This window comes from Methylobacterium sp. DB0501, assembly GCF_011043735.1.
Lineage (GTDB): Bacteria > Pseudomonadota > Alphaproteobacteria > Rhizobiales > Beijerinckiaceae > Methylobacterium > Methylobacterium alsaeris.
Genome location: NZ_JAAKGV010000024.1, coordinates 56,390 through 113,757, shown reverse-complemented (window position 1 = coordinate 113,757; position 57,368 = coordinate 56,390). Strand labels below are relative to the sequence as shown.

The 57,368-nt window shown below is 70.3% G+C and carries 49 protein-coding genes and 2 pseudogenes (1 of these 51 cut by a window edge); 23 read left to right on the top strand and 28 right to left on the bottom strand.

Annotated elements, in window-relative coordinates; genetic code table 11:
* From G4G93_RS28985 to G4G93_RS28935, 11 genes and pseudogenes are all read right to left on the bottom strand, one after another.
* Positions 1-574 carry the 5' portion of an ABC transporter permease gene (locus G4G93_RS28985; protein ID WP_165089788.1) on the bottom strand. Its footprint begins 371 nt before the window's first position, so the window shows 574 of its 945 coding nt (coding positions 1-574); the start codon lies at positions 572-574; its stop codon lies off the left edge, out of view.
* 268 nt (positions 575-842) lie between these two features.
* Positions 843-2,363, bottom strand: coding sequence for an ABC transporter substrate-binding protein (locus G4G93_RS28980; RefSeq protein ID WP_165089786.1), 1,521 nt, complete (start codon positions 2,361-2,363; stop codon positions 843-845).
* Between the two features lie 124 nt (positions 2,364-2,487).
* Positions 2,488-3,399, bottom strand: a complete 912-nt coding sequence (locus G4G93_RS28975) for a LysR family transcriptional regulator (RefSeq protein ID WP_165089783.1) — start codon at positions 3,397-3,399, stop codon at positions 2,488-2,490.
* 99 nt (positions 3,400-3,498) lie between these two features.
* Entirely contained in the window at positions 3,499-3,924 is a 426-nt protein-coding gene (locus G4G93_RS28970) for a thioesterase family protein (protein WP_165089781.1), read from the bottom strand.
* A 14-nt stretch (positions 3,925-3,938) separates the two neighbouring features.
* Positions 3,939-4,970 (bottom strand): tRNA pseudouridine(55) synthase TruB, encoded by a 1,032-nt coding sequence (truB, locus tag G4G93_RS28965; protein WP_165089820.1) that lies wholly within the window; start codon positions 4,968-4,970, stop codon positions 3,939-3,941.
* A gap of 126 nt (positions 4,971-5,096) precedes the next feature.
* Positions 5,097-5,504, bottom strand: coding sequence for a 30S ribosome-binding factor RbfA (gene rbfA / locus G4G93_RS28960; protein ID WP_395413759.1), 408 nt, complete (start codon positions 5,502-5,504; stop codon positions 5,097-5,099).
* 184 nt (positions 5,505-5,688) lie between these two features.
* The gene (gene infB, locus G4G93_RS28955) at positions 5,689-8,721 is read right to left on the bottom strand and encodes a translation initiation factor IF-2 (protein ID WP_165089778.1); all 3,033 of its coding nucleotides are present in this window, start codon (positions 8,719-8,721) and stop codon (positions 5,689-5,691) included.
* 154 nt (positions 8,722-8,875) lie between these two features.
* On the bottom strand, positions 8,876-9,628 hold the full coding sequence (locus G4G93_RS28950) for an RNA-binding protein (RefSeq protein ID WP_165089776.1): 753 nt from the start codon (positions 9,626-9,628) through the stop codon (positions 8,876-8,878).
* Between the two features lie 23 nt (positions 9,629-9,651).
* On the bottom strand, positions 9,652-11,361 hold the full coding sequence (nusA, locus tag G4G93_RS28945; RefSeq protein WP_165089773.1) for a transcription termination factor NusA: 1,710 nt from the start codon (positions 11,359-11,361) through the stop codon (positions 9,652-9,654).
* A gap of 60 nt (positions 11,362-11,421) precedes the next feature.
* A pseudogene (gene rimP, locus G4G93_RS28940) lies at positions 11,422-12,024 on the bottom strand (ribosome maturation factor RimP); the annotation flags it as partial.
* Positions 12,025-12,264: 240 nt separating this feature from the next.
* Positions 12,265-13,380 (bottom strand): alkene reductase, encoded by a 1,116-nt coding sequence (locus G4G93_RS28935; protein ID WP_165089767.1) that lies wholly within the window; start codon positions 13,378-13,380, stop codon positions 12,265-12,267.
* Between the two features lie 129 nt (positions 13,381-13,509).
* Between G4G93_RS28935 and G4G93_RS28930 the strand changes: the two genes are divergently transcribed.
* Positions 13,510-14,382, top strand: coding sequence for a LysR family transcriptional regulator (locus G4G93_RS28930; RefSeq protein WP_165089765.1), 873 nt, complete (start codon positions 13,510-13,512; stop codon positions 14,380-14,382).
* 4 nt (positions 14,383-14,386) lie between these two features.
* Here G4G93_RS28930 and urtE read toward each other — a convergent pair whose 3' ends face one another.
* From urtE to urtA, 5 genes are all read right to left on the bottom strand, one after another.
* Positions 14,387-15,082 (bottom strand): urea ABC transporter ATP-binding subunit UrtE, encoded by a 696-nt coding sequence (gene urtE, locus G4G93_RS28925; protein ID WP_165089762.1) that lies wholly within the window; start codon positions 15,080-15,082, stop codon positions 14,387-14,389.
* Positions 15,083-15,097: 15 nt separating this feature from the next.
* On the bottom strand, positions 15,098-15,889 hold the full coding sequence (gene urtD, locus G4G93_RS28920; RefSeq protein WP_165089760.1) for an urea ABC transporter ATP-binding protein UrtD: 792 nt from the start codon (positions 15,887-15,889) through the stop codon (positions 15,098-15,100).
* Entirely contained in the window at positions 15,886-17,022 is a 1,137-nt protein-coding gene (urtC, locus tag G4G93_RS28915) for an urea ABC transporter permease subunit UrtC (protein WP_165089757.1), read from the bottom strand. The genes urtD and urtC overlap by 4 nt, the downstream gene beginning before the upstream one ends.
* 3 nt (positions 17,023-17,025) lie before the next feature.
* Positions 17,026-18,618 carry an urea ABC transporter permease subunit UrtB gene (urtB, locus tag G4G93_RS28910; protein ID WP_165089754.1) on the bottom strand — a complete coding sequence of 531 codons (1,593 nt, stop codon included), beginning with the start codon at positions 18,616-18,618 and terminating at the stop codon, positions 17,026-17,028.
* 282 nt (positions 18,619-18,900) lie between these two features.
* A complete protein-coding gene (urtA, locus tag G4G93_RS28905) occupies positions 18,901-20,193 on the bottom strand; it encodes an urea ABC transporter substrate-binding protein (RefSeq protein WP_165089751.1) in 1,293 nt (430 codons plus the stop codon).
* Between the two features lie 261 nt (positions 20,194-20,454).
* On the opposite strand from urtA, the gene G4G93_RS28900 reads away from it, so the two are divergent.
* Entirely contained in the window at positions 20,455-22,119 is a 1,665-nt protein-coding gene (locus tag G4G93_RS28900; RefSeq protein ID WP_165089748.1) for an alpha-amylase family protein, read from the top strand.
* Positions 22,120-22,259: 140 nt separating this feature from the next.
* Here the strand turns inward: G4G93_RS28900 and G4G93_RS28895 are convergent, their stop codons facing one another.
* Positions 22,260-22,517: a helix-turn-helix domain-containing protein gene (locus G4G93_RS28895; protein WP_246737086.1), complete on the bottom strand. Its 258-nt coding sequence runs from the start codon at positions 22,515-22,517 to the stop codon at positions 22,260-22,262.
* Between the two features lie 455 nt (positions 22,518-22,972).
* Positions 22,973-24,013, bottom strand: a complete 1,041-nt coding sequence (locus G4G93_RS28890; protein WP_165089743.1) for a cysteine synthase A — start codon at positions 24,011-24,013, stop codon at positions 22,973-22,975.
* 211 nt (positions 24,014-24,224) lie between these two features.
* Between G4G93_RS28890 and G4G93_RS28885 the strand changes: the two genes are divergently transcribed.
* The 3 genes from G4G93_RS28885 (at position 24,225) to ruvC (ending at position 29,659) form a co-directional block, all read left to right on the top strand.
* Positions 24,225-27,719, top strand: a complete 3,495-nt coding sequence (locus G4G93_RS28885) for an indolepyruvate ferredoxin oxidoreductase family protein (protein WP_165089740.1) — start codon at positions 24,225-24,227, stop codon at positions 27,717-27,719.
* Between the two features lie 122 nt (positions 27,720-27,841).
* Positions 27,842-28,723, top strand: a complete 882-nt coding sequence (locus G4G93_RS28880) for a DUF1989 domain-containing protein (RefSeq protein ID WP_165089736.1) — start codon at positions 27,842-27,844, stop codon at positions 28,721-28,723.
* Positions 28,724-29,101: 378 nt separating this feature from the next.
* A complete protein-coding gene (ruvC, locus tag G4G93_RS28875; protein ID WP_165089733.1) occupies positions 29,102-29,659 on the top strand; it encodes a crossover junction endodeoxyribonuclease RuvC in 558 nt (185 codons plus the stop codon).
* Positions 29,660-29,737: 78 nt separating this feature from the next.
* Here the strand turns inward: ruvC and G4G93_RS36200 are convergent, their stop codons facing one another.
* The 3 genes from G4G93_RS36200 to G4G93_RS28865 form a co-directional block, all read right to left on the bottom strand.
* The gene (locus tag G4G93_RS36200) at positions 29,738-29,902 is read right to left on the bottom strand and encodes a hypothetical protein (protein WP_246737085.1); all 165 of its coding nucleotides are present in this window, start codon (positions 29,900-29,902) and stop codon (positions 29,738-29,740) included.
* A 78-nt stretch (positions 29,903-29,980) separates the two neighbouring features.
* Positions 29,981-30,154, bottom strand: coding sequence for a DUF5615 family PIN-like protein (locus tag G4G93_RS36195; RefSeq protein ID WP_246737084.1), 174 nt, complete (start codon positions 30,152-30,154; stop codon positions 29,981-29,983).
* Entirely contained in the window at positions 30,151-30,780 is a 630-nt protein-coding gene (locus G4G93_RS28865) for a DUF433 domain-containing protein (protein WP_165089730.1), read from the bottom strand. The genes G4G93_RS36195 and G4G93_RS28865 overlap by 4 nt, the downstream gene beginning before the upstream one ends.
* A gap of 199 nt (positions 30,781-30,979) precedes the next feature.
* On the opposite strand from G4G93_RS28865, the gene G4G93_RS28860 reads away from it, so the two are divergent.
* Genes G4G93_RS28860 through G4G93_RS28840 form a run of 5 tightly spaced genes read left to right on the top strand, consistent with a single transcriptional unit; the run spans position 30,980 to position 37,102 of the window.
* Entirely contained in the window at positions 30,980-32,152 is a 1,173-nt protein-coding gene (locus G4G93_RS28860) for an isovaleryl-CoA dehydrogenase (RefSeq protein WP_165089727.1), read from the top strand.
* Between the two features lie 25 nt (positions 32,153-32,177).
* The gene (locus G4G93_RS28855; RefSeq protein WP_165089724.1) at positions 32,178-33,785 is read left to right on the top strand and encodes a carboxyl transferase domain-containing protein; all 1,608 of its coding nucleotides are present in this window, start codon (positions 32,178-32,180) and stop codon (positions 33,783-33,785) included.
* 8 nt (positions 33,786-33,793) lie between these two features.
* On the top strand, positions 33,794-35,740 hold the full coding sequence (locus G4G93_RS28850) for an acetyl/propionyl/methylcrotonyl-CoA carboxylase subunit alpha (RefSeq protein ID WP_165089722.1): 1,947 nt from the start codon (positions 33,794-33,796) through the stop codon (positions 35,738-35,740).
* Complete coding sequence (locus G4G93_RS28845) at positions 35,737-36,231, top strand: MaoC family dehydratase (RefSeq protein WP_312892289.1); 495 nt, start codon at positions 35,737-35,739, stop codon at positions 36,229-36,231. The genes G4G93_RS28850 and G4G93_RS28845 overlap by 4 nt, the downstream gene beginning before the upstream one ends.
* 4 nt (positions 36,232-36,235) lie before the next feature.
* Positions 36,236-37,102, top strand: a complete 867-nt coding sequence (locus G4G93_RS28840; RefSeq protein WP_165089719.1) for a CoA ester lyase — start codon at positions 36,236-36,238, stop codon at positions 37,100-37,102.
* A gap of 185 nt (positions 37,103-37,287) precedes the next feature.
* Here the strand turns inward: G4G93_RS28840 and G4G93_RS36815 are convergent, their stop codons facing one another.
* Positions 37,288-37,428, bottom strand: a complete 141-nt coding sequence (locus G4G93_RS36815; RefSeq protein WP_409513831.1) for a hypothetical protein — start codon at positions 37,426-37,428, stop codon at positions 37,288-37,290.
* Between the two features lie 300 nt (positions 37,429-37,728).
* Here G4G93_RS36815 and G4G93_RS28830 point away from each other — a divergent pair, with 300 nt between their 5' ends.
* Positions 37,729-38,922, top strand: a complete 1,194-nt coding sequence (locus G4G93_RS28830) for a phenylacetate--CoA ligase family protein (RefSeq protein WP_165089716.1) — start codon at positions 37,729-37,731, stop codon at positions 38,920-38,922.
* A 206-nt stretch (positions 38,923-39,128) separates the two neighbouring features.
* Here the strand turns inward: G4G93_RS28830 and G4G93_RS28825 are convergent, their stop codons facing one another.
* Positions 39,129-40,805, bottom strand: a complete 1,677-nt coding sequence (locus tag G4G93_RS28825; protein ID WP_165089714.1) for a methyl-accepting chemotaxis protein — start codon at positions 40,803-40,805, stop codon at positions 39,129-39,131.
* Between the two features lie 343 nt (positions 40,806-41,148).
* Entirely contained in the window at positions 41,149-41,853 is a 705-nt protein-coding gene (locus G4G93_RS28820; protein ID WP_165089711.1) for a TetR/AcrR family transcriptional regulator, read from the bottom strand.
* A 191-nt stretch (positions 41,854-42,044) separates the two neighbouring features.
* On the opposite strand from G4G93_RS28820, the gene G4G93_RS28815 reads away from it, so the two are divergent.
* The 10 genes and pseudogenes from G4G93_RS28815 to ycaC all read left to right on the top strand — a co-directional run bounded on the left by G4G93_RS28815 (position 42,045) and on the right by ycaC (position 51,025).
* Positions 42,045-42,854 (top strand): ABC transporter ATP-binding protein, encoded by an 810-nt coding sequence (locus G4G93_RS28815; RefSeq protein WP_165089709.1) that lies wholly within the window; start codon positions 42,045-42,047, stop codon positions 42,852-42,854.
* Complete coding sequence (locus tag G4G93_RS28810; RefSeq protein ID WP_165089706.1) at positions 42,851-44,785, top strand: long-chain fatty acid--CoA ligase; 1,935 nt, start codon at positions 42,851-42,853, stop codon at positions 44,783-44,785. The genes G4G93_RS28815 and G4G93_RS28810 overlap by 4 nt, the downstream gene beginning before the upstream one ends.
* Before the next feature lie 13 nt (positions 44,786-44,798).
* On the top strand, positions 44,799-45,692 hold the full coding sequence (locus G4G93_RS28805; RefSeq protein ID WP_165089703.1) for a branched-chain amino acid ABC transporter permease: 894 nt from the start codon (positions 44,799-44,801) through the stop codon (positions 45,690-45,692).
* Positions 45,692-46,765 carry a branched-chain amino acid ABC transporter permease gene (locus tag G4G93_RS28800; RefSeq protein ID WP_165089701.1) on the top strand — a complete coding sequence of 358 codons (1,074 nt, stop codon included), beginning with the start codon at positions 45,692-45,694 and terminating at the stop codon, positions 46,763-46,765. The genes G4G93_RS28805 and G4G93_RS28800 overlap by 1 nt, the downstream gene beginning before the upstream one ends.
* 54 nt (positions 46,766-46,819) lie before the next feature.
* Positions 46,820-48,103, top strand: coding sequence for an ABC transporter substrate-binding protein (locus G4G93_RS28795; protein WP_165089698.1), 1,284 nt, complete (start codon positions 46,820-46,822; stop codon positions 48,101-48,103).
* Positions 48,104-48,357: 254 nt separating this feature from the next.
* A complete protein-coding gene (locus G4G93_RS28790; protein WP_165089696.1) occupies positions 48,358-49,194 on the top strand; it encodes an ABC transporter ATP-binding protein in 837 nt (278 codons plus the stop codon).
* 169 nt (positions 49,195-49,363) lie between these two features.
* Positions 49,364-49,489: a hypothetical protein gene (locus G4G93_RS36515; protein ID WP_281409751.1), complete on the top strand. Its 126-nt coding sequence runs from the start codon at positions 49,364-49,366 to the stop codon at positions 49,487-49,489.
* Positions 49,490-49,501: 12 nt separating this feature from the next.
* Positions 49,502-49,678, top strand: a pseudogene (locus G4G93_RS36510) (helix-turn-helix domain-containing protein); the annotation flags it as partial.
* A 48-nt stretch (positions 49,679-49,726) separates the two neighbouring features.
* Complete coding sequence (locus G4G93_RS28785; RefSeq protein WP_281409752.1) at positions 49,727-50,239, top strand: GyrI-like domain-containing protein; 513 nt, start codon at positions 49,727-49,729, stop codon at positions 50,237-50,239.
* Between the two features lie 153 nt (positions 50,240-50,392).
* The gene (gene ycaC / locus G4G93_RS28780) at positions 50,393-51,025 is read left to right on the top strand and encodes an isochorismate family cysteine hydrolase YcaC (RefSeq protein ID WP_165089693.1); all 633 of its coding nucleotides are present in this window, start codon (positions 50,393-50,395) and stop codon (positions 51,023-51,025) included.
* An 18-nt stretch (positions 51,026-51,043) separates the two neighbouring features.
* Here ycaC and G4G93_RS28775 read toward each other — a convergent pair whose 3' ends face one another.
* Together G4G93_RS28775 and G4G93_RS28770 are read right to left on the bottom strand one after the other, a co-directional pair.
* A complete protein-coding gene (locus G4G93_RS28775) occupies positions 51,044-51,970 on the bottom strand; it encodes a DMT family transporter (protein WP_165089690.1) in 927 nt (308 codons plus the stop codon).
* A gap of 87 nt (positions 51,971-52,057) precedes the next feature.
* Positions 52,058-52,288 carry a DUF1127 domain-containing protein gene (locus G4G93_RS28770; protein ID WP_165089688.1) on the bottom strand — a complete coding sequence of 77 codons (231 nt, stop codon included), beginning with the start codon at positions 52,286-52,288 and terminating at the stop codon, positions 52,058-52,060.
* A gap of 113 nt (positions 52,289-52,401) precedes the next feature.
* On the opposite strand from G4G93_RS28770, the gene gcvA reads away from it, so the two are divergent.
* On the top strand, positions 52,402-53,328 hold the full coding sequence (gene gcvA, locus G4G93_RS28765) for a transcriptional regulator GcvA (RefSeq protein ID WP_165089685.1): 927 nt from the start codon (positions 52,402-52,404) through the stop codon (positions 53,326-53,328).
* Positions 53,329-53,647: 319 nt separating this feature from the next.
* On the opposite strand, the gene G4G93_RS28760 is transcribed toward gcvA, so the two are convergent.
* Entirely contained in the window at positions 53,648-54,544 is an 897-nt protein-coding gene (locus G4G93_RS28760; RefSeq protein ID WP_165089682.1) for a LysR family transcriptional regulator, read from the bottom strand.
* 106 nt (positions 54,545-54,650) lie between these two features.
* Between G4G93_RS28760 and G4G93_RS28755 the strand changes: the two genes are divergently transcribed.
* Positions 54,651-55,445 carry an SDR family NAD(P)-dependent oxidoreductase gene (locus G4G93_RS28755; RefSeq protein WP_165089680.1) on the top strand — a complete coding sequence of 265 codons (795 nt, stop codon included), beginning with the start codon at positions 54,651-54,653 and terminating at the stop codon, positions 55,443-55,445.
* A 138-nt stretch (positions 55,446-55,583) separates the two neighbouring features.
* Here the strand turns inward: G4G93_RS28755 and G4G93_RS28750 are convergent, their stop codons facing one another.
* Complete coding sequence (locus G4G93_RS28750; RefSeq protein WP_165089677.1) at positions 55,584-57,023, bottom strand: vanadium-dependent haloperoxidase; 1,440 nt, start codon at positions 57,021-57,023, stop codon at positions 55,584-55,586.
* Between the last annotated feature and the right edge of the window lie 345 nt (positions 57,024-57,368).

Genomic DNA, 57,368 nt, shown 5'->3' with positions numbered 1-57,368 from the left:
ATTGCGGGATCGCGAGCGCGAGCGCCGGCAGCAGCAGGGCGCGCAACGCCGCCGCGGGCTCGCCCCAGCCCGGAAAGCCGCCGGCCGGCAGCCAGCCGAGGCCGAGCGCCACCACCATGATGAGCATGAGCCCGATCCAGAAGTTCGGCACCGCGATGCCGGCCTGCGCGTAGAGGGTGGCGGCGCCGTCGGCCACTCCGCCCGGACGCGCCGCCGCGGTGACGCCGAGCGGCAGCGCGATGCCGACGGCGAGGAGGACGGCGAGCCCGGTGAGCGGCAGCGTCACCGCAAGCCGCTCCAGGATCAGCCCGCCCACCGGCACGCCGTAGGTGTAGGACAGCCCCATGCTGCCGGTCATGAGCCCGCCGAGCCAGCGCAGGTAGCGAATGGCCGCCGGCGCATCGAGGCCCATCTGGGCGCGCAGGGCCGCCAGGGTCTCGGGGGTCGCCGAGGTGCCGAGCATCGCCGAGGCCGGGTCCCCCGGCACGATCTCCATCATGCAGAAGACCAGGATGGAGATCAGCAGGAAGGTGACGGCGAAGCCGGCGGCGCGGCGCAGGAGGTGCCTCAGCATGACGCGAGTCTCGAAGCCCGCTCGATGGGCTGCTTCAGTTGATCTGGCGCACACGTCGACACCTCTCCTCGTCATCCCGGGGCCGCGAAAGCGGAACCCGGGACCCATGATCGCTGACAGGTTAGAAGACATCGAAATGCGTTCCGCCTCATCCGGCACCGTCGGCGGCCATGGATCCCGGGTTCCGCGGCACGGCCCCGGGATGACGATGGAGGGTTCGAGTTCGTTCGGCCAACTCGAAGGGACGTCCTGCCGGCGGCGGGCTCCCCTACTCCGTCCACCGCACCTCGGTCAGGTCGTTCGACGGCACCGGCTCGTTCTTCCAGAACCCCGTCAGCTTGGCGCGCCACACGCTGAGCTTCGGCAGCACGAACAGGAACAGGGCCGGCACGTCCTCGGCCAGGATCTCCTGCGCCTCGCCGTAGAGCTTCAGCCGGGTCGCCTCGTCGGTGGCCGCGGCGGCCTTCGCCACCACGTCGTTGAAGGCTGGATTCTTGTAGCCGAAATAGTACGGGTCGTTGGAATAGATCGCGATGTCCATCGGCTCGGCATGGGCGATGACCGTCATGTCGAAGCTGCGGTCGCGCATCACCTCCTGGACCCACTTGGCCGGGAACTCGGTCGGCACGATGTTCATCGTCACGCCGATCTCCGAGAACATCGCCTGCAGGATTTCCGCCGTGCGGGTGGCATAGGCCATCTGCGGCGACTTGAAGCTGAAGGTCAGGCCCTTGGCGTAGCCGGCCTCCGCCAGCAGCGCCTTCGCCTTCTTGGGATCGTAGGGGTAGACCCCCGTCAGGTCCTTGTAGCCCGGATCGTTGGGCGTGTAGTGGCTGCCGATGGCTGCGCCGTAGCCCGAATAGGCGCCCTCGATCAGGAGCTTGCGGTCCACCGCCATCATCAGCGCCTGGCGCACGCGCTTGTCGCTGAAGGGCTTCGCGGCGTTGTTCATGCCGGCCACGACCTTCATCTCGGTCAGGCCCGGCTCCGCCGTGAAGGCCTTATCCTTCTGGAAGGCGGCGTAGAGCTCGGGCGCCGGCAGCAGCGGGAAGGCATCGACGTCGCCGGCCCGGAGCGCCGCGGCGGCGGCCTGGGGGTCGCCGATGAAGCGGAACGTCACCCTGTCGAGATGGACCTTGCGGGCGGTGTCCCAGTAATCGGGGCTGCGCGTCAGCTCGACCCGGTCGCCCTTGCGCCAGGAGGCGAAGCGGAACGGCCCGGTACCGACCGGATTGGTCTTGAGCCCGTCGCGCGATTTCGGCTCGACCATCACCGCCGCCGGCTGGCCGAGCCAGAACAGCAGGTTGCCGGAGGGCTTCGCCAGGGTGAGGACCAGGGTCTGCGGATCGGGCGCCTTCACGTCGGCAATGACCGCGTAGAGCGCCTTCTGCGGGTTGACCGAGCCCGGCGCACGGATCGCGTCGAGGGCGAATTTCGCGGTCTCGGCGTTGAACGCCTCGCCGTTGTGGAACTTGACGCCCGGCTGCAGCGCGAAGGTGTAGGTCAGCCCGTCGGGCGAGATCGTCCAGCTCTTGGCGAGCTGCGGCTGCACCTTGCCGTCGCGGTCGATCCGGGTCAGGCCCTGGAACACGTTCTGCCACACCACCTGGCCGATCACCGTCGGGGCGGCGCTGGTCGGGTCGAGGCCCGGGGGCTCCACCGGCATGCCGACGACGAGGTCGGTGCGCGGGGCCGCCCAGGCGCCGCCGGACAATCCCGGTAGCGCGAGCGCGGCCAGAAGGGCGCTCGCCAGGATGTGGCGGCGCGAGGAGCGCGTGAGCAGGACCATGGAACCCCTCGGATTGGCGTTGGGCCGGCCGCCTCTGTCGTGCGGCTCGGTGATGCCGCTAGGAAATCAGGATTTTTGGTGTGGCCGCAACAGCGATCTGGTGCGCACCCCGTAGCCGAAACCGCTACACCTCGGCCTCTGCGCAGAAAACCGGCATGTGGTGCTCGAGAACCGCCGCCAGCTTGGCGGCGGCGAAGGAGAGCGGCCGGTCGCGCAGGTGCGACAGGTCGAGATGGGTGCGGATGCGCAGGTCCCGGAACGGCCGCGCCACCAGCGCCCCGGCGGCCGCGTCGCGCCGCACGCTGAAGGACGGCAGCACCAGCACCGCCCGGCCGCTTCGGGCCAGCTCCAGCTGGACCTCGAGGGCGCTGGTGGTGAAGACCGGATCGAGGGCGGGGAGGCCGGCCTCCCGCATCTGCGCGTCGAGGGCCTGACGCACCCCGAACGCGGCGTCCGGCACCGCCACCGGATGGGCGAGAAGGTCGCGCGGGTCGATCTGCAGGCGGTCGGCGAGGGGATGGTCGGGTGCCATCACGGCGGCGTGGTCGACCGGCACGCGGCAGCGCAGGACCGTCTCGGCCCGCGGCGGCGTGAACAGGGTCACGGCGAGATCCGCCTCGCCGTCCGCCAGCGCCTGCATGGTCCGGCCGACGCTCGCCACCACCACCTCGAAGCGCACCTCCGGATAGGTCACGGAGAACTCGGCCAGCGCCGGCACCAGCAGGCCGGAGGCCGCCGCCCCGCTGGCATAGACGGTGACCCGCCCGGCCCGCAGGCCCTTGAGGTCGTCGATCAGGGTGCGGACGTGGTCGAGCTCGCGCAGGGTCCGGGCCGAGCGCGCAGCGAGCAGCTCGCCGGCGGCGGTGAGGCGGATCCCGGTCGGGTCGCGCTCCACCAGCGGCGCACCGAAATGGTATTCGAGGTTCTCGATCTGCCGGCTGATCGCGGTCGGCGCAATGCCGAGCTTTTCCGCCGCCCGCCGCATCGAGCCGTGCCGGGCGAGCTCGTTGAAGTAGATCAGGGCCCGCAGCTGCACGGCACGCACCATCCTGATGGTCGCGGCGAACCTCGACGAGGTGGAGGAACCGCCCCAGACCTACGCGGCGAGGCACGCCGCCGCAAGGGAAGCGGACATTCACCCCACCTCGACCACCAGCCGCGCCGCCTCGTCCCCGGCCGCCCCGAGCGGCACCGGCCGCCGCGTCGCCTTGTCCAGGAGCACGCAGACCGACTCGGCCTCGCCCGCCACCACGTCCCCGGTGAGGACCCGGTGGCGGAAGCCCAGCGAGGTGCGGCCGGCGCGGGCGAGCCAGGTCGCGGTGCGGATTCGGCCCGGATAGTGCAGCTCGGCCCGGTAATCGATGACGAAGCGGGCGATGACGAAGAAGGTGTCGGGGGAGAGCAGCGGGGTCAGGCGGCTGGCGAAGAACTGCACCCGCCCGCTCTCGCAGAAGGCGGCGAAGACCGCGTTGTTGACGTGGCCGTTGGCGTCCGTGTCGCGGTAGCGCAGCACGTCCTCGCTCCACAGCACCCGCGGATCGCTCGCCGGATCGTCGGTCATCGCCCGCTCCCTCGTCAGCCGTTGCGCGGGGCGGTGCCGCCGAGGTGGAAGACGCGGTGCGGCACCAGTTCGCCGCGCTCCACGTCGCCGACCGCCACCAGCACGCCGCCGCAGGTCGCGTAGGCCTTGCCCTCGGTCGGCGCGTCGCGGCCGCGCAGGATCACCGGCTGGCCGCGCATCAGCCGCATCGCCATGTCGCGGGAGACCGGGACGTGCGGCACGGCGTCGAGCGCCGTCTCGACCGGGCGCAGGACCGCGGCATTGGCCTCGGCCTCGGCGGCCTCGAGCGCCGCGACGGTGCAGGACTGATCCTCGGTGAAGGGGCCGACGCGGGTGCGGCGCAGGGCCGAGACGTGGCCGTAGCAGCCGAGCACCCGGCCGAGGTCGCGGGCGATGGCGCGAACATAGGTGCCCTTGCCGCACTCGGCCTCGATCACCGTGCGCTCGGGGGTGTGGGCGACGACCGCCAGCCGGTCGATCTGCACCGGGCGGGCGACGAGTTCCACCACCTCGCCGTCGCGGGCGAGGTCGTAGGCGCGCTCGCCCTGGATCTTGATCGCCGAGTAGCGCGGCGGCACCTGCTCGATCGCGCCGACGAAGCGCGGCAGCATCGCCTCGACCTGCTCCTGGGTGGGGCGGTCGTCGGACGTCGCGACCGGGCGGCCTTCGGCGTCGTCGGTGTCGGTCTCGACGCCCCAGGTCACCGCGAAGACGTAGGCCTTGCGGCCGTCCATCACGAAAGGCACGGTCTTCGTCGCCTCGCCGAGCGCGATCGGCAGGATGCCGGAGGCGAGCGGGTCGAGGGTGCCGGCGTGGCCGGCCTTCTTGGCGTTCAGCGCGCGCTTGACCGCCGCGACCGCGTGGGTCGAGGTCATGCCGACGCCCTTGTCGAGGATCACCCAGCCGCTGATCTCGCGGCGCTTGGGCCGGTCGCCCGGCGGGCGGCCGCGGCCGCGCGGCCGGTCCTGACGCGGGGCTCCGTCGCGACCCTCGCGGGCGGGGCGGGTCGCCTGCGGCGCGGGCTCTGCGGGCTGGTCCTCGTGCATCGTCATCGTCGTGTCCGTTCTCGAACGGCTGCGGCCGCGGGACGCAGGCCCGCGTTGGTCCGTGCCGACCTGTGATGGAATTCAAGTCCTCGACCCGGGCGCCGGTTCGCCGGCCCGGGTGACGTCCTACTCCTCGGCGTCCGGCTCGGACCCGAGGTCGCGCTGGACCTTGTCGCTGCGCAGGAGCGCGTCGATGCGCGCCGCCTCGTCGAAGGTCTCGTCGCGGCGGAAGCGCAGGTCGGGAGCGAATTTCAGCGCCACCCGCCGGGCGACCTCCTGGCGCAGGACCTTCTTGTTGCGTTCCAGCGCCTCGATCACCGGGCGCTCGTCCTGGCCGCCGAGCGGCATGACGTAAGCCGTGGCGAGCTTGAGGTCGGGGGACATCCGCACCTCCGGCACGGTGATCACGTGCTGGCTCAGCACCGGGTCCTGGATGTCGCCGCGGCTCAGCACCTCGGCGAGGGCGTGCCGCACGAGTTCGGCCACGCGCTGCTGGCGCTGCGACGGGCCGGTGGATTCCTGGGGTTTGCGCACCATCGTCTCTCCGGGCTCGGACCGGGCCGCGGGGCGTCTCGTCCCGCCACGGCCTCGCGGCCGTCTGGGGCCCTCACGGCTGCATCGTGAACCGACGAGCCCGGGACGCTGGCGTCCCGGGCTCGCGGTCGTCTCTATGGGCCGCCGCCATGGCGGCGAACGGCCGATGGCAGCGGGATCGCCGTCAGAGCGTGCGACGCTCCTCGTGGACGATGTAGCACTCGATGACGTCGCGGGGGCGCATGTCCTGGTAGTTCTCGAAGGCCATGCCGCATTCCTGGCCGGCCGCCACTTCCTTGGCGTCGTCCTTGAAGCGCTTGAGCTGCGAGAGCTTGCCCTCGTGCACCACCACGTTGTCGCGGATGAGGCGGACATGGGCGCCGCGCTCGACCCGGCCGTCCTCGACCCGGCAACCGGCGATCTTGCCCACCTTCGAGACGTTGAAGATCTCGAGGATGCGCGCCTCGCCCAGGCGCTCCTCGCGGAGCGTCGGCGGCAGCAGGCCCGACATCGCCGCCTTCACGTCATCCACGAGGTCGTAGATGATGTTGTAGTAGCGGATCTCGACGCCCGCCCGCTCGGCGGCCTCGCGGGCCTCCTTGTGGGCGCGGACGTTGAAGCCGACCACGACCGCACCGGAGGCCTGGGCCAGGGTGATGTCCGACTCGGTGATGCCGCCGACACCCGTGTGCAGGATGCGGGCCGCCACCTCGTCGTTGCCGAGCTTCTCGAGCGACCCGGCGATGGCCTCGACCGAGCCCTGCACGTCGCCCTTGATGACGAGCGGGAACTCCTTGCGGCCGGCGCCCTCCTTGAGGTCGCGCATCATGTCCATCAGCGTCCGGCCGGCACCGCTGCCGGTGGCCGCCGCGCGCTCGCGCTTCACGCGGGCACGGTACTCGGTGACCTCGCGGGCCCGGGCCTCGTTCTCGACCACCGCGACGCGGTCGCCCGCCTCCGGCGTGCCGTTGAAGCCCAGCACCTCGACGGGAACCGAGGGACCCGCCTCCTTGGTGTTGCGAGCGGTATCGTCGACGAGCGCCCGCACGCGGCCCCACTCGGCGCCCGCCACGATGATGTCGCCGGTATGCAGGGTGCCGCGCTCGACGAGCACCGTCGCCACCGGGCCGCGGCCGCGGTCGAGCTTGGCCTCGATCACGGTGCCTTCCGCCGAACGGTCGGGGTTGGCGCGCAGGTCCAGGATCTCGGCCTGGAGGGCGAGGCCCTCCAGCAGCTCGTCGAGGCCGTCCTTGGTCTTGGCCGAGACCTCGAATTCGAGGGTCTCGCCGCCCATCGACTCGACCTGGATGTCGTGCTGCAGCAGCTCGGTGCGGACCCGCTGCGGGTTCGCGTCCGGCTTGTCGATCTTGTTGATCGCCACGATCAGCGGCACCTCGGCCGCCTTGGCGTGGGAGATCGCCTCGATCGTCTGCGGCATGACGCCGTCGTCGGCCGCCACCACCAGCACCACGATGTCCGTTACCTTGGCGCCGCGGGCGCGCATCGAGGTGAAGGCAGCGTGGCCCGGGGTGTCGATGAAGGTGATCCGGCCGCCGGACGGCGAGGTCACCTGATAGGCGCCGATATGCTGCGTGATGCCGCCCGCCTCGCCGGAGACGACGTTGGCGTTGCGGATCGCATCGAGCAGCGAGGTCTTGCCGTGGTCGACGTGGCCCATGATGGTCACGACCGGCGGACGCGGCATCGTGTCGTCGTCGGTATCGGGCTCGTCGAACAGGCCCTCCTCGACGTCCGACTCCGCGACGCGGCGCACGGTGTGGCCGAGTTCCTCGGCGATGAGCTGCGCCGAATCCGAGTCGATCACGTCGGTGATCTTGTGGATCTGGCCCTGCTTCATCAGCATGCGGATGACGTCGACCGCCCGCTCGCTCATCCGGTTGGCGAGTTCCTGGATGGTGATCGTCTCGGGGATGACCACCTCGCGGGCCAGCTTCTCCTTCTGCTCCACCTGGCGGTGGCCGGTCAGGCGCTGGTTGCGGCGGCGGAACGAGGCGAGCGAACGGGTGCGCTCATCCTCGCCCGAGGTCGCCGTCGCGATGGTCAGGCGGCCGCGGTTGCGGTCGCCGCCCGGCGACTTCGGCGTCTTGGGCGGGGTGATGACCTTGAGCGGCATGCCGGGACGGCGGATGACCCGCTTGGTCTCGGCCTCCTCCTCCGCCGCGGCCGGGCGGCCGGTGGCGGGGCGCGCGGCACCGGCGGCGCCGGTCGCGGTCTTGGCCGCCGCGGTCGCGGTCTTGGCTGCCGCCGGCTGCTCGGGCTTGGCGGGCTCGGGCTCCGGCTTCGGCGCCGGGCGGGCCATGAAGTTCAGGTCGCGCGGCTTGCGGGCATCGGCCGTCAGCGTGCGGCGCGGCTCGGCCGGGGCGCTCGGACGGGTGATCCCGGTGCTCGGCGTCGCCGGGCGGGTGCCGGCAGGGGCGGCCGGACGCGCAGCGGCACCGGCCGGGGCACCCGGACGGGCGGCGCCGGCGGGGCGTGCACCTGCAGCGGCGGGACGGGTGCCGGCCGGAGCAGCCGGGCGGGCCGCACCTGCGGCAGCCGCCGGACGGGCGGCGGCCGGAGCCGCGGGACGCGGGGCGGCGGGCGCAGCCGCCGGCGCCGCGGGGGCGGCAGCCGGAGCGGGGGCGGCAGCGGCGGGAGCCGGGGCGGCAGTCGCGCGGGCCGCATCCTCCTGGGCGCGGCGCTCGGCCTCCTCGGCGGCGCGGCGCTTGCGCGCATCCTCCTGGCGGCGGCGCTCCTCCTCCTCGTGCTTGCGGGCCTCGGCGGCCTCGCGCTCGCGGATCTCGGCGGCCTCGCGCTCGGCGCGGCGCTGCGACTCCTCGGCGGCGCGGCGGCGCTCCTCCTCCTCGCGACGCTTGGCGTCGACGAGGGCGGCCATGCGGGCGCTCTGCTCCTGATCGCTCAGGGTGCGCAGCACGACGCCGGACCGCGCAGCGGCCGGGCGATCCTGGCGCGACCCGCCGGGGCGGCCCTGCCCCTGGGGGGCGGAGCGCGCCTGGCTCGGCGCCGCCTCCTTCGGCGCAGCCGGAGCCGGCGCGCCGCCGGGGCGACGTTTCACCGTCTCGACCACGACCGACTTCGAGCGGCCATGGGAGAAGCTCTGGCGCACCGTCCCCTGCTCGATCGGACGCTTCATCGACAGCGTCTTCGCGGGGCCGGTCTGCAACGTCTTGTCGCCCGGATTCTTCGTCTCACTCATTCAGTTCAGACCCTGGGGGTTCTCATCCGTCCCGGGACCCGGCCTCCCGGCGGCCGCCTCCCATCGTATTCCCGGGAGCGCACCCGCCAACCGGGCCGATCCCATTCGATTCACTCAACCACCGGCCTCCGGGGGACCGGTCCGCAACGATGGGTCAACCATCCTGGACAGCATCCGGGAGAGCCGCGTCGGAGCCCGAGGGTTCCGTTCCGGCCGTTCCCGGCGGCGTCGCCTCGTCGCGAAAGACGTGGAGCCGACGCCAACGCGCGAGCAAGCCGGCAGTGCCAGCTCCCGCGACGAGGGCAGCGTGTATCACATGATCCCGGCCCAAGGCCATGTCCAATTCTTCACCGGACAGGTCGTCGATCACCGGGATCCTCGATATGGCATCGCCGTAGCGCCTCCGCAATGCCTGGGCGAGCTTGCGCCGGCCATCGGCACTCGCGTCGCTGGCATGGACCAGGGCCTTGACGCCGGCGGGCGTCTCCACCGCGCTCTCCACCTTGGTGAAGCCGGTGACGACGCAGCCCGCCTTGTTGGCCAGCGAAAAACCCTGGCGCAGGTCGTCGCGCAACCCCGCCTCGATCACATCCGCGAGATCGGGTGCCGCCACGGCATCCTTCTGCTTGAAGGCGCGCTGGAACAGCCGCCTCTTCACCGCTTCCGTGACCGCCGTCCGGGTCGCCGTGACCCAGGCGCCGCGGCCGGGAAGCCGGGCGCGCAGGTCCGGCACCACCCGGCCGTCGGGAGCCAGCGCGAAGCGGATCATCCGCTCGGGGTTGCCGGCCTTGCGCGTGACCAGGCAGGTGCGCTCCGCGTTGGCGCGGCCGCGCCCGGCGCCGGCGTCGAGGACGTCCGGCGGCAGCGCATCCGCGTCCTGCGTGTCGTCCTGCATGGTCGCACTCATCACTCGACGCTCCCCTCCCCGCCTCAGGTCGGCTGGCGCTCGGCCGTCGCGGCGGCGTCCTCCTCGACCGGCACGGTCTCGGATTCCTCGCCCTCGGCATGCCCGGCCCCGGCGTCCTCACCCTCGGATTCCTCGACTTCGGAATCCTGGTCCTCGTCGCCCTCCGGCATCTCCTCGACCGGGGGCGCCTCGACCCAGCCGGCATGGACGCGGGCGGCCATGATCATCGCCTCGGCCTCGGCGCGGGAGATCTCGAACCCGTCGAGGTAGCCGGCATGGCGCACCGCCTCGGGCCCGCGGCCTTCGGTGTAGCCGACGAGGTCGTCGGTGGCGCAGCCGGCGAGGTCCTCGACGCTCTTCACGTCGTTCTCGCCCAGGGCCACCATCATCGGGGTGGTGATGCCGTCGATGTCGCGCAGCTCGTCCGCGACGCCGAGCTCGATGCGGCGGGCGTCGTTCTCGGCCTCGATGCGGTTGAGGTAATCGAGCGCGCGGGCCTGGATCTCGGCGCCGGTCTCTTCGTCGAGGCCCTGGATGTTGGCGAGTTCCGTCGGCTCGACATAGGCGATCTCCTCGACGGAGCGGAACCCTTCCGCGGCGAGGAGCTGGCCCACCGTCTCGTCGACGTCGAGGGCCTGCATGAAGGTGTTGGTGCGCTCGACGAACTCCTTCTGCCGGCGCTCCGATTCCTCGGCCTCGGTCAGGATGTCGATGTCCCAGCCGGTGAGCTGGGAGGCGAGCCGCACGTTCTGGCCGCGCCGGCCGATGGCGAGCGACAGCTGGTCGTCGGGCACCACCACCTCGATGCGGTCGGCCTCCTCGTCGAGCACCACCTTGACCACCTCGGCCGGCTGGAGCGCGTTGACGATGAAGGTCGCCTGGTCCTGCGACCACGGGATGATGTCGATCTTCTCGCCCTGCAACTCGCCGACGACCGCCTGGACGCGGCTGCCGCGCATGCCGACGCAGGCGCCGACCGGGTCGATCGAGGAATCGCGCGAGATCACCGCGATCTTGGCGCGCGAGCCCGGATCGCGGGCGACCGCCTTCACCTCGACGATGCCGTCGTAGATCTCCGGCACTTCCTGGCCGAAGAGCTTGGCCATGAATTGCGGGTGCGAGCGCGAGAGGAAGATCTGCGGCCCGCGCACCTCGTGGCGGACGTCGAACAGGTAGGCGCGGATGCGGTCGCCGGGGCGAAAGGTCTCGCGCGGGATCGACTCGTCACGGCGCACGATGCCCTCGCCGCGGCCGAGATCGACGATGACGTTGCCGTACTCGACGCGCTTGACGAGGCCGTTGACGACCTCGCCGATGCGGTCCTTGTACTCGTCGTACTGGCGCTCGCGCTCGGCCTCGCGGACCTTCTGGACGATCACCTGCTTGGCCGACTGGGCGGCGACGCGGCCGAAATCGAACGGCGGCAGGGTATCGGAGATCACGTCGCCGACCTGGGCGGCCGGGTTGTGCCGGCGCGCGGCGACGAGGTCGATCTCGCGGGCATCGTTCTCGACCTCGTCCACCACCAGGAGGTGGCGCGACAGGCGCAGCGCGCCCGTGCGGGGATCGATCTCGGCATGCACGTCGGTCTCGGCGCCGTAGCGCGAGCGGGCGGCCTTGGCGATCGCCTCTTCCATGGCGCCGATCACGATGGCGCGGTCGATCACCTTCTCGCGGGCGACCGCGTCGGCGATCTGGAGGAGTTCGAGCCTGTTGGCGCTGACGACGGCCATCGGTTCAGTCCTTCCTGGTTGGGATCTCTGACGGTGTCTTTAGTGGGTGACGGGCGGGGCGGCGCCCTCGTCCACGTCGTCCTCATCGTCGGCGTCGTCCTGCGGCGGGGCCGAGCCGCGCCGCAGCGACTCGCGCACCAGCTCGTCGGTGAGGACGAGGTGGGCCTCGCCGATGTCGCGCAGTTTCAGGTCGTAGGAGGACGGCAGGCCCTCCTTGGCGTCGGGCAGCTCGATGCGGACGGTGTCTCCTTGCGGCGCCCGGATGATGCCGCGGAAGCGCTTGCGGCCGTCGAGCGGCATCGCCAGCTCGACCTTGGCCTCGTAGCCGGCCCAACGGGCGAAGTCGCCGGCCCGGACCAGCGGCCGGTCGATGCCCGGCGAGGAGATCTCGAGGTAGTAGGCGCCGCCGATCGGGTCGTCGACGTCGAGGATCGGCGAGATCGTGCGGCTGACGGTCTCGCACTCGTCGACCGACATCGTGCCGTCCGGCCGCTCGACCATGATCTGCACGGTGCAGCCGTTCTGGCTGGAGACCTTCACCCGCACGAGTCGGAAGCCGAGGCCCTCGATGGCGGGCTCGATGATCTGCGCCACCCGGGCGGCCACACCGGTCTCGGTGATCAAGCGCTTCTCGGCCGGGTTCTGGTCTGGGGCGTCGGTCATGGGTCGTGAGAGCCGTGGAGCGGTCCCGTGAGGGAAGGCAATCTGGCGTTCGGCTCGCGCCCGGGGAGGCTTGCGGCAATAAAAAAGAGCGGGCCCCGAGGGACCCACTCCCGCACCGCAGCCTCATCAGCCACGAACAGAACTGTTACCGCGGAGATAATCCGGGACAGCACGAAATGCAAGGCGGTCGGCGACGAGTCCACCCGGCACCTCCCGCCCGGCGCCGGGCGCGACGGCTTTTTAGTCCGCGAGCGCCGGGTAGTCGGTGTAGCCGCCCGCGTCGCCGCCGTAGAACGTCGAACGGTCGTAGCGGTTGAGCGGGGCGCCCCGGCGCAGGCGCTCGGCGAGATCGGGATTGGCGATGAACAGGCGCCCGAAGGCGATGGCGTCGGCCCGGCCCTCGGCGATCGCCGCGTCGGCGGTGTCGCGCACGTAGCCGCCGGCGGAGATCACCTTGCCGCCGAAGGCCGCCTTCACCCGTGCGGCGGCGTCGGGCGCGTCGGGGTCGAGGGCGTTGACGTCGCTGCTCTGGTCGGCGCGGGGCTCGACCACGTGGAGATAGGCGAGGCCCCGTGTGCCGAGCTCGGCGGCGACGTGGTCGAACAGGGCGCCGGGATCGCTGTCGCGCATGGCGTTGAAGCTGCCCCAGGGTGAGAGCCGCACGCCGATCCGGTCGGCGCTCCAGGCCTGCGCCGCGGCATCGACCACCTCGAGCAGCAGCCGCGCCCGGTTGGCGATCGGGCCGCCGTAGCTGTCGGTGCGGGCGTTGACCCCGTCCTGCAGGAACTGGTCGAGCAGGTAGCCGTTCGCCGAGTGGATCTCGACCGCGTCGAAGCCGGCGGCCCGGGCGTTGCGCACGGCCTGCGCGAAGCCCGCGACGATGCCGGGGATCTCGGATTCCTCCAGCGCCCGCGGCGTCTCGAACGGCACCGGCCGGAAGCTCGCGTCCATGTGGCCCATGCCGGTCACCGGCCGGGCCGAGGAGGAGACCGGAACCGCGCCGCCGGGCTGCATCGAGGAATGCGAGACGCGTCCGGTGTGCCAGATCTGCGCCGCGACCAGCCCGCCGCGGGCATGGATCGCCTCGGTGACGCCGCGCCAGCCGGCGATCTGCTCCTCGCTGTAGAGGCCTGGCGCGCCCGGATAGCCGCGGGCCTGCTCGCCGATGTCGGTCGCCTCGGTGATGATGAGGCCGCCGCGGCTGGCGCGCTGGCCGTAATAGGTCGCGTTCAGCGGGACCGGCACGTCGCCGGGGCGGCGGGCGCGCAGGCGCGTCAGCGGCGCCATCACGACGCGGTGGGCGAGCGACAGGGCGCCGAGCTGGACGGGCTGAAACAGGGGCTCTTCAAGCGACACGGGTGGGTTCTCCGGGCGTGATGGGGCCGAGATGGCCGATCGCGCGCCGGCGGTGTAGTGCCGGGCCGGAGGAGCCGTCTTAACGGGAAGCGTTACAATCGACGAAGACTTGTGAGGAGACGACCCGCGATGGACACCCGCGACCTCGCGGTGCTGGCGGCGGCGGCGGGCGCCGGTAGCCTCTCGGCGGCGGCGCGCCGCCTCGGCCTGACCCCGATGGCGGCCTCGCGCCGCCTCGCCGCCCTGGAGCGGGATTGCGGCGCCCGCCCCCTGCACCGCACCACCCGCTCGGTCTCGCTCACCGCGGAGAGCGAGGCGCTGCTGCCCTACGCCCAGGCGATGCTGGAAGCCGAGGAGGCCGCCCGCGCCGCCCTCGCCCCCGGCCAGCTCTGCGCCACCGGCTTGCTGCGGGCGACGGCGCCGGCCGCCTTCGGGCGCAAGGTGGTGGTGCCGCTGATGCCGGAGCTGCTCGCCGCCCAGCCGGGCCTGCGGATCGACCTGCAGCTGTCCGACGCGGTGGTCGACATCGTCGGCGAGGGGTTCGACGTCGCCATCCGGATCGCGCCTTTGCGGGATTCCGGGCTGATCGCCCGGCGGCTCGCCCCCAACCCGCGCCTGCTCTGTGCGAGCCCGGCCTACCTCGCCGCGCGGGGCGCGCCAGCCGGCCTCGCCGACCTCGCGGCCCACGACTGCGTGCGGCTGACCGGCGTGACGCATTGGCCGTTCCGCTCGGGCAGCCAATCCCGCAACGTGCGGATCGAGGGGCGCTTCACGTCGAGCAGCATCGAGGGGGTGCACGAGGCCTGCCGGCGCGGGCTCGGCCTCGCGCTCCTGTCGTACTGGGACGTGAAGGACGAGTTGGCGGCGGGGCGCCTCGCCAGCGTCGAGCTCGGCGATGCCGAGCCGCAGGACCTGTCGATCTGGGCCCTCTATCCGACGGCGCGCTACGCGCCGCCGAAGCTGCGGGTGTTCCTGGCAGCCCTGGAGCGGGAATTGGCGTGAGGGATCACACAGACAGCCAGCGCCTGACCTGCGCCTCGACCATCCCCGAGCGCGGCCCCGCCTCGACCACCTGCCCGCGATCCATCACCGCGTAGGTGTCGCAGAGGTCGCGGGCCCATTCGAAATACTGCTCGACCAGGACGATCGCCATGTCGCCTTTGCCGCGGAGATAGTCGATCGCCCGGCCGATATCCTTGATGATCGAGGGCTGGATGCCTTCCGTGGGCTCGTCGAGGACGAGGACGCGGGGGCGCGTCACCAGGGCGCGGCCGATGGCGAGCTGCTGCTGCTGGCCGCCCGAGAGGTCGCCGCCGCGCCGCCCCAGCATGTCCTTGAGCACCGGGAACAGGTCGTAGATCTCGGCCTGCACGTAGCGGTCGCGGCGCTTCAAAGGCGCGAAGCCGGTCTCAAGGTTCTCCTTGACGGTCAGCAGCGGGAAGATCTCGCGCCCCTGCGGCACGAAGGCGATGCCCTGGCGGGCGCGGTCGTAGGGGGCGAGCCGGCTGATGTCGCGGCCGTCGAGCTTGACCGCGCCCTTCGACACCGGCTGCTGGCCGACGATGGCGCGCATCAGCGAGGTCTTGCCGACGCCGTTGCGGCCGAGCACCGCGGTGACCTTGCCGGGCTCGGCGGTCAGCGAGACGCCGCGCAGGGCCTGCGCCGCGCCGTAATGGAGATCGATGGTCTCGACGGAGAGCATGTCTAAAAAAGATCCTCAGCGGCCGAGATAGACCTCGACGACCCGCGGGTCGGCCGAGACGGAATCGATCGAGCCTTCAGCCAGGACCGCACCCTCGTGCAGGCAGGTGACGCGGCATTGCAGGGCGCGCACGAAGTGCATGTCGTGCTCGACCACGATCACCGCGTGGTCCTGGGCGATGCGGCGCAGGAGCGTCGCGGTCGCCTCGGTCTCGGCATCGGTCATGCCGGCCACCGGCTCGTCGACGAGGAGGAGCTTCGGGTCCTGCGCGAGCAGCATGCCGATCTCGAGCCACTGCTTCTGGCCGTGAGACAGATCGGCCGCCGGCCGGGCCCGGTGGGCGATGAGCCCCACCGTCTCCAGGATGGCGTCGATCTGCGCCCGCCCGACCCGGTTGCGCCAGCCGAACAGCGAGGCGGTCGCGGCGCGGGGCCCTTTCAGCGCCAGCAGGATGTTGTCGGCGACCGACTGGTTCTCGAACACCGTCGGCTTCTGGAACTTGCGGCCGATGCCGAGCTCGGCGATCGCCGCCTCGTCCATCCGGGTCAGGTCGTGTACGCCGTCATAGATCACCTGCCCGGTATCGGGCCGGGTCTTGCCGGTGATGCAATCCATCATCGTGGTCTTGCCGGCGCCATTCGGACCGATGATCGCCCGCATCTCGCCGGGCATCAGGGTCAGGGACAGGCCGCGCAGGGCCCGGTAGCCGTCGAACGTGACCTTGATGTCGTCGACGTAGAGCAGGGCCTGGGTGAGGCGCTTCTCGTGAACCGGGTCGGAGGGGGGCAGGGCGATCGCCGCGCTCATGATCCGCGGCCCTCCTCGGCCAGGGCGGGGGGGATGTCGGTGCTCACCTTGGGCCGGCGGGCGCCGAGGCGCTCGGCCAGGGTGCCGAGGATGCCCTTGGGCAGGAACAGGGTGACGACGACGAACAGGGCGCCCAGCGCGAACAGCCAGGCATCCGGCATGGCGCCGGTGAGCAGGGTCTTGGCGTAGTTGACCAGGACCGCCCCGAGGGCCGCGCCGACGAGGGTGCCGCGGCCGCCGACCGCGACCCAGATCACCGCCTCGATCGAGTTGGCGGGGGCGAATTCGGACGGGTTGATGATGCCGACCTGCGGCACGTAGAGGGCGCCGGCCACGCCCGCCATCATCGCCGAGACGGTGAAGGCCAGGACCTTGAAGTGGGCGGTGCGGTAGCCGAGGAACCGGGTGCGCGATTCGGCGTCGCGGATCGCGATCAGCACCTTGCCGAAGGCCGAGGTCGTCATGAAGCGGGCGACGAGGTAGGCGAGACCGAGCGCCAAAGCCGTCAGGACGAACAGGACGACGCGGGTGCCCTGCGCCTGGACGTTGAAGCCGAGGATGTCCTTGAAGTCGGTGAGGCCATTGTTGCCGCCGAGCCCCATGTCGTTGCGGAAGAAGGCGAGCATCAGCGCGAAGGTCATCGCCTGGGTGATGATCGACAGGTAGACGCCGGTCACCCGCGAGCGGAAGGCGAGCCAGCCGAACACGAAGGCGAGGATCCCCGGCACCAGCAGCACCATCACGGCGGCGAAGGGAAAGAGATCGAAGCCGTGCCAGTACCAGGGCAGGGACTTGTAGTTCAGGAACACCATGAAGTCGGGCAGGATCGGATTGCCGTAGACGCCGCGCGGGCCGATCTGGCGCATCAGGTACATGCCCATCGCGTAGCCGCCGAGCGCGAAGAACGCGCCGTGGCCGAGCGAGAGGATGCCGCAATAGCCCCAGACGAGATCGAGGCTCAGCGCCAGGATCGCATAGGCGAGGTACTTGCCCATCAGAGAGACGGCGTAGGTCGGCACGTGGAACGCCGAACCCGGCGCGGTGAGCAGGTTGAGGGCCGGCACCACGAGGCAGGCGAGCGCCAGGATGCCGAGGAAGATCCAGCCCGGCTTGTCGATGCGGGAGAGCAGCATGGGTCAGGCCTCCACCGCCCGGCCCTTGAGCGCGAACAGGCCGCGCGGCCGCTTCTGGATGAACAGGATGATGAACACGAGGAGCAGGATCTTTCCGAGCACCGCGCCGGCATAGGGTTCGAGGAACTTGTTGGCGACGCCCAGCGTCAGCGCAGCCACCAGCGTGCCCCACAGGTTGCCGACACCGCCGAAGACCACGACCAGGAACGAATCGATGATGTAGCCCTGGCCGAGATTGGGCGAGACGTTGTCGATCTGCGACAGCGCCACGCCCGCCACACCGGCGATGCCGGAGCCGAGGCCGAAGGTGAAGGCGTCGATCCAGGGCGTGCGGATGCCCATGGCGGCGGCCATGCGGCGGTTCTGGGTGACGGCGCGGGTCTTCAGGCCGAACGACGTCGCCTTCAGGGTCAGGTTGAGGGCGACGAAGACGGCCAGCGCGAAGACCACGATCCACAGCCGGCCCCAGGTGATCGAGAGGCCGAACAGGTCGAAGGCGCCGGACATGTAGGAGGGCGCGCCGACCTCGCGGTTGGTCGGCCCGAAGACCGAGCGCACCGCCTGCTGGAGGATCAGGCTGATGCCCCAGGTGGCGAGCAGCGTCTCCAGCGGCCGTCCGTAGAGATGGCGGATGACGGTGCGCTCGATCAGGATGCCGACGGCGCCCGCAGTGAGGAAGGCGAGCGGGATCGCGATCGGCAGCGACCAGTCGAACAGGCCGGGGGCCTTCTGGCGGATCAGCTCCTGCACCAGGTAGGTGGTGTAGGCGCCGAGCATCACCATCTCGCCGTGCGCCATGTTGATGATGCCCATCACCCCGAAGGTGATGGCGAGCCCGATGGCGGCGAGGAGCAGCACCGAGCCCAGCGAGATGCCGTACCAGGCGTTCTGGACGTTCGCCATCAGGGCCTGGCGGGTCTCGATGCCTGAGACCCCGCGGGCGGCGGCGTCGCGCACGCTTTGGGCGGGATCGTTCGCGAGGCCGCGCAGGATGGCGAGGGCCTCCGAATCGCCGCGGGCCTGGATCGTGTCGACGGCGGCGAGCCGGTCGATCTCGGAGGCGCCACCGGGCTTGGCGAGGAGGGCCGCGGCGCGGGCCTCCTGCATGCTGCGCTTCACGCCCACGTCAGACTCGCGGGCGAGCGCGGTGTCGAGGGCCGGGAGCGCGGCGGCGTCGCGGGCCTTGAACACCGCGTCGGCGGCGCTCCGGCGGGTGGCGGTGTCGGGGGCGAGCAGGTTCAGGGTGCCGAGGCTTGCGTCGATCGCGCGCCGCAGCCGGTTGTTGACCCGCACCGGCTTGAAGCCGTCGGGGCTCACGGCGGCGCCGGTGCGCAGATCGGTGAGGGCCGCGCCGTCCTTGACGGCGAGCGCCTTGTCGTCCGGGCGGTAGAACAGGCGGTTGTCGATCAGCGCCCGCAGCACCGGCCCGGCCTTCGGGTCGCCGCTGGTGGCGAGCGCGGCGATGCCGGCCTCGATGTCGGCATAGCTGTCGCTGGCCAGCCGGGCATAGGCGGCGTCGGACCCGGTCTGCGCGGCGGCGGGCAGGGCCCAGACGGCGTACCAGGCGACGAGGAGAAGGACGAGGCAGCGGCGCATACAGGGTGTGTCCGAGGCAAGGTGCCAGAATTCCCCTCTCCCGTGTGAGCTGGCGCGGCCACACACCACGTTCGAGAGCGCTCAACCTTGAATGTCGCACGCCTCCCCTCCCCACGACTTGCAGCGATACCGGGCAAGCCCGAGATCGCCCGGGGAGAGAAAAGCACGTGCATTTACAATGAGTTGAGCTTCAGAAGCGAAGTACGGGTCCACAAGCCCGTTCGGAAGAGAGGTCCCGTGTCGGGTGGGCGAGCGCCGTAGCGCCCGCCGATGGTCAAGCGCTTACGCGCCGCCGCACTTACCGGTCTTGGTGTTGTAGTTGCCGCACTTGAGCTTGACCCAGTCGGCCTCGAGGTCCTTCGAGCCTTCCAGCTGCTTCGACCACGCCTCGCCGGGGATCAGGTCCTTGGTCTTCCACACCACGTCGAACTGGCCGTTCGCCTCGATCTCGCCGATGAAGACCGGCTTGGTGATGTGGTGGTTGGGCAGCATCTTGGCGGTGCCGCCGGTGAGGTTCGCCTGCTCGATGCCGGGCAGCGCGTCGATCACCTTGTCGGGAGCGGTGGTGCCGGCCTTCTCGACCGCCTTCACCCACATGTTGAAGCCGATGTAGCTCGCTTCCATCGGGTCGTTGGTGACGGCCTTGGGGTTCTTCTTGAACTCCTGCCACTTCTTGATGAACGCCTCGTTCTCCGGCGTCTTGATCGACTCGAAGTAGTTCCACGCGGCGAGGTTGCCGACGAGCGGCTTGGTGTCGATGCCGGCCAGCTCCTCCTCGCCGACCGAGAAGGCCATCACCGGGATGTCGGTGGCCTTGATGCCCTGGTTGCCGAGTTCCTTGTAGAACGGCACGTTGGCGTCGCCGTTGACGGTCGAGACCACGGCGGTCTTCTTGCCGGCCGAGCCGAACGCCTTGATCTTCGACACCTCCGTCTGCCAGTCCGAGAAGCCGAACGGGGTGTAGTTGATCATGATGTCCTCGTCCTTCACCCCCTTGGACTTGAGGTAGGCTTCGAGGATCTTGTTGGTGGTGCGCGGGTAGACGTAATCCGTGCCCTCCAGCACCCAGCGCTTGGTGCTGCCGCCATCCTCCGACATCAGGTAGTCGACGGCCGGGATCGCCTGCTGGTTCGGCGCCGCGCCGGTATAGAACACGTTGCGCTCGCTCTCCTCGCCCTCGTACTGGACGGGGTAGAACAGGATGTTGTTGAGTTCCTTGAAGACCGGCAGCACCGACTTGCGCGACACGCTGGTCCAGCAGCCGAACACGGCGGCGACCTTGTCCTTCGCGATCAGCTCGCGCGCCTTCTCGGCGAAGAGCGGCCAGTTCGAGGCCGGGTCGACCACCACCGCCTCGAGCTTCTTGCCGAGGACGCCACCCTTCTTGTTCTGCTCGTCGATGAGCATCAGCATGACGTCTTTGAGCGTCGTCTCGGAAATCGCCATCGTGCCCGAGAGCGAGTGCAGGATGCCGACCTTGATGGTCTCCTGCGCCGAAGCGACCGTGGTCGTCAGCGTGCCGAGCGCCAACCCGCCCGCGACCGCGGCGCGCGAGAGCCAACCCTTCCACGTCATGTTCATCGTCTCCCTGGGCCGGTGCGGCCGGACGACCGTTCCGCAAGGCGCGTGCCAAGGGATTTCTCGAAAAGGTTCCCGCGGGATCGGGCTCAAATTCTAAGCATCAGCCGGATTTCGGGGCCGTCTGCCCGCTTTTCGCCAGCCTCCCTGCCCGCCGCGGCGCCATTCTGCCTAAGCCGACGCCAAGGCTACGCTTGGGCCGATCCTGTCCTAGTTGTTCGCACGGACCGCTACGGTCGAGGGTTGAGGAGAGCCGGGGTGATCGAGGACCTCTGGTACAAGAACGCGGTGATCTACTGCCTCTCGGTCGGCTCCTTCATGGATGCCAACGGCGACGGCATCGGCGATTTCGAGGGACTGGAACGGCGCCTCGATTATCTGCTCGGGCTCGGGGTGACGGCGATCTGGCTGCACCCGTTCCAGCCCTCGCCGAACCGCGACCACGGCTACGACATCGCCGACTATTACAGCGTCGATCCGCGCTACGGCACGCTCGGCGACTTCGTCGCCTTCACGCATGCCGCCAAGCAGCGGGGCATGCGGGTGCTGATCGACCTCGTGGTCAACCACACCTCCGACCAGCATCCGTGGTTCAAGGAAGCCCGCGCAAATCCCGATGCCCGCACCCGCGACTGGTACGTCTGGTCGAAGACGAAGCCGCCGCATGCCGACGAGGGCATGGTGTTCCCGGGCGTGCAGAAGAGCACCTGGACCTACGACAAGGAAGCCAAGCTCTGGTACTTCCACCGCTTATACGAATTCCAGCCCGACCTCAACACCGCCAACCCCCACGTCCAGGCCGAGATCCTGAAGATCATGGGATTCTGGATCCAGCTCGGCGTGTCGGGCTTCCGGATGGATGCGGTGCCGTTCGTGATCGCCGAGAAGGGGCCGGAGGTCTCCGGGGAACCGCGCGAGCAGTTCGAGCTCCTGCGCCTGTTCCGCGAGTTCCTGCAATGGCGCCAGGGCGACGCCATCATCCTGGCCGAGGCCAACATCCTGCCGCGCCAGGACCTCGACTATTTCGGCGACGACGCCGACCGCATGCACATGATGTTCAACTTCCAGGTCAACCAGGCCCTGTTCTACGCGCTCGCCTCGGCCGATTCGCGCCCGCTGGCGAAGGCGCTGGAGAAGACCTGGAACCGCCCGCCCTCAGGCCAATGGGCGATCTTCCTGCGCAACCACGACGAGCTGGATCTCGGCCGGCTGACCGAGAAGCAGCGCCAGACGGTGTTCCAGGCCTTCGGCCCCGAGCCCGACATGCAGCTCTACGGCCGCGGGATCCGCCGGCGCCTCGCGCCGATGCTCGGCGGCGACCGGCGCCGGATCGAGCTCGCCTACAGCCTGATGTTCACCCTGCCGGGCACGCCGGTGCTGCGCTACGGCGACGAGATCGGCATGGGTGACGACCTCTCGCTGCCCGAGCGCGACTGCGCCCGCACGCCGATGCAGTGGTCGCACGAGCCGCATGGCGGCTTCACGCTCAACGACGAGCCGGAATCGCCGCCGATTCACGAAGGCCCCTACGCCTTCACCCACGTCAACGCGGCGGCGCAGCGCTGCGCGCCGGAATCGCTCCTCAACTGGATGGAGCGCATCATCCGCATGCGCAAGGAGGTGCCGGAGATCGGCTGGGGCGACTTCACGGTCATCGAGACCGGCCATCCCGGCGTGCTGGCTTTGCGCTACGACTGGCGCAACAACTCGGTCCTGTGCCTGCACAACCTCCAGGCCGAGCCGCGCGAGGTCAGCTTCGCCACCGGCCTCGACGGCGACGGCCGCAACCTGATCGACCTCCTCACCGGCCAGCGCAGCCTCGCCGACGACGACGGCCGGCATTGCGTGCTGATGGAGGGGTACGGGTACCGGTGGTACCGGGTGGGAGGGCTGGATTACCTGCTGCGGCGGAGCGAGATCTGAGGACCCGTTTCCGTCGTCCCCTCGTCTGTCACCTCGTCGAGCCCGACACCTCCGGGTCGTTCCGGGGCCGCGCAGCGGAGCCCGGAACGACCCGGAGGGGTGCGAGACCGGATGCGGAACCGCGAAGCAGCGCTGCCCCCTCAGGCTCCCACCTCCGCCGGCACGCCCAGCCCGGCCTCCTCCGGCGAGAACTCCCCCTCCGGCCAGTCGGACCAGACGACGTCGCGGTAGATCGGCAGGCAGACGCCGATCCGCTTGTATTCCGCGATCCGGTTGCGGACCGTGCGGACCGAGACGCCGAGCATCTTGGCGGCGTGGGTGCGGTTGCCGCGGCAACGGATGAGCGTCTCGATGACGAGCTTGCGCTCGGCCTCGGCGAGGGTGGTCGCTGGCGCCATGCGGCGTTCCTCCTGGTGACGAAAGCCCCGGGTTCTGCTTGTTTTCGTGACCGGGAAAAGCTGCGCAATCATGGTTAACAAGTCGTTAACGGCAGCATCGACCGAAATCGGTATCGCCCTATGCTTGAGGTGAAGGACGCAGATCGGCCGGCAATACAATGATCCCGGCGCGATCAGCGGGAGTTGTCGGCGGGAGGAACGCCGTCCCGCGGCGGCATTCGGGACCGCAAGGGCGGTCCCGTGGAATTCCGTGCCGCCGCCGGCCCATGACGAGACGGGTCGAGCCCGGGTGTTATTCCTTGGCCCGCCCGGCGAAACCGCATGGCCGGCCGACGGCGACCGCCCTCCCGGGGTGGCGGAACGAGGACACCGCGCCGCTCATCCCGGCCTCACCTCCGCCGCGCCGGCGACAGATCTTGCTCCCGGGCACGCCCGGGAAAAGTTCGCGCGGGCGCTCACGACCCCGTCGGTACCAGCCCCGGATCGATCGCCCGCGGGCTGGCGAGCCAGTGCGGCACCGGCAGGTCGCGGGCGCGCAGGAAGCCGGGATCGAACAGCTTCGAGGCGTAGCGGGTGCCGTAATCGCACAGGATCGTCACGACGGTGTGACCCGGGCCGAGATGGCGGGCGAGCCGGATCGCCCCCGCCACGTTGATGCCCGACGAGCCGCCGAGGCACAGGCCCTCCTCCTCCAGGAGGCCGAAGACCAGCGGCAGCGCCTCGGCGTCGGGGATGCCGAAGGAGATGTCGGGCCTGAAACCCTCGAGGTTGCCGGTGATGCGCCCCTGGCCGATCCCCTCGGTGATCGAGTTGCCCGAGGCCTTGAGCTCGCCGGTGGCGTAGTACGGGTGCAGGGCCGAGCCGTCCGGGTCGGCGAGCCCGATCGTCACCCCGGGATGGCGGGCGCGAAGCGCCGCCGCTGTGCCGGCGAGCGTGCCGCCGGTGCCGGCCGCGCAGATGAAGCCGTCGACCTTCCCCCCGGTCGCCTCCCAGATCTCCGGTCCGGTGGTGGCGATGTGGGCCTCGCGGTTGGCGGTATTGTCGAACTGGTCGGCGAAGAAGGCGCCGCCGGGCTCGGTGGTGGAGAGCCGCGCGGCGAGGCGGCCTGCGACCTTCACGTAGTTGTTGGGGTTGGAGAACGGCACCGCCGGCACCTCGACGAGGTCGGCCCCGGCGAGCCTGAGCGCCAGCTTCTTCTCCGCCGACTGCGTGTCGGGGATCACGATCACGGTGCGGTAGCCCCGCGCCGCGCCGACGAGGGCGAGCCCGATGCCGGTATTGCCCGCCGTGCCCTCCACGATGGTGCCGCCCGGCCGCAAGGTGCCGGCGCGCTCGGCCGCCTCGACCATCGACAGGGCGGCCCGGTCCTTCACCGACTGGCCGGGATTCAGGAACTCGGCCTTGCCCAGGATGGTGCAGCCGGTCTCCTCGGAGGCGCGCTTGAGGCGGATCAAGGGCGTGCCGCCGATCGCGGCGAGGATGTCGGGGCGGATCATCGCGAAGCTATCCGGTCGAGGCGGGCGCGGGCCCGCAGGGTGTGCGGTGATGCCGCGAAACCGGATAGGCGGCAAGGCTCGCCTGCCTGGAATGCCTCCAGGCCGCGTTGACGCCCGCCCCCGGAAATGTCAGCCTTCCTGACTTAATCGGCGTGGTCCCGAGAGGCCGGTGAAACCGGCCCGCACCGCGCGAGGAGGAGAGGAACACGCGATGGGTTCGCCCGCGACCACCCCGTCCCTTCGGCCGGTCAGCCTCGACGACAAGTACGATCTCTCCCGCGACCAGGTCTTCGTCACCGGCACCCAGGCGGTGATCCGGATGCTCTTGATGCAGCAGGCCCGCGACCGGGCGGCGGGGCTCAACACCGCGGGCTTCGTGTCGGGGTATCGCGGCTCGCCGATCGGCGGACTCGACCAGAACCTGGTGCGGGCGAAGAAGGTCCTGGATCAAGCCGGCATCGTGTTCCAGCCCGGCCTCAACGAGGAGCTGGCCGCCACCGCGATCTGGGGGGCGCAGCAGGCCGAGATGCGGGGCGAGGGCCGCTACGACGGCGTGTTCGGCCTCTGGTACGGCAAGGGACCCGGCGTCGACCGCTCCGGCGACGTGTTCCGCCACGCCAACATGGCCGGCACCTCGCGCCACGGCGGCGTGCTGGCGCTGATGGGCGACGACCACACGGCGGAATCCTCCACCGTGGCGCACCAGTCGGAGTTCCACTTCGTCGACGTCATGTCGCCGATCCTGAACCCGGCCGGCGTGCAGGAGATTCTGGATTACGGCCTCTACGGCTACGCGATGAGCCGCTATTGCGGCACCTGGGTCGCCTTCAAGTGCGTGAAGGAGAACATCGAATCGACCGCGAGCGTCGATGCGCGCCTCGACCGGGTGAAGATTCTTCTCCCCGACGATTTCCTGATGCCGCCGGGCGGGCTCAACATCCGCACGCCGGACGGCATCCTGGAGCAGGAGGCCCGCCTCCAGGACTTCAAGCGCGACGCCATGATGGCCTTCGTGCGCGCCAACAACCTCAACCGGATCGTGCTCTCGGGCGGGCGCCAGCCGAAGATCGGCATCATCACGGTCGGCAAATCCTATCTCGACGTGCGCCAGGCGATGGACGACCTCGGCCTCGACGAGGTCAAGGCCAACGACATGGGGCTTCGCCTCTACAAGGTCGCCTGCCCGTGGCCGCTGTCGCGTCGCGAACTCGCGGAGTTCGCGGACGGCCTCGACCTCGTGATGGTGGTGGAGGAGAAGCGCTCGCTGATCGAGGTGCAGCTGCGCGAGGAGCTGTACGGGTCGCGCCATCAGCCGGTCTGCATCGGCAAGCGCGACGAAGAAGGCCGCTGGCTCTTCCCGGTGAAGGGCGCGCTCGATCCGAACGACATCGCGGTGGCGCTGGGCGAGCGGCTGCTGCGCTACCACCGCAACGACGACCTCGCCGGCCGCGTCGCGCGCCTCAAGGGCGCGCAGGAGCGCCTGGCGCAGACCGCCGACATCGCGGCGCGGATCCCGCATTTCTGCGCCGGCTGCCCGCACAATTCCTCGACCAAGGTGCCGGAGGGCATGCGGGCCTATGCGGGCATCGGCTGCCACTACATGGCGCAGTGGATGGACCGCGAGACCGACGGCTTCACCCAGATGGGCGGCGAGGGCGCGAACTGGATCGGCGAGAACGCCTTCTCGACGCGCGGCCACGTCTTCCAGAATCTCGGCGACGGCACCTACAACCATTCGGGCTCGCTGGCCTTGCGCTGGGCCGTCGATACCGGCACCACCATCACCTACAAGATCCTGTTCAACGATGCCGTCGCGATGACCGGCGGCCAGCCGCACGAGGGCGGGCTCACCGTCGACCGCATCGCCGCCCAGGTGCGGGCGGAGGGCGTCGAGCGCATCGCGCTGGTCACCGACGAGCCGCACAAATATCCCTCGACGGTGACTTGGCCGCACGGGCTGACGATCCACCACCGCGACGAGCTGGATGCGGTGCAGCGGGAACTGGCCACCGTGCCGGGCGTCTCGGTGATGATCTACGACCAGACCTGCGCCTCCGAGAAGCGCCGCCGGCGCAAGCGCAACGCCTATCCGGACCCGGACAAGCGGGTCATCATCAACGAACTCGTCTGCGAGGGCTGCGGCGATTGCTCGGTGCAGTCGAACTGCGTCGCGGTGCAGCCGGTCGAGAACGAGTTCGGCCGCAAGCGCCGCATCGACCAGTCGGGCTGCAACAAGGACTTTTCCTGCGTGAAGGGCTTTTGCCCGTCCTTCGTGACGGTGCATGGCGCCAAGCCCCGCAGCAAGCCGGTGAACCTCCCGGCGGCGGCGAGCAAGGAGGCGCCGGATGCGGGCGTCCCCGAGCCGGTCGTCCCGGAGATCGCCGGGACCTACAACCTGATCGTCACCGGCGTCGGCGGCACCGGCGTGGTGACGATCGGGGCGATCCTCGGCATGGCGGCGCATCTCGAGGGCAAGGGCCTGGGCATGATCGACATGGCCGGCCTCGCCCAGAAGGGCGGGGCGGTGTTCAGCCACGTGCGGCTGGCCAACCGGCAGGAGGACATCCACGCGATCCGGGTCGGGGCCGGCGCCGCCGACTTGGTGCTCGGCTGCGACCTCGTGGTCAGCGGCAACCGCAAGGTGCTCTCGGCGATCGCCAAGGGCCGCACCCACCTCGTCGTCAACACCGCCGAGGTGATGCCGGGCGAGTTCACCCGCCGGCCCGACTTCTCCCTGCCGGCCGAGCGGATCAAGCGGGCGATCCGCGAGGCCGCCGGCGCGGAGAGCGCCGACTTCACCGACGCGACGAGCCTCGCGGTCTCGGTGCTCGGCAATGCGCTCGCCGCCAACATGTTCATGCTCGGCTATGCCTGGCAGCGCGGGCGGGTGCCGCTGTCGCGGGCCGCGCTCCTCAAGGCGATCGAGCTCAACCGCGAGGCGGTGGCGATGAACCTCGCGGCCTTCGCCTGGGGGCGGCGGGCCGCGGCGTCGCCAGAGACGATGCGGGCCGTCGAGGTCCCGGCCCCGGAGCTGGCGCCGGATCTCGACGGCGTCATCGCCAAGCGGGTCGCCTTCCTCACCGCCTACCAGGATGCGGCGTATGCCGAGCGCTACGCGAAGGCGGTCGCGGCCCTTCGGGCGCGGGAGGCGGCCGTGGTGCCCGGCCAGTCGGCGCTCGCGGAGGCCGCCGCCCGCTCGCTGTTCCGGCTCATGGCCTACAAGGACGAGTACGAGGTCGCGCGGCTCTACACCGACGGCAGCTTCAAGGCGCAAGTCGAGCGCACCTTCGAGGGCGAGGCCCTGCGCTACGAGTTCCACCTCGCGCCGCCGCTGCTGGCCCGGCGCGACCCCGCCACAGGCCGGCCGCGCAAGATGACCTTCGGGCCGTGGGTGATGAAGGCCTTCGGGGTGCTGGCCCGGATGAAGCGCTTGCGCGGCACCGCCCTCGATCCGTTCGGCTACACCCGGGAACGGCGCGAGGAGCGGCGGCTGGTGCAGGATTTCGAGGTCCTGCTGGCCGAGATCGCCCGCGACCTGACGCCGGCCAATCACGCGACGGCGGTGGGATTGGCCGGCCTGCCCCAGCGCATCCGGGGCTACGGACCGGTGAAGGCGAAGAACCTGGAGGCGGTGACGGCCGAGGAGGCGGCGTTGCTGGCGCGGTTCCGCAGCAAGGAGGCCCTCCTCGCGACGGCGGCGGAGTAGGGGCCGTTCTCCTCTCCCCGCGGGCGGGGAGAGGAGAACCCCGCGCCATGTTCCCGCTCGTTTGCCCCTCCCCTTCTCTTCTGCCACTCCTGGCGCCGCCACCTCACCAGGAGCAACCCGGCATGAAGGACTTTCCGGCCGCCTATCAGGTCAGCAAGGGCTCGGCCCTGTCGGTCGATCGGCCGTTCTACGAGCGGATCGCCGCCGAGACCGGCGGGCGCACCCTCGTCGAGAGCTTCACCCTCCCGATCCGCACCGGCCGGGCCTGGAGCGTGCCGGCGGGCCACGTCTTCCGCGTCGTGGCGCCGGAGGGGCCGCAGGTCGGCGACCTCAACATCTGGAACCGGCACGACCCGCGCGAGCGGCTGTGGGCGGCGCGCACCCGCCAGCTCCAGGGCGCCCATGTCACCACCTTCGACCGGCTGTGGTCGACCCTGCCGTTCCTGCGCCCGCTCGTCACCATCACGGCCGACACGCTGGCGAATTACGGCACCGACGAGTATGGCGGCCGGGTCCACGACCTGCTGGGAACCCGCTGCGATCCCTACGTCAACAAGCTGCTGACCGGCCAGGACTTCCACTTCCACTGCCACTCGAACCTGGTCCGCGCGGTGATGCCGTTCGGCCTGACCGAGTTCGACGTCCACGACGTGCTCAACGTGTTCCAGGTCACCGGCCTCAACCACGACGACATGTATTTCATGCGCGACTGCCCGGCGAAGCCCGGCGACTACCTCGAGTTCTTCGCCGAGATCGACCTGCTCTGCGCCCTCTCGACCTGTCCGGGCGGCGATCTCTCGGTGCCGCTCTGGGGGCCCGACGCCCGCGACCCGATCGAGGTCTGCCGGCCGCTCGCCGTCGAGGTCTACCGGCTGGCACCGGAGCTGACGGAGGGCTGGCAGAGCCCGGACGTGGCGCCCTATCGCGGCCAGCACGGGCTCCACGCCGAAAAGGGCTGGTGGGATGGGACAGCGGCAGGGCTTCCGCCAAGCGGGGGCCGGTGAGCCCCCCGGTCGCCGGGCCCCCCGAGACCAGGGTCGAGACGCCGCAACAGGCCGTCAGGTTGTCGCGGACCTGACGCACGGAGGCGCGCGGGCGGCGAGCCAGACGACGGCGAGCGGCACGCCGCCGGTGGCCAGGGCGGCAGCGACGGGTCCGCCTCGTGATACCGACGGTCTTTGAAAACGACCGTCGGTATCACGTCACCACGCGGCCCACGGCTACGATTCGTCAAGGGTGTCGGGCGCAAGCTTGTTCACGGAACGTCCCGTGGTGGCGGCGCAGCCGTTTCCCGGCTAAGAGGCTCCGCTCTTCGCGCCGGGACGGTTTCGCGGCATGATGCGGGCGCCGCCTGCACCCACGGCAAGGATAATCGAGCGGCGATGAGCGACGTGATCCGCATCCTGGGCATCGATCCGGGCCTGCGCCGCACCGGCTGGGGCCTGATCACCGTCACGGGCACCCGCCTCGCCTTCGTGGCGAGCGGCACCGTGACGTCGAACGGCGACGACGACCTCGCCACCCGCCTGCGGACCCTGCACGAGGGCCTGACCAAGGTCGTCGTCACGATGATGCCCGACGAGGCGGCGGTGGAGGAGACCTTCGTCAACAAGGACGCCCAGGCGACCCTGAAGCTCGGCCACGCCCGCGCCGTGGCCCTGCTGGTGCCGGCCTTGGCCGGCCTGCCGGTGGCGGAATACGCCGCCAACCTGGTGAAGAAGACCGTGGTCGGCGCCGGCCACGCCGAGAAGGATCAGGTCGGCGCCATGGTGCGCTTCCTCTTGCCGAAGGCCACCGCCGACACGGCGGACGCCGCCGACGCGCTGGCGATCGCCATCACCCATGCGAGCCATCGGACGGCGCGAGCGCGGACGGCCGCCCATGCCGCCGCGGCGGGGCCGGGGGCGGCGCGGATCGCCCGGGCGGCGGCGCGGGGGTGAGGACGACGGGCCCGGTCCGCTCGGCCTCGAGAAGGGTCGTTGTCGCGCCTCGGCAGGCCCGTGGACGGTTCGCCTGCGTCAGATCACCGGTAAGGGGTAGCGCTCGACCACGACATCCGACTCCTCGTCCGTCACCTCGAGCACTTGGTTGACCAGATCGTCGCCCAGGGCGGCAATCTCGTCCAGCGCGATGTCGAACAGTTCCTCCTGCAGCGCGAGGTTCGTGCCGGGCGGGCCGTTCAAGCAGACGAGCCCGGCATGGATTGGCTGCCGCGCATGCAGACCGGGCTTGCCCGGGGCATTGGCGGGACCGCGAAAATCCTAGGAATTCTTGGTCACCAGCGTCCAGTCTTCGTCGACCGCGCGTCGAATCAAGGTCCAGTCCTGGATTCCGCCGAGACCGGGCCAATGGACGTGCAAGGATTCCGCATAGCCTCTGTCCCGGGCCATGGTCGTCAAGCGCTGGCTCAGGCATTCATCGATCAGGAACTTCATCCTGCGGTCTTGCGCGGCACGCGCTTGCGCTCGACGAGCCGAGTGCTGGCAGGCAAGGCAGTGCCGCGCGGCCGCCCGCGCTGCGGATGGGCGGTGGCGTAGATGAACGCGAGCTGGATCTGGTGTTCGGTCAGCAACGGGTAGGCGTCGCGAATGCGCGCAATCGGCTCGCCGGCCCCCGCCGAAGCAGCGATATCGTGCACCGGTACGCGGGTCCCGCGCAGCACGTCGGCGCCGCTCATCACCATCTCGTCGCGCGACACGGCAGCCTCGGCCTCGCGCAGCCGCTCGTAGCCGCACGCCGTGCGCGCGATGAACGGTGCGAGGTCGATGCTCCAATAACGCTCGCCGAGCGTCCAGTTCTGGCGCGCAAGCGCCTTGCACTGTTCGAACTCGACGTGACGCAGCCGATTCTCGAAGCGCGTGATGATGTGCTTGCGGAGGCCCGGCGTGAAGGTGTCGGCCGCCGCGTGGTAGAACGCGATCATGACGCAGCCACCGGGCGTGAGCCGGCGGCCGCCGTCGAGCACGTAGAAGCCCTTCGGCAGCACATGCTCGTCGATCGCGCGGTCGACCACCTTCACGGCGGTACCGGAGACGAAGGCCGCTTCGGGAGGGCGGAGCAAGTTGGCTCGCTCACCCATGATCGGTACAAAAACTCTTCCGCATGACAGGAAGATATACGGGCCGCCGTCTCTCGTTGCAACGGATCGGCGTCCGTGAGCGTCCACGGAGGCGCGAAATGGCGCCGCGCAGGCGAGCCGAGCAGGCTTGTCTTAAAAAACGATCGTTCGTATGAATGGGGAAAATCCAGGGAGGGCGCCGATGATCCCGAACGCCGCGCGTGAGTTCAATTTCGGCCTGGGCGAGACCGCCGAGGCGATCCGCGACAGCGTGCGCAGCTTCGCGCAGGAGAAGATCGCGCCGCGGGCCGAGGAGATCGACCGCACCAACACCTTCCCGCGCGACCTCTGGCCCGAGATGGGGGCGCTCGGTCTCCACGGCATCACGGTCGACGAGGAGTACGGGGGCCTCGGCCTCGGCTACCTCGCCCATTGCGTGGCGATGGAGGAGGTGTCGCGGGCCTCGGCCTCGGTCGGCCTGTCCTACGGCGCGCACTCGAACCTGTGCGTCAACCAGATCACCCGCAACGGCTCGGACGCGCAGAAGCGCAAGTACCTGCCGAAGCTCATCTCCGGCGAGCATGTCGGGGCGCTCGCCATGTCGGAGCCGGGCGCCGGCTCGGACGTGGTGTCGATGCGCACCCGCGCCGAGAAGAAGGGCGATCGCTACGTCCTGACCGGCTCCAAGATGTGGATCACCAACGGTCCGGTCGCCGAGACCCTGGTGGTCTACGCCAAGACCGACCCGCAGGCGGGCCCCCGCGGCATCACCGCCTTCCTGGTCGAGAAGGGCATGAAGGGCTTCTCCACCGCCCAGAAGCTCGACAAGCTCGGGATGCGCGGCTCGGATACCTGCGAGCTGGTCTTCGAGGAGTGCGAGATCCCCGAGGAGAACGTGCTCGGCCAGGTCGGCCGCGGCGTCAACGTGCTGATGTCGGGCCTCGATTACGAGCGGGCGGTGCTGGCCGCGGGGCCGCTCGGCATCATGCAGGCCTGTCTCGACGTGGTGATGCCCTACGTCCACGAGCGCAAGCAGTTCGGCCAGGCGATCGGCGAGTTCCAGCTGGTCCAGGGCAAGCTCGCCGACATGTACGTCTCGACCAACGCCGCCAAGGCCTATGTCTACGCGGTGGCGCAGGCCTGCGACCGCGGCGAGACCACCCGGGAGGACGCGGCCGGCGCGATCCTCTACGCCGCCGAGCGGGCGACGCAATGCGCGCTGGACGCGATCCAGCTGCTCGGCGGCAACGGCTACATCAACGACTACCCGACCGGGCGGCTGCTCCGCGACGCCAAGCTCTACGAGATCGGCGCCGGCACCAGCGAGATCCGCCGGATGCTGATCGGCCGCGAGCTCTTCGCCAAATCCGCGTAACGACGTCCGCCTGAGGTCAGAGCCGATGCCGGTCATCCCCACCAGTGCCGACCTCACCTCCGGGGCGGCGGAGCAGAACCGCGCCGCGTGGGAGCAGTTGCGCGCCACCCTCAAGGCCCAAAGGGCGACGGCCGCGGCGGGCGGCCCCGCCCGGGCCCGCGAGCGACACGTCGCCCGCGGCAAGCTGCTGCCGCGCGACCGGGTCCTGCGCCTGCTCGATCCGGGCTCGCCCTTCCTGGAAGTGGGGGGGCTCGCCGCTCACGGCCTGTACGGCGAGGCGATCCACGCCGCCGGGATCATCACCGGCATCGGCCGGGTGGCGGGCCGGGAGGTGATGGTGGTCTGCAACGACGCCACCATCAAGGGCGGCACCTACTACCCGCTCACGGTCAAGAAGCACCTGCGGGCGCAGGAGATCGCTCTCCAGAACCGGCTGCCCTGCCTGTACCTCGTCGATTCCGGCGGCGCGAACCTGCCGCAGCAGACCGAGGTCTTTCCCGACCGCGAGCATTTCGGCCGCATCTTCTACAATCAGGCGCAGATGTCGGCGGCCGGCATCCCGCAGATCGCCTGCGTGATGGGCTCCTGCACCGCGGGCGGCGCCTACGTGCCGGCGATGTCGGACGAGAGCGTGATCGTGCGCCGCCAGGGCACGATCTTCCTCGGCGGCCCGCCGCTCGTGAAGGCCGCGACCGGCGAGGTGGTGACGGCCGAAGACCTCGGCGGCGCCGACGTCCATGCCCGGCTGTCGGGCGTCGCCGACCACTACGCCACCGACGACGCCCACGCGCTCGCCATCCTGCGCCGCATCGTCGGCGGCCTCAACACCGTCAAGCGGCCCGATCTCGACATCGCGGCCCCCGTCGATCCGGCCTATGCGGCCGACGACCTCGACGCCCTGGTGCCGGTGGATCTGCGCAAGCAGTACGATGCCCGCGAGCTGATCGCCCGCCTCGTCGACGGGTCGGAGTTCGACGAGTTCAAGCGGCTCTACGGCACCACGCTGGTCACGGGCTTTGCCCGCCTCCACGGCATGCCGGTCGGGATCCTGGCCAATAACGGCATCCTCTACTCGGAGAGCGCGTTGAAAGGGGCACACTTCATCGAATTGTGCTGCCAGCGCCGCATCCCGCTGATCTTCCTCCAGAACATCTCCGGCTTCATGGTCGGGCGCGAGGTCGAGGCCGGCGGCATCGCCAAGAACGGCGCGAAGCTGGTGACTGCGGTGGCCACCGCCGCCGTCCCGAAGCTCACCGTGATCGTCGGCGGCTCGTACGGCGCGGGCAATTACGGCATGTGCGGCCGGGCCTACTCGCCGCGCTTCCTGTTCGCCTGGCCCAACTCGCGCATCTCGGTGATGGGCGCCGAGCAGGCGGCGAGCGTGCTCGCCACCGTCAAGCGCGACAACATCGAGGTCGGCGGCGGCGCCTGGAGCCCGGAGGACGAGGAGGCGTTCAAGGCGCCGATCCGCGCCGGGTTCGAGGAGGAGGGCTCCCCCTACTACGCCACGGCGCGGCTGTGGGACGACGGCATCATCCTGCCCGAGGAGACGCGCCGGGTGCTCGGCCTGTCGCTCTCGGCCTGCCTCAACGCGCCGGTGCCGGAGACCCGGTTCGGCCTGTTCCGGATGTGAGGACAGCCATGACCCATCGCCGCCTCGCCTCCGTCCTCATCGCCAATCGCGGCGAGATCGCCTGCCGGGTGATCCGCACCGCCAGGCGCCTCGGGATGCGCACCATCGCGGTCTACTCGGACGCCGACCGCGACGCCCTCCACGTGGCGCTGGCCGACGAGGCCCATTGCATCGGCCCGGCGCCGGCCGCCGACTCCTACCTGCGCATCGACCGCATCCTCGAGGCCGCCCGCGCGAGCGGGGCCGAGAGCATCCATCCGGGCTACGGCTTCCTGTCGGAGCGGCCGGACTTCGCCGATGCCTGCGCGCAGGCCGGCATCGTCTTCGTCGGCCCGCCCGCCTCCGCCATCCGCGCCATGGGCCTCAAGGATGCCGCGAAGGCTCTCGTCGCCGAGGCCGGCGTGCCGGTGGTGCCGGGCTATCACGGCGCCCGCCAGGACCCGGATTTCCTCGCCGCGGAAGCGGCGGCGATCGGCTATCCGGTCCTCATCAAGGCCGTGGCCGGCGGCGGCGGCAAGGGCATGCGCCGGGTCGAGGGGCCGGAGGGCTTCGCCGACGCCCTCGCCTCGGCGCAGCGGGAGGCGCAGAACGCCTTCGGCGACCCGCGGGTGCTGGTCGAGAAGTACGTGCTCTCGCCGCGTCACGTCGAGATCCAGGTCTTCTGCGATGCCCATGGCAACGCCGTCCACCTGTTCGAGCGCGACTGCTCGCTCCAGCGCCGCCACCAGAAGGTGATCGAGGAGGCGCCCGCCCCCGGCATGCCGGACGAGGTGCGCGCCGCCATGGGCCGCGCCGCCGTCGAGGCCGCCAAGGCCGTGGGCTATGTCGGCGCCGGCACGGTCGAGTTCATCGCCGACGGCCGCGAGGGCCTGAGAGTCGACGGTTTCTGGTTCATGGAGATGAACACGCGGCTCCAGGTCGAGCACCCGGTGACCGAGGCGATCACCGGCCACGACCTCGTCGAGTGGCAGTTCCGGGTGGCCTCCGGGGAGACCTTGCCGGTCGATCAGGCGGGTCTCGCAATCCACGGCCACGCCGTCGAGGCGCGGCTCTACGCCGAGGACCCGGATCACGGCTTCCTGCCCTCGACCGGCCCCCTGCGGGCGCTCCGGCTCCCCGAGGGCGAGGGCATCCGCGTCGATACCGGCGTGCGGGCGGGCGATCGGGTGACCCCGTTCTACGATCCGATGATCGCCAAGGTGATCGCCCACGGCGCCACCCGCGACGAGGCCCTGGACCGGCTGGCGGGCGCGCTCGGCCGCACCCTGGTGGCCGGGCCGAAGTCCAACGTCGCCTTCCTGAAGGCGCTGGCCGAGGCGGAGGATTTCCGCGCGGGCCGCTTCGATACCGGCTTCATCGATCGCGACCTCGGCGCCCTGACGGCACCGAGCCCGCATCGCGACGCCGCGATCCGCGCCGGCATCCGGGTGCTGGTGGCGCGGGAGAATCCGGCCCGCGCCGGCTCGCCCTGGGACGCGGCGGACGGATTCCAGCTCGGCGAGGCCCGGCACCAGGCGTTCCCCTTCGTGCTCGAGGGCGAGCCGGCCGAGGCCGGGCTGCGCTGGGGGGCGCCCGGGCTGAATGTGGAGTACGGCACGGACGGCCCCGAGCCCGCGTCCCTGACCGTGATCGACGCGCCGAACGGCGTGCTGGTGCTGGCCGAGGGCCGCCAGATCGCGCTTGCCCCGCCCGATCCCTTCGCGGTCGATCTCGACCACATCGACCAGGGCGGCACCATCAAGGCGCCGATGCATGGCCGCCTCGTCGCGGTGCTGGTCGCCCCCGGCGACAAGGTCGTCCGCGGCCAGCGCCTCGCCGTGGTCGAGGCGATGAAGATGGAGCACGCGCTCACCGCCCCCTCGGATGGCACCGTCGCCGAGGTGGCGGCGGAGGCCGGCCAGCAGGTCGCCGAGGGCGCCCGCCTGATCACCCTGACGACGGAGGACGCCGCGTGAGCACGATTCCGGCTTCGACCCATCCGCGCGGCGGGCTGTACTTCGAGGATTTCGAGGTCGGCGCGACGCTTCGCCATCGCCTCACCCGCACGGTGACGCAGATGGACAACATGTTGTTCTCCAACATGACGCTCAATCCGCAGCCGCTCCATATCGACGCGCATTTCTGCGCCACCGAGACCGAGTGGGGCAAACCCCTGATGAACTCGCTGTTCACGCTCGGGCTGATGATCGGCATCTCGGTCAACGATACGACGGTGGGCACCACGATCGGCAATCTCGGCATGACCGAGACCCGGTTCCCCGCGCCGCTCTTCGAGGGCGACACGGTGAGCGTGACGACCGAGGTCGTCGCCAAGCGCGAATCGCGCTCGCGGCCCACCGCCGGCATCGTCGAGTTCGTCCACCGCGCCTACAACCAGGACGGCACGTTGGTGGCCGAGTGCCGCCGCCAGGCGATGATGCACAAGCGCCCGGCCGCGGAGGCTTAGAGACATGCGCTCGCTGCTGTTCGTCCCCGGTGATTCAGCCCGCAAGCAGGAGAAGGGCCTGGAGGTCGGGGCCGACGCCCTGATCCTCGACCTGGAGGATTCCGTCGCGCTGCCCGAGAAGCCCAAGGCCCGCGAGGTCGCCGCCGGCTTCCTGGCGCGGATGCGGGATCGGGCGGGACGCCCGAAGCTCTATGTCCGCGTCAACGCCCTCGACACCGGGCTCACCGAGGACGACCTCGCCGCCGTGATGCCGCACGCCCCGGACGGGATCATGCTGCCGAAGGCCGAGGGGGGCGTGAGCGTCGCCCATCTCGGCGCGCGCCTCGCCGTCCACGAGGCCGAATACGGGCTGCCCGACGGCGCCACCCGCATCCTGCCGATCGCCACCGAGACGGCGCGGGCGGTCTTCGCGCTCCAGACCCTGCCGGGAGCGAGCCCGCGGCTCTCCGGCGTCACCTGGGGGGCGGAGGATCTCTCCGCCGATATCGGCGCCGAGACCAACCGGGGGGAGGACGGCGCCTGGAGCGCACCGTTTCAACTGGCCCGCAACCTGACCCTGATGGCGGCGGCCGCCTCGGAGGTCGATGCGATCGACACCATCAACGCTCACTTTCGCGATCTCGACGGGTTGGCCCGCGAGTGCCGCGCGGCCCGCCGCGACGGCTTCGTCGGCAAGATGGCGATCCACCCGGCGCAAGTTCCGGTCATCAACGAGGCCTTCACCCCGGCGCCCGCGGCCGTCGCCCAGGCGCGCAAGGTGGTCGCCGCCTTCGCCGCGGCGGCGGGGGTCGGCGTGGTCGGGATCGACGGCGAGATGTTCGACCGGCCGCACCTGCGCCGGGCGGAACGGCTGCTGGCGCGGGTGGGGTGAGGCGAAGTCGGGGGCAGCCGTCGCGGAGCATCGGCGACGGCTTCGAGTGCGTGAGCGACCAGGGCCGGATCGTCCTCGGTGAGCCCGGCGTCGAGATAGGCGGCGATCCGTTCTGGGCTGTCGAGGTCGTCCGCCGTATCGTAGGGGTGAGCAGGGCATTCGGTCATGGGCGTCGCCAACGACATTCAGGGAGACGCCGCCACGGCCTTCGCTCGGCGGATATCGCGCGGCTGACGGGAGTTATCACCGCCGCACGGGAGGATGACGATCTCCCCGCCGCGACGGACGCAATGGACTCTGTCCCCGGGGCCGACATGAATGCGCATCTCGCTCACGCCATCGCCAACCGGTGTCACGTCCCCCCGGGTTCCCGAGCGCCAGCCGATCGATTCTTTTCGCGATCTGAGCGAACGCCGTTGCATCGCACAGCCTTGAAAACCACGCCGCGAATTCGGGATGCTGCTCTGCATGTGCGCCATGACGCAGCGATCGTTGCAGCTCTTTGCTCATCGGGGCTCGGATCGACAGGCAACCATGCTGCCGGCGTCGTCATGACGAGCCATTTGCTTCGACTCTGACACACCGCGCGATCAACGCGCGGGCCAATCCCGGGAGGACACCACGCCATGCCTCACACAGCCAGCCCGCCCGCCACCGCCCCTGAAGCCACCCTCGCCCGCCTGCCGGCCGCCCTCGGCGCCGCCCTGAAGGCCCCGGCCTACGCCGCCCACCTCGCCGGCATCGACCCGGCTTCCGTCACCGACCGGGCGGCGCTCGCCCGCCTGCCGGTCCTGCGCAAGGGCGAGATGCCGGCGCGCCAGCGCGAGGCGCTGCCCTTCGGCGGCTTCGTGCCGGGGTCGGCCGGGGCATTTCCCCGCCTGTTCACCTCGCCGGGACCGATCTTCGAGCCGCAGCGGGCGGGGGAGGATCCGTGGGGCGGCGCGCCGGCGCTCGCCGCCGCGGGCTTCGAGCCGGGCGACGTGGTGCTCAACACCTTCGGCTATCACCTGACGCCGGGCGGGTTCATCTTCGACACCGCCGCACGCGCCCTCGGCTGCGCGGTGATTCCGGCCGGGCCCGGCAATACCGAGCAGCAGCTCGACCTGATCGAGGCCTACCGCCCGGCCGGCTATGTCGGCACGCCGGACTTCCTCAAGGTGCTGCTCGATGCCGGGGCCAAGGCCGGACGGGACGTGTCGTCGATCGTGAAGGCCCTGGTCTCCGGCGCGGCCTTCCCGCCCTCGCTCCAGACCGAGTTCAAGGAGCGCGGCATCGCCGCAGCACAAGCCTACGCCACCGCCGATGTCGGCTTCATCGCCTACGAGACGCCGGGCGAGCCCGGTCTCCTCGTCGGCGACGGGTTGATCCTCGAGATCGTGCGGCCGGGCACCGGCGATCCGGTGCCGGAGGGCGAGGTCGGCGAGATCGTCGTCACGGTGCCCGACCTCGACCGGCCGCTGATCCGCTACGCCCTCGGCGACCTCACGGCGGCCTCAGGCAAAGGCCGGATCCGCGGCTGGATGGGCCGGGCCGACCAGGCCGCCAAGGTGAAGGGCATGTTCGTGCGCCCCGAGCAGGTCGCCGAGATCGCCCGCCGCCACCCCGGGCTCGGCCGCCTGCGCCTGGTGGTGACCCGGGCAAACGAGGCCGACGCCATGACGCTCCGTGCGGAAGCCGGGACGACGGACGCCACCCTGGCGGAGGCCGTCGCCGAGACCCTGCGGGCGGTGACGAAGCTGCGCGGCACGGTCGACCTCGTGGCATCGGGCAGCCTGCCCAACGACGGCAAGGTCATCGCCGACGAGCGGCCGCTCGGCTGACGGCGCCAAGGCTTGCTACCATGTCCTGCGCATCTCACCGCTCGGCAACTACGACCAAACCGGCGGTATCCTGACGTTCATCATCGATTCCCAGAATCAGGCACGGCGCCCGCATCGGCGGCCGGAGCATCGTCCCCCCGTGACGGGCGCTGCTCCAGGCCGTTCCATGCGGGCGCCGTCGCCGGGCGACTCAAGGCCGCCCGGGATCATGCGGCCCGCACCTGGAGCAGGAAGCGCTCGACCTCGGCCGAGAGGCGTTCGGACTGGCGCGACAGCTCCGAGGCCGAGACCAGCACCTGGCTCGCCGCCGCCCCGGTCTCCTCCGCCGCGCCCGCCAGACCGGCGATGTTACCCGTCACCTCGCCGGTGCCGGCGGCCGCCTGCGCGACGTTGCGCACGATCTCCTGGGTCGCCGCGCCCTGCTCCTCCACCGCCGCGGCGATGCTCGTCGCGACGGTCGAGATCTCCTCGATCCGCGCCGTGATCTGGCCGATCGCGCCGGCCGCCTGGCCGGTGGAGGCCTGGATCGTGGCGATCTGGCCGGTGATCTCCTCGGTCGCCTTCGCGGTCTGGCCGGCCAGCTCCTTCACCTCCGCCGCCACGACCGCGAAGCCCCGGCCGGCGGCCCCGGCCCGGGCCGCCTCGATCGTGGCGTTGAGCGCCAGCAGGTTCGTTTGCGCGGCGATCGACGAGATCAGCCCGACCACGTCGCCGATCCGGGCGGTGGCCTCGGTCAGCGCCCGGACCTGCTGCGCGGTCCGCCCGGCCTCGGCCACGGCGGCCTGCGCGAGACGGGCCGAGCCGTCGACCTGGCGGCCGATCTCCTGGACCGAGGCGCCGAGTTCTTCCGCTGCGACCGCGACGGTCTCGACGTTGGAGGACGCCTCCTCGGCGGCGGCGGCCACGGTGGTGGACTGGGTGGCGGTCTGGGTCGCGGTGGCGGTCATCGCCTGGGCGGTACCGCGCAGCTCGCCCGAGGCGCTGGCGACGCCGGCCACCACGCCGGTGATCGAGGTCTCGAAGCCCTGGATCAGGTCGTTGAGGGCCGCGGCGCGGCGCATCCGGCACATCTCCTCGGCCTCGCTCTCGCCGCGCAGGCGCTCGCGCTCGATGGCGTTGTCGCGGAAGACCAGGACGGCGCGGGCCATCGCCCCGACCTCGTCGCGCCGTCCGGCCTCCGGCACCGCGAAATCGGTGCGCCCTTCCGAGAGGGTGGTCATCGTCTTGCGCAGGCGCTCCATCGGCCGCACCACCGAGCGGACGATCAGCAGCGAGGCGGCGGCGAGCACCAGCATGATGACGAGACCGGCGAGGGCGAGGCGCTGGACCTGCTCGACGATCATCGCCCGCAGGTCGCTGACGTATTCGCTGACGCCGATATAGACGTCCCACGGCGCGTAGTAGCGGAAGAGCCCGATCTTCGGCACGGGCGCCGCCTGCCCCTCCTGTGCCCAGACGTAGCGGAACGTCGCCATGCCGTCGCGCTTGGCGCGGGGCATGACGTCGGCGACGAAGCGGAAGCCGGTGGGATCGGCCATGCCCATCAGGTTGCGGCCGACCACCTTCGCGGAGGGGTGGGCGATCACCGTGCCGGCGGCATCGTTGACGTAGACGTAGTTGTCGCGGCCGTGCCGCATCGCCCCGATATCGGCAAGCGCCGCCTCGCGGGCCGCCGCCTGGGTCATCTCGCCCTTTTCCGCCTTCTGCCGGTAGCGGTCGACGATGTTGGCCGCCGCCTCGGTCATGACCGACAGCCGGTCGATGCGCTGCGCCATCATCGCATCGTACTGGTAGGTGAGCGCGATCCCGCCGAGGGCGATCAGACTGAGGCCCGCGAGCGCGATCAGGAGGGCGAACTTGCGGGGAAGGGTAAGCACGAACATCGAACGGCCGCTCCGGTTCCGGTCCTCGCCGGAATGCCATCCGAAATTGAGGCAGAAGCGTGAATGGACGGTATATGGAATTCGTCTCGAAAGAATTTCTGCGGGCGAGCCATTCGACATCCCGCACAAAAGACCATCACGGTCCAAGAGGCCAGACAACGTGAAGTCGTCACGACATCGCGCATGAAACAAGCCACGCCCGGGTGCGAATACTCCGACCTTTCCGCTGCGGCGGCGGACGTACGGGACCCGAAAGCATCGCAACAGGGCATCGTCGGCCGAAGACTGTCGATCGCCGGCGAGATCTGGCACGAGAGGTCCCCGCGCAGCCGGCCGCCGGGGCCTACCCGGTCCCGGCCCGCAACGCCCGGCGCCGTCGCGGCGGCACCGCGACGCTCTCCATCGCGCCCTCGCCGCGGGCCAGCGCCTGCGTCTCCCCCCGGGCGAGCGCCTGTGTCTCGCCCCGGGCGAGCGCCAGCACCATGCCGGTGAAGATCTCCTGCAACCCGTCCGTCGAAAGGCGCCCCTCCGGCTTGTACCAGGTGCAGATGCCCGACAGCATGGCGAGGATGGCGAGCGTCGCCATCCGCGTGTCGGCGAGGCGGAACTCGCCGGTCGCACAGCCGTGATCGAGGATCTCGCCGAGCTTGCGCTCGTAGTCGCGCCGCATCGCCACCACGGCGGCGAGGTTGTCCGGCTCGAGGCTGCGCAGCTCCGAGTAACAGATGAAGACCTCCTGCGGCCGCTCGACATGGTAGGCGACGTGGAACGCGGTGAACCGGGTCAGCCGCGCCTCGGCGCTTCCTTCGGGGAGAAGCGCCGCGTCGAGGGCCGCATGCAGGTCGAGCATATGCCCGCGGATGAGGTCGAACAGGAATTCCTGCTTGTTGCGGAAGTAGTTGTAGAGCGAGCCCTGCTGGATGCCGACCTCGGCCGCGAGCTGGCGCAGGCTCATGGCGGCGTAGCCGTGGGTGGCGATGAGGCCGAGCCCCGCCCGCCGGATGGCCTCCTCCGTCCGCGGTCCCGACGAGCCTGCGATACGCGCCATGTCGACCCCGATCCCACCCTCACGGGGCCTGCCGCCCCTCGACTTTCGTCGCGCCAGTGTAGCACTTGACGCTCGGAAAAAAACAGTCGAACGTATTTCCAAGGCGGATGACCCGGACGCATACCGGGCATCCACCACAGGCAGAGCGGCGCCGGTGACGAGCGCGGCCGCCATCCCAGGGAGGATCAGGCGTGGCGGAGACCCTCGCGGTTCGCCAGATCTCGTTGCGCTTCGGCGGCGTGAAGGCGCTGACGGATGTCAGCTTCGCGGTCGAGAAGGGCGAGCTCTTTTCGATCATCGGCCCCAATGGCGCCGGCAAGACCTCGATGATCAATTGCATCTCGGGCCGCTACAAGCCGTCCGAGGGCCAGATCCTGCTCGACGGCCGCGACATCACGAAGGCGACGCCGAACCAGCGTCCGAAGCTCGGCATCGGCCGCACCTTCCAGAACCTCGCGCTGTTCCACCACATGAGCGTGCTCGACAACATCCTGGTCGGGCGCCACCACCTGATGCGCAACAACTTCGTCACCGGCTCGCTCTACTGGCTGCCGGGGGTGCAAAGCGAGGAACTGGCGCATCGCCGCCGCGTCGAGGAGATCGTCGACTTCCTCGACCTCCAGGCCTACCGGAAAGCGCCCGCCGGCACCCTCTCCTACGGCTTGCGCAAGCGGGTGGAACTGGCCCGCGCCATGGCGCTGGAGCCAAAGCTGATCCTCCTCGACGAGCCGATGGCCGGCATGAACCTCGAGGAGAAGGAGGACATGGCCCGCTACATCGTCGATCTCAACGAGGAGTTCGGCATGACGGTCGTGATGATCGAGCACGACATGGGCGTGGTCATGGACATCTCGCACCGGGTGATGGTGCTCGATTTCGGCCGCCGCATCGCGCTCGGCCGCCCCGAGGCGGTGCTGGCCGATCCGCATGTGCGCAAGGCCTATCTCGGCGAGGAAGACGAGGAGCCGGCGGCTCCCGAACCGGCGAGGGCCGCGTCGTGACGACCGATTTCTCGACCATCGCGCAGGCCGCCGACACCTTCCCGAAGCTCCTGCGCCGCAACGCCGCCGAGCATCCGGACGAGGTCGCGTTGCGCGAAAAGATCTTCGGGCTGTGGCGCCCGACGACCTGGGGCCAGTACCACGCCCGCACCCGCGCCTTCGCGCTCGGCCTCTCGGAATTGGGCATCGATAACGGCGACGTGGTCGGTCTGATCGGCGACAACCGGCCCGACTGGGTGGCCGGCGAGATCGCCGCCCATGCGCTCGGCGCCCTGTCGCTCGGCCTCTACCGCGACGCGCTGGAGGACGAGGTCCAGTATCTCCTCGCCTTCGCCGAGGTGAAGGCGGTGATCGCCGAGGACGAGGAGCAGGTCGACAAGCTCCTCAATCTTGCCGACGGCGTGCCGTCGTTGCGCCATATCGTCTATTGCGATCCCCGCGGGATGCGCAAATACGACGACCCGCGGCTGATCTCGGCGGAAGCGCTCGCCGCCAGGGGCGAGGCCCGGCACGCCACCGATCCCGGCCTCTACGACCGGATGGTCGATGCGACGGAAGGAGAGGCCGTGGCGATCCTCTGCACCACGTCCGGCACCACGGCGCGGCCGAAGCTGGCGATGCTGAGCGGGGGCCGGGTGCTGCGCCACTGCGCCCGCTACCTCGCCGCCGACCCGAAGGGGCCGCAGGACGATTACGTCTCGGTGCTGCCGCTGCCCTGGATCATGGAGCAGGTCTACGCGCTCGGCCAAGCCCTCCTCTCCCGGATGAAGGTCAACTTCGTCGAGGATGCCGACACGCTGATGCACGATTTCCGGGAGATCGCCCCGACCTTCGTGCTGTTCGCCCCCCGGGTCTGGGAGGCTTTGGCCGCCGACGTGCGCGCCCGGATGATGGACGCCTCGCCCTTCAAGCGCGCCCTCTACGAGCGAGGGATGACGATGGGACTGTCCGCCCTCGACCAGGGGAAACGCTCCGGCGCGGCCGAGGCTCTGCTGTTCCGGGCCCTGCGCGACCGCCTCGGCTTCACGCGGCTGACCTCGGCGGCGACGGGTGGTGCGGCGCTGGGCCCCGACACGTTCCGGTTCTTCCGCGCCATGGGCGTGCCGTTGCGCCAGCTCTACGGCCAGACCGAGACGCTGGGCGCCTACACCCTGCACCGGGGCGGGACGGTCGATTTCGACACGGTCGGCGTGCCGTTCGACGACAGCATCGAGATCCGGGTGCTCGACCCCGACCGGAACGGCATCGGCGAGGTGCTGGCCCGCCACGCCAACATGTTCCACGGCTACTACAAGGCCGGTCCCGACACACCGAGCGACGTGCGCGACGGCTGGATGCATACGGGCGACGCCGGCTACGTCGACAAGAAGGGCGAGCTGGTCGTCATCGACCGGATCAAGGACCTCGCCGTCAACATCAACGGCGAACGCTTCTCGCCGCAATACATCGAGAACAAGCTGAAGTTCAGCCCTTACGTCGCCGAAGCCGTCATCCTCGGCGCCGGGCGCGAGTACCTGGCGGCGCTCATCTGCATCCGCTATGCGGTCGTCGCCAAATGGGCCGAGAAGAACCGCATCGCCTTTACCACCTATTCCGACCTCGCCGCGAAGCCGGCGGTGATCGAGCTGATCCGCCGTGAGGTCGTGCGGGTCAATGCCGGGCTGACGGACGTGCAGCGCGTCGCCAAGTTCGTGCTGCTCTACAAGGAACTCGACGCCGATGACGGCGAGCTGACCCGCACCCGCAAGGTCCGCCGCGGCGTCATCAACGAGAAGTACGGCGACCTGATCGACACGATCTATGCCGGCGCGCCGAGCTACCGGGTCGATACGGTGATCCGGTTCCAGGACGGCACGACGCAACGCATCCGCACCACCCTGCCGGTGATCGACCTCACGGCGGCTCCCGCCACCCTCGCCGCCGCCGAATAGGGGCCTTGAGGCCATGAACACCCATCTGCTGCTCCAGCTCGTCGTCAACGGGCTGATCGTCGGCGCCCTCTACGGCGTGGTCGCGATGAGCTTCGTCCTGATCTACAAGGCGAGCCAGGTCGTGAACTTCGCCCAGGGCGAGTTCCTGCTGATCGGTGCCTGGGTGTGCTGGTGGCTGCTCACCACCTACCAGCTGCCGTTCCTGGTCGGCATGGGAATCACCTTCGCCTTCATGCTGGTCTTCGGCATCGCGCTCCAGGTGGTGGTGCTGCGGCCGCTGATCGGCGAGCCGATCATCTCGGTCATCATGGTGACGATCGGCCTGTCGATCTTCTTCCAGGCCCTGTGCAAGTGGCTGTTCGGCGTCTTCGCCCAGCCCTTCCCGCCGATCTTCCAGACCCAGTCGGTGTCGTTCCTCGGTCTCGAGATCCAGACCGTGTATCTCATGAGCCTCGGCATCTCGGTCGCCATGATGGCGGGCTTCGCGTGGTTCTTCCGCTACTCGAAGCACGGGCTCGCCATGCGGGCCACCGCCTTCAACCAGCAGGTCGCCCAGTCGCTCGGCATCTCGGTGCGCAACGTGTTCGCGATGGCCTGGGCGATCTCGGCGGTGGTCTCGTCGGTCGCCGGCATCGTGGTCGGCATCGTCAACGGCGTGTCCTCGGCCCTGTCGCTCTACGGCATCAAGGTGTTCCCGGCCGTCATCCTCGGCGGGCTCGACTCGGTCGTCGGCGCGGTCATCGGCGGCCTCGTCATCGGGGTGCTGGAGAACGTCGCGCAATACGTCGACGGCCAGTACCTGCACTGGGGCAACCTCTACGAGATCGTTCCCTTCTACGTCCTGGTGGTGATCCTGATGATCAAGCCCTACGGCCTGTTCGGCACCCGCGACATCGAGCGCGTCTGATGGCGACCCAGAGCCTGATCCCCGCCGGCGACTACCGCACCACGTATGCCGCCGATACCACCATCTTCCCGACCGCCGGCAGCCGCTACGCGGTCTGGGCGGGGCTGGCGCTGCTCTGCCTCGCCCCCCTCGTCCTCGACCGCTACTGGCTGAGCTTGCTGATCCAGATCGGCTACTTCGCGGTGGCGGCTCTGGGCCTCAACATCCTGGTCGGCTTCACCGGCCAGATCTCGATCGGGCACGCCGCCTTCTTCGGCTTCGGCGCCTTCGCGTCGGCCTGGCTGTCGAACAATTACGGCATCCCGGTCTTCTTCGCGATCCCGCTCGCCGGCGTGATGACGACGGCGGTGGGCCTCATCTTCGGCCTACCGGCGGCCCGGCTCAAAGGCCTCTACCTCGCCATCGCGACGCTCGCCGCGCAGTACATCCTGCAGGACTTCTTCGCCCGGGCGAACTGGTTCACCGGGGGCGTCGCCGGCACGGCCGCCGAGGCCTTCTCGATCTTCGGCTTCGCCTTCGACACCGACCACCGCTACTTCTACGTCGTGCTGGCCTACCTGGTGCTGACCTTCGTGCTCGCCACCAACCTGATGCGCTCCCGCGACGGAAGGGCGCTGGTGGCCGTGCGCGACCACTACCTCTCGGCGGAGATGATGGGGATCAACCTCACCCGCTACCGCACCCTGTCCTTCGGCCTCTCGGCCTTCTTCGCCGGTATCGGCGGGGCGCTCTACGCCCATTACCTGCAATTCGTCTCGGTCGAGGGTTTTGGAATCCTGCTCTCGATCCAGTTCCTCGGCATGATCATCATCGGGGGCCTCGGCTCGATCATGGGCACGCTGATGGGCACCGCCTTCATGGTGCTGGTGCCGGAAGCCATGGGCTGGATCACCGACGCGGTGCGCGGCTCCTCCCTCGACCGGGCGCTGTCGCTCAAGGACAACCTGTCCTTCCTGCGCGAGATGGCGATCGGCCTCGTGATCGTGCTGTTCCTGATGTTCGAGCCCGACGGGCTCGCGCACCGCTGGCGCCAGATCAAGGCGTACTGGAAGCTCTACCCGTTCTCGCACTGAACCCATCGACGAGGCTGGAGGAAACCAGCCCACCCACCGGAGGAAACCAGACCCATGCTTCGCCTGTCCTTTGGCCTGTCCCTCGCCTCGGCCGCCACCCTCGCTCTGGCAGTGCCCGCCCTCGCCGCCGAGATCCCGATCGGCCACCTCGCCGACCAGAGCGGCGCCACCTCCGACGTCGGCGTGCCCTACGCGCAGGGGGTGGCCGACGCGCTCGCCTACGTGAACCGCAAGGGCGGCATCAAGGGCGAGAAGATGAATGTCGAATCGGTCGATTACGGCTACCAGGTGCCGCGCGCCGTCGCGCTCTACAAGAAGTGGACCGGTGGGCGCGACAAGGTCGCGGCGATCCAGGGCTGGGGCACCGCCGACACCGAGGCGCTGTCGGCCTTCGTCACCAAGGACGAGGTGCCGTACATCTCAGGGAGCTACGCCGCGCAGGTGAGCGACCCGACCGGCGCCAGCGGCAAGGCCAAGGCCGCGCCCTACAACTTCTTCTATGGTCCGTCCTACTCCGACGCGCTGCGCGCCATGCTGCTCTGGGCCGCCGACGACTGGAAGGCCAAGGGCAAGACCGGCAAGCCGAAATACGTCCATATGGGCGGCAACCACCCCTACCCGAACTCGCCCAAGGAAGCCGGCGAGGCGATGGCGAAGGATCTCGGCTTCGAGGTGCTGCCGGCGATCGTCTTCGCGCTGGCGCCCGGCGACTACACGGCGCAATGCCTCACCGCCAAGAATGCCGGGGCGAACTACGCCTATCTCGGCAATACCGGCGGCTCGAACATCTCGCTGCTCAAGTCCTGCAAGTCGGTCGGCACCGACATCCAGTTCATGGGCAACGTCTGGGGCATGGACGAGAACGCCGCCAAGGCGGCCGGCGAGGCGGCGAACGGCGTGGTCTTCCCGGTGCGGACGGCGGCGGTGAGCGGCAGCACCGCGCCGGGTATGGCGATGGCAGGCGAGATCTCGAAGGTCTCGGACGCCGCGGGCACCGCCTACCGGCCGGTGCATTACTACACCGGCATCTGCGCCGCCCTCTACATGACCGAGGCGCTGGCCTGGGCCAAGGACAACGGTGGGCTCGCCGGCCCCAACGTCCGCAAGGGCTTCTACCAGAAGAAGGATTGGGTGCCGGCCGGCATGGAGGGCGTCTGCGTCCCCTCGACCTGGTCGCCCACCGACCATCGCGGGATGATGGAGGTCCACATCTACCGCGCCAAGGTCTCCGGCCCGACCGACGGGGCGCTGCCCGACCTGATGAAGGCCGGCACGATCAAGCTCGAGCCGGTCAAGACCGTGACGCTGCCGCGGAAGGCCGAGTGGCAGGGGTGGTGAGGATCGTCCTCAACGGATGATCCGCACCGCCCATAACCCTCCCCCCTCTGCGGGGGAGGGTGCCCCACGAAGTGGGTCGGGAGAGGGGACGCCGCTTCCGGAGAGATCGCAGGTGTTCTGACAAGCGCCGCCTGGGATCACCGTCGCGTTGCCCCTCTCGGCGGGACTGCGTCCCGCTGCGCCTGCTCTGCAGGCCACCCTCCCCCGCAGCGGGGGGAGGGTTCGACGTCGCATCTCACCCCTGGAGCCGTCCGATGTCGCAGGTCATGACCCTGGAGCGCCCGACCCAAGACGCCGCGGCGGCCCCCCTCCTCAGCTTGCGCAACGTCGAGGTCGTCTACGACGACGTGATCCTGGTCCTGCGGGGCCTGAGCCTCGACGTGCCGGCGGGCTCGATCACGGCCCTTCTCGGGGCCAACGGCGCCGGCAAGTCGACGACGCTCAAGGCCATCTCGGGCCTCTTGCGCTCGGAGGACGGCGAGGTCACCCGCGGCGAGATCGTGTTCGACGGCGCCCGCATCGACGGCATCGAGCCGGACAAGATCGTGCGCCGCGGCATCTTCCAGGTGATGGAGGGCCGCCGCATCGTCGCCGACATGACGCCGATGGAAAATTTGCGCCTCGGCGCCTTCTCGCGCCGCGACCGCGAGATCGGCCAGGACCTCGAGCGGGTGCTGACCTATTTTCCGCGCCTCAAGGAGCGCACCGGCGCCGCGGGCTACCTCTCGGGCGGCGAGCAGCAGATGCTGGCGATCGGCCGCGCGCTGATGGCCCGCCCCCGCCTGATCCTGATGGACGAGCCCTCGATGGGCCTCTCGCCGCTCCTGGTGAAGGAGGTGTTCTCCATCATCCGCCAGATCAACCGCGATCTCGGCGTCACCATCCTGCTCGTCGAGCAGAATGCCCGCGCCGCCCTCTCGGTGGCCGATCGCGGCTACATCATGGAGCAGGGCAAGGTGGTGCTCGACGGCACCGTCGAGGAATTGCGCACCAACGAGGACGTGAAGGAATTCTACCTCGGCGGCGCCGGCGACCAGCGCAAGAGCTTCCGGAACCTGAAGAGCTTCAAGCGGCGCAAGCGGTGGATCTGAGGGGCCGCTTCCCCCGCCGCTGCTGACCACCCTCCCCGTCATTCCGGCGCCGCGAAAGCGGAGCCTCGAATGACGAGGAGGGCCGACCGCCATCGAGAGAAACCCGACAAGTTCGCCTCATAGCAAGACCGGTCAGGACGCCCCGGCTCCCCGCCGTCATCATGACGGCATGGATCGCCCCCCCGCCTCCGACCGCATCGCCGACATCCTCGCCTGGATCGAAGAGCGGCTCGACGAGCCCCTGACGCTGGCTTGCCTCGCCGACCGGGCCGGGCTGTCGCCCTACCATTTCTAGCGCCTTTTCACCGCCCGGATGGGTCTCGGGCCCATGGCGCATGTCCGCACCCGCCGCCTGGTGCGGGCGGCCCGGCGCCTCGTCGCGGAGCCGGACCTCAGGCTCGTCGACCTCGCCTTCGATTCCGGCTTCGACTCCCAGGAAGCCTTCACCCGCGCCTTCGGGCGCTGCTTCGGCGTCACGCCCGGCCGCGTCCGCAGCGGCCTCGCAGCCCTTCCCTCAAGAGGAGATCACCCGATGCCTGCCGCTGCCGAGCCGTTCCCCACCATCGCCCGCCTGCCCGGCCTCGTGACGCGCGCCGCCTTCACCGTCGCCGGCCCGACGCGGCTTTTCGACCAGACGACCACGGCCGCCATCCCGGACCTCTGGTCGAGCTTGAGCAAGGCCCTCCCGTCGGTCGACGGGCAGGCCCCGAGCTGGGCGACCTACGGCGTCGTCTGGAGCGCCGACACGCAGGAAGGTCGCTTCAACTACATGGCCGGCGTCGGCGTGCGGCCGGAGGGCACCCTGCCGGCCGGCTTCACGCGCAAGACGATCCCGGCCGCGACCTACGCGGTCTTCCGGATCACCCTGGACGGGACGGCGCTGCACCCGCAGATGAGGAGCGCCACGGCGACCATCTGGGGCGACCTCGTTCCGGCCTCGGGCCTTGCGGTGGCCGACAGTCCCGATTTCGAGCTCTATGACGGCCGGTTCGCCCCCGACCGGCCAGGGACCGTCATCGACGTGCACGTGCCCATCGTGGCGTGAGGCGCGACGTCCGACGGGCCGCGATCACCCCGTCGGATCATCGCGTTGCCGGAAACGATCGTTTTCCATTGTTTCTGTTTCCAGCCAGAAACCCGGCAGACATACTCCCCCCATCGACACGGCGCCGCGCCGGCCGCCACGATGGAGACGACGATGACCAAGCCGTATCACCGCCTCGACCTCGACCAGGCCGTCGTCCTGCTGGTCGATCACCAGGCCGGCCTGATGTCGCTGGTGCGCGACTTCGATCCGGATCGCTTCAAGAACAACGTGCTGGCGGTCGCCGACCTCGCCGCCTACTTCAAGCTGCCGACCATCCTCACCACCAGCTTCGAGGAGGGTCCGAACGGGCCGATCATGCCCGAGCTGAAGGCCAAGTTCCCGGACGCGCCCTTCATCGCCCGGCCCGGCCAGATCAATGCCTGGGACAACCCCGATTTCGTCGCCGCCGTGAGGGCGACGGGCCGCAAGCAGCTCATCATCGCGGGCGTCGTCACCGAGGTCTGCGTCGCCTTCGTGGCCCTGTCGGCCATCGCGGAAGGCTACGAGGTCTTCGCCGTCACGGATGCGTCGGGCACCTTCAACCCGGTGGTGCGCGACGGGGCGTGGAACCGGATGTCGGCGGCGGGCGTGCAGCTGGTGAACTGGTTCGCGGTCGCCTGCGAGCTGCACCGCGACTGGCGCCGGGACGTCGAGGGGCTGGCGACGCTGCTCGGCGACCACATCCCGGATTACCGCAACCTGATGACGAGCTACGCCGCGATGCAGGGCAGACACGGCGCCTGACCGCCCCGCCCGCGCCGGCTACTCCGCCGCCGCGGGCTTCCTTCGCCGCAGCAGCCGCCCGTCGATCGCCACCAGCCCCGCGCCGATCAGCGCCATGCCGAGGAGCTGGCGCGGCACCACCGGCTCGCCCAGCACCAGGGCGCCCAGCAGCAGCGCCGAGACCGGGATCAGGAAGGTGACGAGCATCAGGTTGGTCGCCCCGGCGCTCGCCAGCAGGCGGAAGAAGATCACGTAGGCGAGCGCCGTCGAGAGCGCGGCGAGGCCGAGCACCGCCGCGATCGCCGTGACGGGCGGCGCGGGCAGCGTCCAGGGCCGGTCGACCGCGAGGGCGATGGGCGCGAGCAGCAGGGTCGCGGCGGCGACCTGGCCGGCGGCGGCCGAGAGCGGCGGGATCCCCATGCGCTTGAACCGGCGGCCATAGATGCCCGCGAAGGCGTAGGAGAGCGCGGCGAGCAGCACCGCGCCCTGCGCCAGGGCCTCGCCCCCGAGCCCGGCGAGGACCGAGGGCCCGACCATCACGGCGACGCCCGACACGCCCGCCAGCACCCCGGCGAGGCGGTTGCCCGTCAGGCGCTCGTCGTCGGTGAGGACATGCGCCACCAGCACCCCGAAGAGCGGCGTGGTGGCGTTGAGGATCGCCGCGAGGCCGGAGGCGATGTGGGTCTGGCCCCAGGCGATGAGGCAGAACGGCACCGCGTTGTTGAGGAAGGCCGCGCCCAGGAAGGCGAGCCAGATCCGGGCGCCCCGCGGCACCGGGATCCCCCGCACCCGCAGCACCAGGGCGAGGATCAGGGCCGCGAGGCCGACGCGCAGGCTCACCAGGGTGAGCGGCGGCAGCGCCCGGAGGGCGACGCCGACGAAGAAGAACGAGCCGCCCCACAGGACCGAGAGGCCGAGGAGCGTTCCCCATTCGGACGGGGTCATCGGGCGGTTGGCGGGCGTCATCGGGCTCTCCGGGAAGGATGCCGCACCCTGCCCCAGGGGCAGACGGGAATCCTCCCGATCCTTGCGGTGCAATCGGCGCGTTGCGGATCAGTCGATCCAGAACGGCTTGCCCGCCTCGCGCACCGCATCGGCCCGCGACAGGCCGACATCCCTGAGGAGAGCGTCGGGGCAGCGCAGCAGGGCGCGGCGCTCGCGCCGGCGCTCGGCCCACAATTCGAGCCGCTCGAGGAGCGAGGTGGCCGTGCGCAGGCGCGGCGGGCTGAGGCGGATGGCGGGAACGAGGCGCAGGTTTCCTTGGCCAGCGACGAGGGTCGTCATGGCTCTCTCCGGGTCGGTCAGGCAGGTCGTGACAAGCGGGAGATTGCCTTTCCGGCGCCTCGCGGGCAAACCAGAACGATTCGTCCTTCGCCGCAGCAAATCTGAGTCACGCCATGGCTCTCGACCGGGATCCCCGCCGCCGCCTGCCCCCGCTCAACGCCGTGCGGGCGTTCGAGGCGGCGTCGCGCCACGCCACCTTCCACGAGGCCGGGGACGAGCTGGGCGTCAGCGCCGGCGCGGTGGCGCAGCAGGTGAAGATCCTGGAGGGCTGGTTCGGCGTCGCGCTGTTCCGCCGCCTGCCGAGCCGGGGCGTCGCCCTGACGCCGGCGGGCCAGCGCTTCGCGGCCTCGGCCGGCGAGGTGCTGGACCAGCTCGCCGAGGCCACCGCCCGGCTGCGGCGCCAGGGCCAGGACCACGTGCTGACGATCAGCACCACGCATTCCTTCGCCAGCCTGTGGCTGATCCCACGCATGGGCAGCTTTCGTGCGCAGCATCCCGATCTCGACGTGCGGGTCGTCGCCAACAACCGGCTGGTCGATTTCTCCCGCGACGACGCGGACCTGGCGATCCGGCACGGGCGCGGGCGCTATCCGGGCCTGCGCTCCGACCTGCTGATGCACGACGTCGTCTTCCCGGTCTGCAGCCCGCGCCTGCGCGACGGCGATCCGCCCTTGCGCTCCCCCCAGGACCTCGCCCGCCACACCCTGCTCCACGACGATGACCCGATCGACATCGAGTCGGTGGACTGGCCGCAATGGCTCGCCGCGGCGGGCGTCAGCGGGGTCGATGCCTCGCGCGGACCCCGCTTCACCCACACCTTCATGGTGCTGCAATGCGCCACCGCCGGCGGCGGGGTCGGCCTCGCCACGCGGGTGCTCGGGGGCGATCTCGTCTCGGGCACCGGGCTGGTGCGGCCGTTCCCGGACGAGGTGGCGAGCCCCTACAGCTTCTTCCTCGTCACCCCGACCGAGACCGACGCCCCGAAGGTGGCGCATTTCCGGGAATGGATCACCGCGCGGGCGGCGGAGTGGCACCGCTGAGCGCGGGGCTCGTGATCGCAGGGCTTGTGATTGTCGGACTTGCGATTGTCGGACTTGCCGCCTCGTCCCGGCACCAGGAGACGCCGCGCCCCTCGCCGAGCAGGATCCAAGCGCCGGACCCGGGCCGCGGGCGCGGCCCCGGGCCGAGGAGAGCGGCGACGAGCCGCGAGAACCAGGACGACATGGACACCACCACTCCGCGATGGCCGGGCGCGGCGCGCTCCGGCAGGGCGCGCATCGTGCCCGAGCCCGGCCGCCGCCTCCACGATTCGGCGTCCCTTTTTCTTGACCGTGCGTCCCTCAGGGGCGCGGGACGGCCTCACGCCGTCACCGCCGCATGGGCCGCGAGGAAATCGACGAAGCAGCGGATGCGGGACGAGAGCCGCTCGCTTCCGGCATAGAGGGCGTGGATGTCCTCGGTGTCGCCGGGGCTGAACGCCTCCAGGACCGGCACGAGGCGGCCGGCGGCGATGTCCTCCTCGACGTGGAAGCGGGCGAGCCGGGCGAGGCCGGCGCCGCCGAGCGCCATCATCCGCACCACCTCGCCGGAATTGCCGAAGAAGGTGCCGTGGACCGGCCGCTGCACCACCGCCCCGTCGATCAGGAACGGCCAGGTGTCGAGGGAGCGGCGGAAGCTGAAGTTGAGGCAGTTGTGCTCAGGCAGCGCGTCCGGATGGGCCGGCATGCCGCACCGCGCGAGATAGGCCGGGGCCGCCACCACCGCGAGGCGGCTGCGGCCCAGCCGCTTCGCCCGCAGGCTCGTGTCGCGCAAGGGCCCGATGCGGATCGCCACGTCGGCGCGGGCCTCGACGAGATCGACCACGTCGTCGGTGAGCGCGAGGTCGACCCGCATCCGCGGCTGCTCGGCGAGGAAGCGCGGCAGCACCGGCAGGATCAGCCTCATCCCGAACGGCACCGAGGCGTTGACCCTGAGCAGCCCGCTCGGCTGGGCCGCGTCGCGGCCGAACCCGTCCTCGATGGCGTCGAACTCGGCGATCAGCTCGCTCGCCCGGGCGAGGTACGTTTCGCCCTCCGGCGTCAGGGTCATCGCCCGGGTGGTGCGCCGGATCAGCCCGACACCGAGGCGCGCCTCCAGCCGCGCCACCGCCCGGCTCACCGCCGAGGGTGTCCGCCGCAACGCCTTGGCGGCGGACGCGAAGCTGCCGCGGCGCGCGACCTGCACGAAGGCCTCCATCTCGCCCAGCCGGTTGTCCATGGCGCGTCCATTGTTGCGTCCGATGCACGATCATCGTGCCGGCACGCGCGCTGGTCATCAATCGCCGGCCCCCTCATCTCGGGGCCTCCACAGATGGAGACCGGCCATGGACCTTCAGATCGGCGGCAAGACCGCCCTCGTCACCGGCGCCACCGCGGGCATCGGCCTCGCCATCGCCCGCCGCCTCGCGGCCGAGGGCGCCGAGGTGGTGCTGCCCGGGCGCAACCGGGCGAAGCTCGACGCGGCCGCGGACGCGATCGCGGCCGAGCCCGGGGCGCGGCCGCCGCGCACGGTGCTGGCCGACCCGGCGACCGCCGAGGGGGCGACGGCCCTGGTCGCGGCGGTGCCGACGGTCGACATCCTGGTCAACAACCTCGGCATCTACGAATCGAAGGCCTTCGAGGAGATCGCCGACGCCGACTGGCACCGCCTGTTCGAGGTCAACGTGGTCTCGGGCGCACGCCTCGCCCAGGCCTATTTTCCCGGCATGCTGGCGCGCAAGACCGGGCGGATCGTGTTCGTATCGAGCGAATCCGGCCTCGTGCCGCCGCCCGACATGCTGCACTACGCGGTGTCGAAGACCGCGCAACTCACCATCGCCCGGGGCCTGGCGCAACGCACCCGCGGAACCGGCGTGACGGTGAATTCCGTGCTGCCCGGCCCAACCCGCTCGGAGGGCATCGTCGATTTCCTCAGGAGCGTCGCCTCCGACCCGGACGCGCCGGCGCCCGAGCTGGAAGCGGAGTTCTTCCGGGTCCACCGCCCGCTCTCGCTGCTCGCCCGGATGATCGAGCCCGAGGAGATCGCCGGCCTGGTGGCCTATCTCGCGAGCCCGCTCGCGGCGGCGACCAACGGGGCGAGCCTCAGGGTCGAGGGCGGCATCGTGCCGACTATCGCCTGACGGCGCCGTCGCCGCGACCGGCTCCGCGTCGCGGCCGGTCGCGGCAGCCCCGGGGAACCTCCCGGCCCGGGTCCGCTTCGGCTCTTGTCTCAGCGCGATTTGTGCCGCGAATCCGGTGCGCTCTCCTGCGAAGCCTACCTAGACGAGGCAGCGCTTGTAGATGCGCCGTGCGAGCTTCCGGCCGATGGCGTCGCCGCCCCAGCCATGCGTCGTCCCCGGGCCTTCGCCGTCGAACCGCCAGTGCACGCCGAGGAAGATGCGGGACTCGATGTTCTCCCGGACGGCCTGCGCCAGCGTCAGCCTGCGGTGGTGGACGGACCGCACCGATCCGTCGGGGTCGACGTTCTTGCCGTCGAACTCCTCGGACATCACCGTGAAGGACAGTGTGCCGGTGTCGACCCTGCCCTTCAGGAAGCGCCGCAGGATCTCGAAGCAGGTCGTACCGAACGAGGCGTGACCGGAGGGATAGGCCGGGAAGTTCGGCGTCCGGGTGAACATGCCGGTCTGATTCGTGCGCGGCATGCCGAGCGGCTTCCAGAACGGATCGCTGGCCGTGACCGCCGCCAGGGCGCCGCCGTCGTAGCCCAGGCCGTCATCCTGCTGGCGGATCCCGACGACCGGGCGCCACAGGTCGTAATGGTACTTCGCCTGCCACGCGATAATGCCGGCATCCGCCATGCCCATGTTGATCAGCGCGAGCAGCCGCAGCGATTGGGGCGTCGTCAGTGTCGCTCCCGCACCGGGCAGGGCGGCGATCACCGCGCGTGCGCATTGGTTGTAGAGGCGCGGCGGCGTTCCGATGCGCCAGGCGCCGTCATACGCCCAGAACGTGCCGATGAGGTGCTGGTCGACGGTGCGCGTCGTCGAACCCGCGGCGCCGAGCTGTTTGACCTCGTCGAAATCCTGCTGGTAGCCCTGGGCCGGGTTGCCCGGATCATGGTCGGGCGGCGGATCGAGGTAGTCGCGGTGATCGTAGTGGGCGGCGGCCCCGCCCAGCATCACCGCCTCCCTGCAGAAGGCCGGCAGCTGGCCCCAGAGCGGGTTCAGGCGGCCCTGGTCGCTCGCGTAGGGATCGGGCTGGTGCCGGCCGTCGAGGAGAGTGAAATTCTTGTCGTCCGGCTGCGAGACGATCGCGGCGTCGCCCTGCCGGAGGGCTGCCAGGGCGGAGAAGACCTGCTCGCCGAATTGCTGCCCACGGCTCACGTCGCCCAAAGCCGTGCCGGATGCGAGCAACATGCCGGCGAAGTTGGCGAACCGCTCGGAGACGAACGGGGCCTGGCGTGGATACAGGTCGCGCAGGGCGCGCGAAGCGGCCCCGCCGATCGCCGCGGTCGCCCAGGCTCCGCGGGCCGGCGCGACGGCCAGGCCGTAGGGGGTGAGGCTGGGCGGCGCCGGCTCGGAGAGGGCGAACGCCTCGTACATCGCGAGATGGACCATCGCGAGCGCCCGTGACGTGCGCGTCGGCCCGCCCTGCTCCGGCATGATCATCAGCGATCCGCTCGGGCCCGGGAACGGATCGAAGTCGCGGCGCGCCACCTCGATCGCGACGTCGTTCCAGAAGAGCGCGGGGTCGATCATGGTGTACCTCCCTGTGCCCGATCGACGACCGGTTCGCCGGTCGAGGTCGCGGCATCGCTGGAACAGCACCGGTCGGCATCCGGGCCGGACGACGAGTCGATCGTCCGGGCCGGCCGTTTCGTTTGTCCGACGGAGCGCCGCCGCTGCGCGAGCCGACCATGCACGCGATCCGGCGGCGTATTTCTCAAGATATACTGTAACTTACGATGATATATGCGTATTTGATGATTATATCGTGAATTACTGATTATATCAACAAAAAATGAGCGGTACGATCATGTTACGTCGATCCATGCGGCCGAATATATCACGATTTATATGATTTACAATACCAAACCCACAGTT

Coding starts and splice junctions, on each gene's coding strand:
- G4G93_RS28980 (WP_165089786.1), bottom strand. CDS start 2,363: ATGGTCCTGCTCACGCGCTCCTCGCGCCGCCACATCCTGGCGAGCGCC.
- G4G93_RS28970 (WP_165089781.1), bottom strand. CDS start 3,924: ATGACCGACGATCCGGCGAGCGATCCGCGGGTGCTGTGGAGCGAGGAC.
- truB (WP_165089820.1), bottom strand. CDS start 4,970: ATGCACGAGGACCAGCCCGCAGAGCCCGCGCCGCAGGCGACCCGCCCC.
- infB (WP_165089778.1), bottom strand. CDS start 8,721: ATGAGTGAGACGAAGAATCCGGGCGACAAGACGTTGCAGACCGGCCCC.
- G4G93_RS28950 (WP_165089776.1), bottom strand. CDS start 9,628: ATGAGTGCGACCATGCAGGACGACACGCAGGACGCGGATGCGCTGCCG.
- nusA (WP_165089773.1), bottom strand. CDS start 11,361: ATGGCCGTCGTCAGCGCCAACAGGCTCGAACTCCTCCAGATCGCCGAC.
- G4G93_RS28930 (WP_165089765.1), top strand. CDS start 13,510: ATGGACACCCGCGACCTCGCGGTGCTGGCGGCGGCGGCGGGCGCCGGT.
- urtE (WP_165089762.1), bottom strand. CDS start 15,082: ATGCTCTCCGTCGAGACCATCGATCTCCATTACGGCGCGGCGCAGGCC.
- urtD (WP_165089760.1), bottom strand. CDS start 15,889: ATGAGCGCGGCGATCGCCCTGCCCCCCTCCGACCCGGTTCACGAGAAG.
- urtC (WP_165089757.1), bottom strand. CDS start 17,022: ATGCTGCTCTCCCGCATCGACAAGCCGGGCTGGATCTTCCTCGGCATC.
- urtB (WP_165089754.1), bottom strand. CDS start 18,618: ATGCGCCGCTGCCTCGTCCTTCTCCTCGTCGCCTGGTACGCCGTCTGG.
- urtA (WP_165089751.1), bottom strand. CDS start 20,193: ATGACGTGGAAGGGTTGGCTCTCGCGCGCCGCGGTCGCGGGCGGGTTG.
- G4G93_RS28895 (WP_246737086.1), bottom strand. CDS start 22,517: ATGGCGCCAGCGACCACCCTCGCCGAGGCCGAGCGCAAGCTCGTCATC.
- G4G93_RS28890 (WP_165089743.1), bottom strand. CDS start 24,013: ATGATCCGCCCCGACATCCTCGCCGCGATCGGCGGCACGCCCTTGATC.
- G4G93_RS28885 (WP_165089740.1), top strand. CDS start 24,225: ATGGGTTCGCCCGCGACCACCCCGTCCCTTCGGCCGGTCAGCCTCGAC.
- G4G93_RS28880 (WP_165089736.1), top strand. CDS start 27,842: ATGAAGGACTTTCCGGCCGCCTATCAGGTCAGCAAGGGCTCGGCCCTG.
- ruvC (WP_165089733.1), top strand. CDS start 29,102: ATGAGCGACGTGATCCGCATCCTGGGCATCGATCCGGGCCTGCGCCGC.
- G4G93_RS36195 (WP_246737084.1), bottom strand. CDS start 30,154: ATGAAGTTCCTGATCGATGAATGCCTGAGCCAGCGCTTGACGACCATG.
- G4G93_RS28860 (WP_165089727.1), top strand. CDS start 30,980: ATGATCCCGAACGCCGCGCGTGAGTTCAATTTCGGCCTGGGCGAGACC.
- G4G93_RS28855 (WP_165089724.1), top strand. CDS start 32,178: ATGCCGGTCATCCCCACCAGTGCCGACCTCACCTCCGGGGCGGCGGAG.
- G4G93_RS28850 (WP_165089722.1), top strand. CDS start 33,794: ATGACCCATCGCCGCCTCGCCTCCGTCCTCATCGCCAATCGCGGCGAG.
- G4G93_RS28840 (WP_165089719.1), top strand. CDS start 36,236: ATGCGCTCGCTGCTGTTCGTCCCCGGTGATTCAGCCCGCAAGCAGGAG.
- G4G93_RS36815 (WP_409513831.1), bottom strand. CDS start 37,428: ATGCGCATTCATGTCGGCCCCGGGGACAGAGTCCATTGCGTCCGTCGC.
- G4G93_RS28830 (WP_165089716.1), top strand. CDS start 37,729: ATGCCTCACACAGCCAGCCCGCCCGCCACCGCCCCTGAAGCCACCCTC.
- G4G93_RS28825 (WP_165089714.1), bottom strand. CDS start 40,805: ATGTTCGTGCTTACCCTTCCCCGCAAGTTCGCCCTCCTGATCGCGCTC.
- G4G93_RS28820 (WP_165089711.1), bottom strand. CDS start 41,853: ATGGCGCGTATCGCAGGCTCGTCGGGACCGCGGACGGAGGAGGCCATC.
- G4G93_RS28805 (WP_165089703.1), top strand. CDS start 44,799: ATGAACACCCATCTGCTGCTCCAGCTCGTCGTCAACGGGCTGATCGTC.
- G4G93_RS28800 (WP_165089701.1), top strand. CDS start 45,692: ATGGCGACCCAGAGCCTGATCCCCGCCGGCGACTACCGCACCACGTAT.
- G4G93_RS28795 (WP_165089698.1), top strand. CDS start 46,820: ATGCTTCGCCTGTCCTTTGGCCTGTCCCTCGCCTCGGCCGCCACCCTC.
- G4G93_RS28790 (WP_165089696.1), top strand. CDS start 48,358: ATGTCGCAGGTCATGACCCTGGAGCGCCCGACCCAAGACGCCGCGGCG.
- G4G93_RS36515 (WP_281409751.1), top strand. CDS start 49,364: ATGGATCGCCCCCCCGCCTCCGACCGCATCGCCGACATCCTCGCCTGG.
- G4G93_RS28785 (WP_281409752.1), top strand. CDS start 49,727: ATGCCTGCCGCTGCCGAGCCGTTCCCCACCATCGCCCGCCTGCCCGGC.
- ycaC (WP_165089693.1), top strand. CDS start 50,393: ATGACCAAGCCGTATCACCGCCTCGACCTCGACCAGGCCGTCGTCCTG.
- G4G93_RS28775 (WP_165089690.1), bottom strand. CDS start 51,970: ATGACGCCCGCCAACCGCCCGATGACCCCGTCCGAATGGGGAACGCTC.
- G4G93_RS28770 (WP_165089688.1), bottom strand. CDS start 52,288: ATGACGACCCTCGTCGCTGGCCAAGGAAACCTGCGCCTCGTTCCCGCC.
- gcvA (WP_165089685.1), top strand. CDS start 52,402: ATGGCTCTCGACCGGGATCCCCGCCGCCGCCTGCCCCCGCTCAACGCC.
- G4G93_RS28760 (WP_165089682.1), bottom strand. CDS start 54,544: ATGGACAACCGGCTGGGCGAGATGGAGGCCTTCGTGCAGGTCGCGCGC.
- G4G93_RS28755 (WP_165089680.1), top strand. CDS start 54,651: ATGGACCTTCAGATCGGCGGCAAGACCGCCCTCGTCACCGGCGCCACC.
- G4G93_RS28750 (WP_165089677.1), bottom strand. CDS start 57,023: ATGATCGACCCCGCGCTCTTCTGGAACGACGTCGCGATCGAGGTGGCG.